The sequence below is a fragment of the Nibrella saemangeumensis genome (genome assembly GCF_039541915.1).
Taxonomy (GTDB): domain Bacteria; phylum Bacteroidota; class Bacteroidia; order Cytophagales; family Spirosomataceae; genus Nibrella; species Nibrella saemangeumensis.
Map to the genome: position 1 here is coordinate 1 of NZ_BAABHD010000073.1, position 57671 is coordinate 57671.

General features: G+C 54.2%; 34 protein-coding genes (1 of these 34 running past the window's edge). 23 read left to right on the forward strand and 11 right to left on the reverse strand.

Going from position 1 to position 57671, the window contains the following annotated elements; genetic code table 11:
* Positions 1-154: 154 nt before the first annotated feature.
* The 3 genes from ABD949_RS20480 to ABD949_RS20490 all read left to right on the forward strand — a co-directional run bounded on the left by ABD949_RS20480 (position 155) and on the right by ABD949_RS20490 (position 4238).
* On the forward strand, positions 155-1261 hold the full coding sequence (locus ABD949_RS20480; RefSeq protein ID WP_345246477.1) for a hypothetical protein: 1107 nt from the start codon (positions 155-157) through the stop codon (positions 1259-1261).
* Positions 1262-1273: 12 nt separating this feature from the next.
* Positions 1274-3577, forward strand: coding sequence for a nitric-oxide reductase large subunit (locus ABD949_RS20485; protein WP_345246479.1), 2304 nt, complete (start codon positions 1274-1276; stop codon positions 3575-3577).
* Between the two features lie 229 nt (positions 3578-3806).
* Complete coding sequence (locus ABD949_RS20490; RefSeq protein ID WP_345246481.1) at positions 3807-4238, forward strand: response regulator; 432 nt, start codon at positions 3807-3809, stop codon at positions 4236-4238.
* Positions 4239-4260: 22 nt separating this feature from the next.
* Here the strand turns inward: ABD949_RS20490 and ABD949_RS20495 are convergent, their stop codons facing one another.
* From ABD949_RS20495 to xylA, 4 genes are all read right to left on the reverse strand, one after another.
* Positions 4261-5355 (reverse strand): endo-1,4-beta-xylanase, encoded by a 1095-nt coding sequence (locus tag ABD949_RS20495; RefSeq protein WP_345246483.1) that lies wholly within the window; start codon positions 5353-5355, stop codon positions 4261-4263.
* A gap of 69 nt (positions 5356-5424) precedes the next feature.
* Positions 5425-6387 carry a transketolase family protein gene (locus ABD949_RS20500; protein ID WP_345246485.1) on the reverse strand — a complete coding sequence of 321 codons (963 nt, stop codon included), beginning with the start codon at positions 6385-6387 and terminating at the stop codon, positions 5425-5427.
* Positions 6388-6475: 88 nt separating this feature from the next.
* Positions 6476-7348: a transketolase gene (locus tag ABD949_RS20505; protein ID WP_345246487.1), complete on the reverse strand. Its 873-nt coding sequence runs from the start codon at positions 7346-7348 to the stop codon at positions 6476-6478.
* A 70-nt stretch (positions 7349-7418) separates the two neighbouring features.
* Positions 7419-8768 carry a xylose isomerase gene (gene xylA, locus ABD949_RS20510; protein ID WP_345246489.1) on the reverse strand — a complete coding sequence of 450 codons (1350 nt, stop codon included), beginning with the start codon at positions 8766-8768 and terminating at the stop codon, positions 7419-7421.
* A gap of 263 nt (positions 8769-9031) precedes the next feature.
* Between xylA and ABD949_RS20515 the strand changes: the two genes are divergently transcribed.
* Entirely contained in the window at positions 9032-9718 is a 687-nt protein-coding gene (locus tag ABD949_RS20515) for an NUDIX hydrolase (RefSeq protein WP_345246491.1), read from the forward strand.
* 72 nt (positions 9719-9790) lie between these two features.
* On the opposite strand, the gene ABD949_RS20520 is transcribed toward ABD949_RS20515, so the two are convergent.
* The 4 genes from ABD949_RS20520 to ABD949_RS20535 form a co-directional block, all read right to left on the reverse strand.
* Positions 9791-11170, reverse strand: a complete 1380-nt coding sequence (locus ABD949_RS20520; protein ID WP_345246493.1) for a serine hydrolase domain-containing protein — start codon at positions 11168-11170, stop codon at positions 9791-9793.
* Positions 11171-11341: 171 nt separating this feature from the next.
* Positions 11342-11641, reverse strand: coding sequence for a winged helix-turn-helix domain-containing protein (locus ABD949_RS20525; protein WP_345246495.1), 300 nt, complete (start codon positions 11639-11641; stop codon positions 11342-11344).
* The gene (locus ABD949_RS20530; RefSeq protein ID WP_345246497.1) at positions 11638-12261 is read right to left on the reverse strand and encodes a hypothetical protein; all 624 of its coding nucleotides are present in this window, start codon (positions 12259-12261) and stop codon (positions 11638-11640) included. Before ABD949_RS20530 ends, ABD949_RS20525 begins: the two co-directional genes overlap by 4 nt.
* Before the next feature lie 72 nt (positions 12262-12333).
* Complete coding sequence (locus tag ABD949_RS20535) at positions 12334-13737, reverse strand: glycoside hydrolase family 140 protein (RefSeq protein WP_345246499.1); 1404 nt, start codon at positions 13735-13737, stop codon at positions 12334-12336.
* 71 nt (positions 13738-13808) lie between these two features.
* Between ABD949_RS20535 and ABD949_RS20540 the strand changes: the two genes are divergently transcribed.
* The 5 genes from ABD949_RS20540 (at position 13809) to ABD949_RS20560 (ending at position 20796) form a co-directional block, all read left to right on the forward strand.
* Complete coding sequence (locus ABD949_RS20540) at positions 13809-13970, forward strand: hypothetical protein (protein ID WP_345246501.1); 162 nt, start codon at positions 13809-13811, stop codon at positions 13968-13970.
* A complete protein-coding gene (locus tag ABD949_RS20545; protein WP_345246503.1) occupies positions 13967-14590 on the forward strand; it encodes an RNA-binding domain-containing protein in 624 nt (207 codons plus the stop codon). Before ABD949_RS20540 ends, ABD949_RS20545 begins: the two co-directional genes overlap by 4 nt.
* Positions 14591-14765: 175 nt before the next feature.
* A complete protein-coding gene (gene hemF / locus ABD949_RS20550; RefSeq protein WP_345246505.1) occupies positions 14766-15677 on the forward strand; it encodes an oxygen-dependent coproporphyrinogen oxidase in 912 nt (303 codons plus the stop codon).
* Between the two features lie 279 nt (positions 15678-15956).
* Positions 15957-19202 carry a SusC/RagA family TonB-linked outer membrane protein gene (locus tag ABD949_RS20555; protein WP_345246507.1) on the forward strand — a complete coding sequence of 1082 codons (3246 nt, stop codon included), beginning with the start codon at positions 15957-15959 and terminating at the stop codon, positions 19200-19202.
* Between the two features lie 31 nt (positions 19203-19233).
* On the forward strand, positions 19234-20796 hold the full coding sequence (locus ABD949_RS20560) for a RagB/SusD family nutrient uptake outer membrane protein (RefSeq protein ID WP_345246508.1): 1563 nt from the start codon (positions 19234-19236) through the stop codon (positions 20794-20796).
* A gap of 87 nt (positions 20797-20883) precedes the next feature.
* On the opposite strand, the gene ABD949_RS20565 is transcribed toward ABD949_RS20560, so the two are convergent.
* Both ABD949_RS20565 and ABD949_RS20570 read right to left on the reverse strand, forming a co-directional pair.
* Complete coding sequence (locus ABD949_RS20565) at positions 20884-22860, reverse strand: T9SS type A sorting domain-containing protein (protein WP_345246509.1); 1977 nt, start codon at positions 22858-22860, stop codon at positions 20884-20886.
* A 208-nt stretch (positions 22861-23068) separates the two neighbouring features.
* Positions 23069-24175, reverse strand: a complete 1107-nt coding sequence (locus ABD949_RS20570; RefSeq protein WP_345246510.1) for an o-succinylbenzoate synthase — start codon at positions 24173-24175, stop codon at positions 23069-23071.
* 95 nt (positions 24176-24270) lie between these two features.
* On the opposite strand from ABD949_RS20570, the gene lpxK reads away from it, so the two are divergent.
* The 14 genes from lpxK to ABD949_RS20640 all read left to right on the forward strand — a co-directional run bounded on the left by lpxK (position 24271) and on the right by ABD949_RS20640 (position 57426).
* Complete coding sequence (gene lpxK / locus ABD949_RS20575; RefSeq protein ID WP_345246511.1) at positions 24271-25299, forward strand: tetraacyldisaccharide 4'-kinase; 1029 nt, start codon at positions 24271-24273, stop codon at positions 25297-25299.
* 58 nt (positions 25300-25357) lie between these two features.
* Entirely contained in the window at positions 25358-27319 is a 1962-nt protein-coding gene (locus ABD949_RS20580) for a putative porin (protein ID WP_345246513.1), read from the forward strand.
* A 51-nt stretch (positions 27320-27370) separates the two neighbouring features.
* Positions 27371-28243 (forward strand): DUF1835 domain-containing protein, encoded by an 873-nt coding sequence (locus ABD949_RS20585; RefSeq protein WP_345246514.1) that lies wholly within the window; start codon positions 27371-27373, stop codon positions 28241-28243.
* A 5-nt stretch (positions 28244-28248) separates the two neighbouring features.
* Positions 28249-28842 (forward strand): MiaE family protein, encoded by a 594-nt coding sequence (locus tag ABD949_RS20590; protein ID WP_345246516.1) that lies wholly within the window; start codon positions 28249-28251, stop codon positions 28840-28842.
* A 145-nt stretch (positions 28843-28987) separates the two neighbouring features.
* Positions 28988-30238 carry an asparagine synthetase B gene (locus ABD949_RS20595; protein WP_345246518.1) on the forward strand — a complete coding sequence of 417 codons (1251 nt, stop codon included), beginning with the start codon at positions 28988-28990 and terminating at the stop codon, positions 30236-30238.
* Between the two features lie 53 nt (positions 30239-30291).
* Positions 30292-30441 carry a hypothetical protein gene (locus ABD949_RS20600; RefSeq protein ID WP_345246520.1) on the forward strand — a complete coding sequence of 50 codons (150 nt, stop codon included), beginning with the start codon at positions 30292-30294 and terminating at the stop codon, positions 30439-30441.
* 153 nt (positions 30442-30594) lie between these two features.
* Entirely contained in the window at positions 30595-34926 is a 4332-nt protein-coding gene (locus tag ABD949_RS20605) for a helix-turn-helix domain-containing protein (protein WP_345246522.1), read from the forward strand.
* Between the two features lie 147 nt (positions 34927-35073).
* Complete coding sequence (locus tag ABD949_RS20610) at positions 35074-40368, forward strand: immunoglobulin domain-containing protein (RefSeq protein ID WP_345246524.1); 5295 nt, start codon at positions 35074-35076, stop codon at positions 40366-40368.
* Between the two features lie 209 nt (positions 40369-40577).
* Positions 40578-44750 carry a two-component regulator propeller domain-containing protein gene (locus tag ABD949_RS20615; RefSeq protein ID WP_345246526.1) on the forward strand — a complete coding sequence of 1391 codons (4173 nt, stop codon included), beginning with the start codon at positions 40578-40580 and terminating at the stop codon, positions 44748-44750.
* Positions 44751-44877: 127 nt separating this feature from the next.
* Positions 44878-54138, forward strand: a complete 9261-nt coding sequence (locus ABD949_RS20620) for a choice-of-anchor Q domain-containing protein (RefSeq protein ID WP_345246528.1) — start codon at positions 44878-44880, stop codon at positions 54136-54138.
* 158 nt (positions 54139-54296) lie between these two features.
* Entirely contained in the window at positions 54297-54449 is a 153-nt protein-coding gene (locus ABD949_RS20625) for a helix-turn-helix transcriptional regulator (RefSeq protein ID WP_345246530.1), read from the forward strand.
* 37 nt (positions 54450-54486) lie between these two features.
* Positions 54487-55494, forward strand: coding sequence for a tRNA-dependent cyclodipeptide synthase (locus ABD949_RS20630; protein ID WP_345246532.1), 1008 nt, complete (start codon positions 54487-54489; stop codon positions 55492-55494).
* Between the two features lie 85 nt (positions 55495-55579).
* On the forward strand, positions 55580-56773 hold the full coding sequence (locus ABD949_RS20635) for a 2-oxoglutarate and iron-dependent oxygenase domain-containing protein (RefSeq protein WP_345246534.1): 1194 nt from the start codon (positions 55580-55582) through the stop codon (positions 56771-56773).
* Positions 56774-56994: 221 nt separating this feature from the next.
* Positions 56995-57426, forward strand: coding sequence for a DUF1801 domain-containing protein (locus ABD949_RS20640; protein ID WP_345246536.1), 432 nt, complete (start codon positions 56995-56997; stop codon positions 57424-57426).
* A 2-nt stretch (positions 57427-57428) separates the two neighbouring features.
* On the opposite strand, the gene ABD949_RS20645 is transcribed toward ABD949_RS20640, so the two are convergent.
* Positions 57429-57671: the end of an SGNH/GDSL hydrolase family protein gene (locus tag ABD949_RS20645; RefSeq protein WP_345246538.1), read on the reverse strand. The gene runs 1545 nt beyond the window's last position; the window shows 243 of its 1788 coding nt (coding positions 1546-1788); its start codon lies off the right edge, out of view; its stop codon occupies positions 57429-57431.

The window sequence follows — 57671 nt, forward strand, 5'->3', positions numbered from 1 at the left end:
CGTAATAAGCTAATTCATCGAATCTATGCCGTAGTAAAGCGGGGCAAAAAATATGACAAATTTTATGCCTCAACTCTTGCATAGATCATAGAAATCCGCCCGGCTAGCATCGGAATGACAAAACCACTCAATCATTCAATCACTCATTCACTCAATGAAAGTTCTCCTCCTTCCCTTCGCCATCCTCTCACTGGTCGTCGGCCTGCTCACCGGGCTGGTCCGGCTGGGCTGGGCGATTCCGGTGACGGAAGCGGCCGGGCAGCACGGCGCGCTGATGGTGGGAAGTTTTCTGGGAACGCTCATTGCGCTGGAGCGGGCGGTGGTCTTTAAAAATCGCTGGGCGCTGCTGGCTCCGGGGATTAACGCCCTGAGCCTACCGGCCTTTCTGCTGGGTCAGCCGCTGGTGGCGCAAGGGCTGCTGTTGATGGGTAGCCTGGGCATGGTGGTGATGACGTATCTGTTCATGACGCGCTATACCGAAAAATACTACTACCTGCTCTTCGGGGGTAGCATATGCCTGGTTATTGGCCATGTGTTGCTGCTCCAGACGCATTTTTACCCCATTGCTGTGCCCTGGTGGATTGCCTTTCTGTTGCTGACCATCACAGCCGAGCGGCTGGAACTAAGTCGCTTTCTGCCTGTTAAGCCCTGGCAGCGAAATGGCCTGTGGGGGGCCGTTGGGTTATTCCTGGTCGGGGTTATGCAACCCTTTCACGGGGTCGGACAACCCCTCACCGGTGCTGGTATGCTGGCCATTGCCGCCTGGTTGCTGCGGTTCGATATGGCGTTTAAATCGATCCGTAAAGCCGGTCAGCCCCGTTACAGCGGCACGCTGCTGATTATCGGCTACGGCTGGCTGCTGGTCAGCGGAGGGTTGTTTTTGATCTCAAGCCAGCACCCACTCTGGTACGATGCCGCGCTGCACAGCTTTTTCCTGGGCTTTGTGTTTTCGATGATTTTTGCCCATGCACCCATCATTCTGCCGGGTGTAATGGGGCGGTCGGGTGTCCTTTACCACCGGAGCCTCTACATCTGGAGCGTACTCAGTTCGGTGGCGCTGGGTTTGCGGCTGGCCGGTGCCTGGCTGGAGTGGCCCCAATTGCGGTCCGTTAGCGGGCTGCTGCAATCAATTGTAATTATTCTCTTTTTCATAACCATACTCCTCCGTTTGTGGCGTACCCGTCTGCCGTCGGTAAAACCGCGAACCGGCGTTCCGGCGGCAAACGTTCCGGCGTTCACAGAACGGGTGAGCCGTACTTAACCAATTACCGCTATGCGATACAGAAAACTTTGGCTTGGTTTTGCCGCCGTTCTCATCGGCTCATTTGCCGTACTCGGCTATTTTGGCTCGGAAATTTACCGCCAGGCACCGCCCATTCCCGATAGGGTTGTCACGACCTCGGGACGGGTGTTGTTTACCGGCGAAGACATCAAAGACGGACAGAATGTCTGGCAGTCGATTGGTGGACAGGAGTTGGGCTCTATTTGGGGCCATGGCGCGTACGTAGCCCCAGACTGGACCGCCGACTGGCTGCACAAAGAAGCCATGTTCATCCTCAACTCGTGGGCCGAAGCCACCAAAGGCAAAGCCTACGCGGACATCGATGCGGAAACTCAGGCGATGCTGCAAACCCGTCTGCAAAAGCTGATGCGGAAGAATACGTACGATGCCGGCGGCCAAACCATCACCGTTCCGGATGTACGGGCGGCCGCCATTGACGACGTGAGCCGTCATTATACCGGTCTCTTCACCAACGACCCGGCGCTGGAGGCTTACCGCGATGCTTACGCCATTCCGACGAACAGCATCAAAGACCCGGAGCGGATGCGTAAGATGAACGCTTTTTTCTTCTGGGCGTCGTGGGCCTGCGTGACGGAGCGTCCGGGTCAGGCAGTTTCGTATACTAACAACTGGCCGGCCGAGACTCTGGTGGGTAATCGCCCGAGCAGTGATCTTATCATCTGGACGGGCTTCAGCGTCATCGTCCTGCTGGCCGGTATCGGACTGCTGGCGTATTATTATGCTGCCAATAAAGAAGAAGAACTGGATGTAGCGAGTCTGCCGAAAAAAGATCCGCTGCTCGGTTTAGCTTCTACGCCATCCATGCGGGCTACCTTAAAATATTTCTGGGTAGTGACCGCGCTGATTGTGGTGCAGGTTATGCTGGGTGTGGTAACCGCCCACTATGGGGTAGAAGGGCAGGCGCTCTACGGCTTTCCGCTGGCCGAGTACCTGCCCTACTCCATCTCCCGGACCTGGCACGTGCAGATTGCCATCTTCTGGATTGCCACCTCCTGGCTGGCCACGGGGCTGTACATCGCTCCGGCCGTATCCGGCTATGAGCCAAAGTTTCAGCGGCTGGGTGTTAACTTCCTGTTCGGGGCTTTGCTCGTCATTGTAGTTGGGTCGCTGGCCGGTCAGTGGTACGGGGTGATGCAGAAACTGGGGCTGGTCGAAAACTTCTGGTTCGGTCACCAGGGGTATGAGTACGTGGATTTGGGTCGCTTCTGGCAGATATTCCTGCTGGTGGGCCTGTTCCTGTGGCTGTTCCTGATGGGCCGGGCCATTATGCCGGCGCTGCGGGCCAAAACCGAAAGCCGCCACCTGCTGACCATGTTCCTGATTTCGTCCATTGCCATTGCTTCTTTCTATGCCGCCGGGCTGATGTGGGGCCGGCAGACGAATCTGGCCATTGCCGAGTACTGGCGGTGGTGGGTGGTTCACCTGTGGGTAGAGGGTTTCTTTGAAGTATTCGCCACGGTGGTCATTGCCTTCCTGTTTGTGCGGCTTGGCCTGCTGCGGACGGGTATCGCTACCGGCACGGTCCTGTTCTCGACCATCATCTTTCTGTTCGGGGGTATCATCGGTACGTTCCACCATCTGTACTTCTCCGGCACACCGACGTCGATCATGGCGCTGGGGGCAACCTTCAGTGCGCTGGAAGTAGTGCCGCTGGTGCTGATCGGGTTCGAGGCTTATAACAACCTGCAGATCAGCAAGTCGACCGAATGGATCAAAGCGTACAAGTGGCCGATCTACAGCTTTGTGGCGGTGGCGTTCTGGAACCTGGTCGGCGCGGGTATCTTCGGCTTCCTCATCAACCCGCCGATTGCGCTCTACTACATGCAGGGGCTGAACACCACACCGGTACACGGCCACACTGCCCTGTTTGGCGTGTACGGGATGCTGGGAATCGGGCTGATGCTGTTCGTGCTGAAAAGCATGTCGGCCGGGACGGTCTGGAAAGATGGCGTTATCAAGTTTGCTTTCTGGTCGATCAACATTGGCTTAGGTCTGATGGTGCTGTTGAGCGTGCTGCCTATTGGATTGATTCAGACCTGGGCTAGTGTGGAGTATGGCTTGTGGTATGCCCGCTCTATGGAGTTCATGCAGACCGACACCATGGAGATTCTGCGCTGGCTGCGTGTGATCGGTGATACGGTATTTGCCGCTGGTACACTGGCTTTGGGCTGGTTTGTGCTGGGCCTGCATACGGGCTGGTCGGTAGAGAACGAACCGTTCCAGCCGGTACGGGATGCCGTCGAAAAGCAGACTGACGAAGAGGTTCTTCTCTAAACGTATATAGGATTTTACACACGAAATCCCGGACTGATCAGTCCGGGATTTCGTGTGTACTACGTTTATAAGTGCCTGATATATAGAGGATTGACCGAAGTGAGATGATCTTTTGCTTTTAACAGGCTTTTAACGAACGTTTATACTTAATTTAATATGGGAGAGGATCATACCAGGTAGCTTTGTTTACGGTTTTTTAAACAGGTTCTACCATTCACCAAAAGAGCATATGGCTGATTCACACCCCATCCTTGTCATTAGCACGAATCCAGCGGATCGGTTTCAATTACGGGAGGCTTTCAGTAATTATGGCATTGTAAGCCGCCATTTATATACAGAAGTTGACTCAGTTGTGGCCAATTACCTGGATAATTTTCTGGAGCACTTCCTGGCTCCGCCAAAATTAGTGCTGCTTAATCTGGATATAGCCTATCAGGCCTCACTAAGCATTTTGGCGTGCATCAAACAGCATCCGCTCACACAGACGGTTCCGGTGATTACGTACGGTCAGCACAGTGCTCAAACGGTCGTGAAGCTGGCGTATGAGCAAGGTGCATCGGCTTACCTGGTAAAACCAGCCAACTGGTCCGTGCTGGTCAGTACGATTCTGAACAACTGGGGTCATTGGTCGCTGCTGCCAGGCGTTCAGACTCTCAATTAACAAAACGACGTAGGCTTGACCATCAGCGTTTGAAAGTCACTACTCGTTCAAACGCTTTCTTAGGCTGGCCGTTCTGATCGAACAGCAGGGGGTAATCCTTGCGGCCCGGAACGGGAAAATTATCCAGCCAGGAGTAGCGGTCCGACAGGTTCCAGAAGGTAACGCCAGTGACCTTGTCGCGGTGTTTGCGGAACGTATCGAACAGCATCTTGTAATGAGCGGCCTGCTTCTCGTTCATCTCGGCGGTAAATTCGCTTTTGTCGGTATCCCGGCGCTCCCGGCGCTCGTGCTCTTTAGGATATACCGATACGTCGAGTTCGGTGATCTGCACTTTTAGGCCCAGGCCGGCAAATTTCGTGATTGACTCTTCGAGCTCCCTGGCCGTGGGTTCGTAGATAGACCAGTGACCCTGCAGACCTACTCCGTGAATAGGCACACCTTTCTCTTTCAGCTTCTTCACCAACTGGTAAATGCGCTCCCGCTTCGAGGCATTTTCGGTATTATAGTCGTTGTAAAACAACTGTGCCGCCGGGTCGGCTTCGTGGGCGTACTGAAACGCTTTTTCGATGTAATCTTCGCCGATGATCTCGTAAAACTTTGACTTGCGGTAGATGTCGGGACCGGCATCCGGGACGGCTTCGTTCACCACGTCCCAGGCGTAAATTTTGCCCTTGTAACGCCCGGCTACGTCGCTGATATGCTGTTTCAGCCGGGCCAGCAGCACCTCCCGGCTCACCTGTTTGCCCTCCGCATCCGTAAAGAACCAGCGCGGGGTCTGGTTGTGCCAGCAGAGCGTATGACCGCGCAGTTTTATGTTGTTCTGCTGGGCAAATTCGGCAATGGCATCGGCATCTTTCCAGTTGTATCGGTTCTCCTCCGGGTGAATCGGCCCCATCTTCATGGCATTTTCGGGCGTCATGCTGTTGAACTGGGCTTTGATCAGTTCGGCGTCCGGACCGGGCTGCACCATCCGCGGATTTACGGCCACCCCCACGGGGAAATAGTTTTTATAGGCTTCTTTCAAGGTGGGCAGCGCCGGCTGACTGACCGGCTGCCAGGTTGCCCCAAAAAAGGAAAGGCTGGGAATCAGAATGGTTAATCCAATTAACTTTTTCATGACTGATGATTGAAAAGGGTTTAGAACATTCGGCAAATTTAGTTCGGAAAACACCACTGCCCGAACTGGCTATGGCAGTTGCTTTCGTTGCATAACCCGTCTGGCAGCCTCCACGATATGCGACGCACTCAGCCCGTATTTCTCCATCAACTGGGCGGGTGTGCCTGACTCACCAAAGGTATCTTTCACGGCAACATACTCAATCGGAGCCGGTAACTTCTTGACCAGCACCTGAGCAATTGAGTCACCCAAACCGCCGTTTTCCATATGCTCTTCGGCGGTGACTACGCAGCGGGTTTTGGCCACCGATGTCAGCACGGCTTCTTCGTCGAGGGGCTTTATGGTGTGAATATTGATCACTTCCGCGGCTATGCCTTCGGCTTCCAGTGCTTCAGCCGCCTGAATGGCCTCCCAAACCAAATGACCCGTGGCGAAAATGCTTACGTCAGTGCCTTCGCTAACCAGCCAGGCCTTACCGATTTCGAACGGCTGGTCGGCATCGGTAAACACCGGGATTACCGGCCGTCCGAAGCGCAGGTACACCGGACCTTCGTGGTCGGCAATAGCGATGGTGGCCGCTTTGGTCTGATTGTAATCGCAGGGGTTGATCACGGTCATGTTTGGCAGCGCCTTCATCATGCCCAGGTCTTCCAGAATCTGGTGGGTGGCACCATCTTCGCCCAGGGTCAGGCCGGCGTGCGAGACGCAGATTTTGACGTTCTTATTGGAATACGCCACCGACTGCCGGATTTGGTCGTACACACGCCCAGATCCGAAATTGGCAAACGTGGTGGCAAACGGAATCAGCCCGTTCAGGCTCAGCCCGGCCGAAACGCCGATCATGTTGGCTTCGGCAATACCACATTGAATAAACCGGCCGGGATTTTCCTGAATAAAGGTATCCAGTTTGAGCGAGGCCACCAGGTCGGCGCACAGCGCCACAACATCAGGGTTACGCCGGCCCAGCTCGGCCATACCCGCACCAAATCCGGAACGGGTATCTTTCTTTTCGGTGAAGGTGAATTTTTTCAAAATCGTAAAAAGTGTATGAGCGAAAGAGTCAATGAGCGAAAGAGTGTTTCGTTACGCTCTTTCGCTCATTAACTCTTTCGCTCTTTATTTAATAATCTCCCAGCGTCTCCGGTAATTGCGCCAGCGCATCGCTCAACTGATCGTTGTTAGGGGCGGTGCCGTGCCATTTGTGGGTGTGCATCATAAAGTCGACACCCTGACCCATTTCGGTTTTCATGATAATGCAGATGGGCATACCCTGACCGCAGGCCTGGCGGGCTTCGGTCAGCCCCCGGTTGAGGTCGTCGTAGTGGTTGCCGTCCATCTGGATGACATGCCAGCCGAAACTCCGGTATTTCTGGCCCAGGTCCCGGTTGTCGAGTACGCTGGTGGTTGGACCGTCGATCTGCTGTCCGTTAAAGTCGATGATGGCGATCAGGTTGTCAAGCCGGTTATGGGGCGCAAACATAGCTGCTTCCCAGACTTGTCCTTCCTGCTGCTCCCCGTCGCCCATTAGCACAAACACCAGGTTAGGGTCTTTACGGATTTTCTTACCGTAGGCAGCCCCACAGGCCACCGAAAGTCCCTGACCGAGCGAACCCGATGCGATGCGGATGCCCGGCAGGTGTTCCGCCGTAGCCGGGTGCCCCTGAAGTCTCGAATTCAGCTTGCGGAAGGTAGCCAGTTCCGACACCCGGAAGTACCCACGACGGGCCAGTACAGCATAGTAGAGTGGTGATATATGCCCGTTGGACAGAAAGAACAGGTCTTCGCCGGCTCCGTCCATGTTGAAGACCACCTGACCGTCGGTATCGGTTTTGAGGTTCATCTGCTCAAAAAACAGGCTCACAAGCAGGTCGGCGCAGCCTAACGAGCCGCCGGGGTGACCCGAGGCTACCGCGTGAACCATGCGGAGAATATCCCGGCGTACCTGCGAGGCAATGGCAGTTAGTTCGGTGGTTTGAGTTGTTTCGGTAATCATGCGATGGGAGAAGCGTTTGGGTATTGGGCCAGAATAACCGTTTCAGTTAAAAACTTCATGGGGTTTACGGTCAGATATACTGGTTGATCAGACTTTCCAGCCACTCCTGTTTGCCGCTGCGCATCGGCGGTTCACCGTTCTCCAGAGTGTAAGCCCGCAGGTCTTCCAGCGACAAATTGCCTGCTTCAAAGGCCTTTCCCTGCCCGTTATCGAACGATGCGTACCGCTCAGCCCGGAATTTCAGGTAATCGGATTCCCGCAGCAGCCGGTCGGCCACGATAAAGGCACGGGCAAAGGCATCCATGCCGCTGATATGCGCCACGAACAAATCTTCCGCGTCGGTCGAGTTCCGGCGCACTTTCGCGTCGAAATTAATCCCACCGGGTCTGATGCCGCCGGCCTGTTGAATCACCAGCGCGGCTTCTACCAGTTCATAGAGATTGATGGGGAACTGGTCGGTATCCCAGCCGTTCTGGTAATCACCGCGGTTGGCATCAATGCTGCCCAGCATCCCGGCATCAGCCGCTACCTGCAGTTCGTGATCGAACGTATGGCCGGCCAGGGTAGCGTGGTTCACTTCAATATTCAGTTGAAAATCCTGGTCCAGCCCGTACTGACGCAGGAACCCGATCACGGTTGCGGCATCAAAATCATACTGGTGTTTGGTGGGTTCCATGGGTTTGGGTTCAATAAAGAACGTGCCCTTGAAACCCTGCTTGCGGGCATAATCGCGGGCCATGGTCAGGAACCGGGCCAGGTGCTCAATCTCGCGTTTCATGTTGGTGTTTAGCAGCGACATATACCCTTCGCGGCCACCCCAGAACACGTAGTTTTCGCCATCCAGGGCGATGGTGGCATCAATGGCGTTTTTCACCTGGGTACCTGCATAAGCCAGCACGGCAAAATCCGGATTGGTCGAAGCGCCGTTCATGTACCGGGGGTTAGAGAAGACATTGGCCGTTCCCCACAGCAATTTTACGCCACTTTCCTGCTGCTTTTGCCGGGCGTATTCGACGATAGCCTGCAGCCGCTGCTCGTATTCGCGGGCCGATGAGCCTTCGTCGACCAGGTCGATGTCGTGAAAGCAGTAATAGGGTGCCCCAATTTTGGTGAAAAACTCAAAGGCGGCATCCATTTTATGCCGGGCTCTGGTCAGCGCATCCGGGGCCTGGTCCCACGGAAACTGACGCGTGCCGGGACCAAAGGGGTCTCCGCCGGCTCCGCAGAAGGTGTGCCAGTAGCTGATGGCAAAGCGCAGTTGTTCGCGCAGGGTTTTTCCCCCGACAACCAGCTCCGGATTGTACCATTTAAAAGCCAGCGGGTTTCGGGAGGTGGGGCCTTCGTAACCAATGGCGTCTATTCCTTTAAAGTATTCGGTCTCGCCCAACGTGATGGAGGGTGCCTGGGTAAGCGTTGACATACGGCTGAATGAATTTATGTGTAACGGAATCGGGTTCGTCGTACCTGGAAAAGCCAGTAACAGTGATGTTGCCTGGTGTTAAATGTTATAATGACATTTAATATTAGGTGTAAAGGTGACACATAATTTTGATATGTCAAACAGACACTTAATTATTTTTTGTAGAAGGACCCGATTGCTAAAATTCTGGCAACTCATTTTTACCTTAGCAAGTGCGAAAGTGTAATCCTCATCGACCTGATATGATCCGTACCCACCCCCACATGTTAGCGCAATACAAACAGCAGCATCCTTATTTAGTAGCCCTGGATTCTATAATTCTGGGTTTCGACGGAGAGACCCTCCGGGTGTTGCTGGTAAAACGGGGGGTAGAAGAAGAAACGTGGTCGTTGATGGGCGGGTGGCTTCAGCCCGATGAAACGCTGGATCAGGCGGCCAACCGGATTCTTTATGAGTTGACCGGCCTGACCAACGTATACCTGGAGCAGCTCCATGCCTTTGGTGATCCGCACCGCGATCCCATCACCCGGACCGTCTCGGTGGCGTATTTTGCCCTGATCAAGGTGGCCGACGACGAATCCAGGCTTTCCGATGCCTACCAGGCCCAGTGGTTCTCCGTGTATGACCTCCCGCCCCTGTTGTTCGACCATGCCGACATGGTTGAGCTGTCCATTAAACGGCTGCGCTACAAGGCCGCTCACCAGCCGATAGGCTTTGAGCTGATGCCCGAAAAGTTTACGATTCCTCAGCTCAAGAAACTGTACGACGCCATTTACAACACCGATTTCGACAAGCGGAATTTCAGCCGCAAAATTCTGTCGACGGGTCTGTTGATCAAACTCGATGAAAAGCAGAAGGGGTATTCCAAAAAAGGGGCTTTTTACTACCAGGTAGACAAAGCAAAGTACCAGCAGGCCATCGAATCGCTGTTGAGCTTTATTGCCAACTAACGGTAGCAGGCCAAAACCGGCTGTGCGATCCTGTGATGCTTTCGCTTACTTCCTGATTATTTAGGATGACCGTTAGTTTTCCTTCGTCAGCACCCTTTCCCGACCGTTCCGGAGTAAACGCATCTGGCTTTGGGCGGCATCGAATGTGATTACGATTCCCGCCGATTCAATTTTAAACGTATCCTGTGTCGTCGGTTCGAGCGGAATCGCGGATTGCCCGGTCATCTGAACGAAAAGTCTGGTATCGTCACGGGTGACCGTAAATTTTACGGGTGCGCCGGGGCTGGAATACACGCCGACATATTGTTCCAGCACTTCCGGGCTAATCCTGATTGATTCGAACGTAGGAATGGTAAAGGGTTTGTTGTAGTAGATGTCGAAAATACCGTCCATAATATTGGATACCGGATATACCTTGGCGTTTGTGGCGTAGGCGACGGCCAGCTTTTCTTCCGGCAGGTAAACCAGCCACGACCCAAAGTTGTCGATCCCACCGGTGTGCCCATAGAACGTTTTGCCGTTGTAGGTAAAGGGTTCCATGGCAAACTTGTTCTGCTTCATCTGGCTCAGACTTTCCTGCGTAATTATCTTTCCATCGAACAGGGCCCGGATGAAACTGGCCAGGTCGTTGGGCGTTGAAATCAGGAACCCCGACCCAAAGAGAAGACTTATATGGGTTTCAGGCTGCTGTTCCCAGTCGCGGCCGTATTTATAGGAGAAACTTTCATCGCGATCCAGATCAATAGGTCCGGTCCCGGGGTAGGTATCCTTTAACCCGATCCGGGAAGTGATCCTTTCCTGTAGGGCTAGCTCGTAGGATTTACCGGTCACTTTTTCGACGATCATGCCCAGCACCACATAGCCGGAATTACTGTAGGCATACCGTTCGTCGGGCGCAAAGTCAGGCGTGCTTTTCGCGATTATGGCGAGCAGCTCATTCTTTGAGATTGGCCTGAACCGACTGGCCCGAAACGCCGGAATATTCATTACATCCTGAATACCGCTACGGTGCGCCAGGATATGCGCAATCGTGATTCTGTTGGCGTTCGGAATCTGCGGGAAGAAGCTGTTCAGGGTATCGGTCAACTTCATTTTTCCTTCTTCCACAAGCTGCAGGATCATGGCGGCCGTGAACATCTTGGTGACAGAGCCGACCCGGAATCGGGTTGCGGAGGTCAACGGTTTCTTTGCCGTTCCGTTGATGTGGCTGTAACCGATGGCGCGGGTGTAAAGAATGGTCCCGTCTTTGGCAATGGTCAGGCTCCCCATCGCTTTGTTCCTGTCGGCGAGCCGGTCAAAAAACTGGTCAAGTTTTGCTTTATCCAGCGGCTGGGTATAGCCCGTCGCAGAGAGCGCCGATAACAGGACAATGGTAAGGAATAGTGCTGATGCTTTGATTAAACCGCGAAGGTGTCTGGCCGAAACTTCGTTGTGAGTTGATAGTGTCTTCATCGCTTCTGGTGATTTGTGGTTTGATAATTGTGCCATTAGGCTGCCTGCCGGTTATAGTGGGCAGCATATGTAATTTGTAAATAAAAAGAACTTTGTTTTACAAAGTAAATAGATAAAAAAATGGGAGCTTGCTGAGTTTGCGTGAACAGGTTTCTGCTTCTGTAATCATCATTATTTCTGGGAGTTGATTAGTTGTTCGAGTGCTTTAAGATGATCCTCAAACGCTATTTTTCCTTCATTGGTCATGAAGTAGGTTGTATTCGGTTTTCGGCCGACAAATGATTTAGCTACCCCGATAACCAATTCTTTTTCCAACCCTTTAAGGTGGCTTGCCAGATTTCCATCTGTCACAGCAAGATATTCCTTGAGTGAATTAAAATCGAGCTTGTCATTAACAGCCAGCGCCGACATGATGCCGAGCCGGATTCTGCTTTCAAACGCTTTGTGTAATCCATCGATTGCTATTTTCACGTTTCGTACCGGTAATGCATATAAATGCCATAAACAATATGGATGATTCCAAATCCTAAAGCCCAGCATAACAATCCATACTCCACATAGTATGTGCTAATCAAGCCCAACCCGATCTGAATAAGCCCTAAACTTTGCACTTCCCTGTAGGTGAAGTTGCCGGCATTAAACAAGGCCAGGCCGTAGAATAACAGCGTAACCGGGGCCAGCAGTCCTACCAACCCTTTGGCAATCAGGATGAGCGCCAGGAGTCCACCAACAATAAGTGGGACCGCCATATTGATCAGAAGCCGTTTCGTAATGGCATTCCAAAGTTTTTCACCTCGTTTGGCGGCTTTCCTGACGGAAAGGAAGACGGCCGTACCGATAGCCAGTAGCAGTACGATGGTGGCTAATAAAATTATGTTCCCTAAGCCGGCAGCTAAACCTGCTGAAGGGAGACTGTAAATGATTTTATCCGGATTAAACGAAAGAAATGTATAAGCAACATAGGCTCCCGCCAGGGCATACAGGCCCGCCATGATACCTGCCCAACCGGAGAGAGACAAAAATTTGGAAGATCGCTCCATCATGGAACGTATCTCGGCTATATCCCGAATATAGTCTTTATTTTCTTTCATTTAAAAGTACTTTGCGTTTCAAAGTTAATCATAGCCTTGTATTACACAAGCTCAGGCAGAGAATTTTAATACTTACCTGGTGGCTACCGGCATGGGGTAATTCTTACCGGCATCGTCCAGCACCAGCACCCAGTCCTGCCCGTAACCGCTGGTAGGTGGGGTAAAGGTTTGCCGGCCCTGATTCGGGTAGGTGGCCAGTGCTTTGGCTTCGCCTTTACGCGGGTCAAACCAATGGGCATTGATCTGGCTACCGGTCAACTTCCCCATCTCAACCGAAAACGGCTTGCCGGTCGCGGAATAAATAAACGCGTAGTCTTTGCCGCGGGTAGCCTGAATGCGTTCTGCCGGGTTCATGTTGTTTTCCACAATCAAGGTCTGATCCGGAACGCGATCCAGCAGCGGGCGCGATTCCAGCAGACGGCGAACATGCTTCATCTGGTTCGCACCCGGCAGATCCAGCGCGTCGTACCAGTAGAAATGAGGGCCATTGACGGCCTCCCGGTTAGGTCCGTACATCTGCCAGATATCGTGGCAGCCGTAGGTATGCCCGTGTGCGCCTGCGAACAGATCGAGGTAGGCATACTTGCGCACATCATAAGCGTTGGAGGTACCCAGGTCTTTTGCGTTAAAGCAGACGGGGTGGTCTTCGTAAATCGGTTCGGCGTCCATAACCGGCTTAACCGGCGTTCGCTGGTACACGGCGGCAATGCGGTCGTAAACGGGTATATCACGGCAGTGACCGTTTTGAAACATATTGAAGTCGAGCCACTGGTCATTGTGGAACCACTGCGACGAGCCGCCGTACGGAACATTGCCGGTAGGCTGGGGATGAAAGCTGAGCAGCGCTTTGTCGTGTCCGCCAACTCCTTCGACTACCCCCTCGGCCATGGCCCGCCACACGGCCACATCACCATCGTTGCGCGGGTTGCGGTCGCCCCCCATAATCCAGATGATGTTGGACCGGTTCCGGTACCGGTTGCCGATCCATTTACCATAGGCGCGGGCGTTGGTGGTATTGAAGATTTCCGGGCCTTTACCCCAGGTCGATTTGAATAGCTTATCGCCCCAGGTGGGCAGCAGGCCCACCGCAATGCCGTATTCAGCCGCTTTGTCAACTATATAATCAACATGCTTAAAATAGGCTTCATTCGGTTTGGTGGGGTCGTTGTTCAGCAGCGGCTTGTCGCCATTGGCATTGGGGGAATCAAGTCCGTCGAGTTCCGCCAGCGCCACGGCCTGAACAACCGTGAATCCCTGTTCGGCGCGTTTTTTCAGGTAACGGTCGGCTTCGTCGCGGTTAAGCCGGTGGAACAGTTCCCAGGCCGTATCGCCCAGCCAGAAAAAGGCGGTACCGTCCTGATGAACCAGGTACCGCTGGTTGTCCGACACGCGCAGGCGTCCGTGGGAGAAGGGAGTCTGGGCCAGCGTCCATCCGCAGGTGGCGAACAGGCCGGCCGTGATCAGCCATTTTTTCATAGGAAAGGGTCAGGATTACCGGTCAGATCGGTTTTGAAAAAGCAATTTGCCGCCAAATTAAGATATTTGCAATGATACCTGCCATTTTTGCCCGTCGTACCAGATCGCTGCTTTACCGGTCGCTACCCATTGCCTGCCTGGTTTTGGGTGGCGGTGACCATGGCCCGGTTTTGTTACGTTACCGAACGGTCGGGGATAACCAACGCCGGGTAGTTGTCGTTATCTGTGTATGAAAAGCAGCCTAAACGATCTGATTGCGCAGGGGGAAGGTGTCCGCCTTGAATTTAAAAGTTCGATATCCACGGCTGCCCGCATTGCCCGGACGCTGGCGGCCTTCGCCAATACCGCCGGCGGTACCCTGCTAATCGGGATTGGCGATGACGGACGCGTAACGGGTGTTGAATCAGAATACCGGGAAATGCAGAAGATCGAAAAGGCCACCGATTTTCATGTTGACCCTGCCCTCCTGGTGAGTTATGAAAAACTCGCTGTGGAAGGAAAGCATATTTTGGTGATTGAAGTAGCTGAAAGCACCGACAAACCGCATTACGCCATTGATGAGCAGGGGAATCGAACCATTTATGTACGGTCCCGTGATAAATCGGTGCCGACCAGCAAGCTGATTTTGTCGCCGGCGCTTACCGACACGCAATTGCTACAGTCGCCAATGGTCCGGACGCTGCTGCAGTTTTTGCGGAAAAACGATACCATTACGGCCGCAAAACTGGCCCAACTGGTCAATATATCTGACAGCCGGGCCAACAAGCTACTGCGTCAGCTAGCCGAACAGGGGCTATTGCTGATGATCGACCGGCCGCGGCCGGTGCGCTATTCGCTGAAGGTCTCGGAATAATGAAGTCAGGATTTGGGATTGGGGATGTCGGATTTGGGATTTAGTGGTCGCCTGGCAAATCCGAACCTCAGGTGGACCAGTCCCAAATCTCAAATTCCTACTGCAAGACCGGCATGAGGATTAATTTTGCCGGTAATCCAAAATCCGACATCCAAAATTCAACATTCCATTTTATATGACACTGATTACCCGTATCGACACATCATCAATAACTGACTATTTTCAATCGCTCCAGGACCGGATCTGCGACGCCCTCACGGAAGCCGACGGGCAGGGGACCTTCCGCGAAGACCTGTGGGAACGGCCCGGTGGCGGGGGAGGGCGCAGCCGCGTTATCCAGGATGGAGCCATAATTGAAAAAGGAGGGGTCATGTTTTCGGCCGTCCACGGAGAAGCCTCCGAGGCTACCCTGCGCCAGCTCAACCTGACGGTCTCGGCTGAATTTTTTGCGACCGGCGTCTCTATTGTGCTGCACCCGCGCAACCCTATGGTGCCCATCATTCACATGAACGTGCGGTATTTTGAGATGAGTACCGGCCATAACTGGTTTGGCGGGGGAATCGATTTGACTCCGCACTACGTGGTGGAGGCCGATGCCCGCTGGTTTCATCAGCAGCTGAAGGCTGTCTGCGACCGGCATAACCCCGATTACTACCCCAAATTCAAAGCCTGGGCCGATGACTATTTCTTTCTGCCCCACCGCAACGAAACCCGGGGCGTAGGGGGCATTTTCTTCGACTACCTGAAACCATCAGCTGAAACGCCAAAAGAAGCTCTGTTTGATTTTGTGCAGGGGGTTGGGAATGCGTTTGCGCCAGTCTACACCCACTTTATGCAGCAGAATCGTGACCTGCCCTATGGGGAGGCCGAAAAACACTGGCAACTGCTGCGACGGGGTCGCTACGTCGAATTTAACCTGGTCTGGGATAGGGGCACTAAATTCGGGCTGGAGACCAAAGGCCGTACCGAATCCATTCTAATGAGCATGCCGCCCCAGGCCAACTGGATCTATGATTATATGCCCACCCCTGGCAGCGCTGAAGCGCAAACGCTACAACTGCTGAAAAAAGGAATGGATTGGGTGTAAACCTGAAAACTTTTATAAAATTTTTACGAAATGTATGTAACCAATGGTGTCGCTATAACTGATTGATTTATAATGACGTATATAGTTATTTATAAATGGATAGAAAGATTTATCCCATTATAGTAAGTATAAATAGAACAGGATTGGGTTTTAATTGCATAATTGGTTCGCTTAATTTGGGGTGATTCATGGCGGTCAGCAAGCAGTTGCAAAGCCGCAGAGAGTTTTCCACTTATTCATTTCCAACCAAAACAGCCGCTTCTCGGCACTCTAACCTCTATGCAAAACCCTTTACGTTCGCAGCACTGGCTAACAACCAATGCCTTTGGTGTGCGAAATCTCAGGACAACCGGTACTTTACTGCTGCCGGCTATCTTCTGCGTCAGCCTGGCGGTGGCTGCTCCGGCTCCCGGAACCGCGCCTGTTGAAAATCCTGCTCTGGCTATCGCCGACCGTGATCTGGTCGGTACCGTGAAAGACGAAACCGGCACTGGTCTGCCGGGCGTGAGTGTCGTGTTGAAGGGTACTACCCGCGGCACGACCACCGATGCTGACGGCCGCTACCGGCTATCGGTTCCGGATGCCGGCGGAACGCTGATTTTCTCGTTTGTCGGGTATGCCTCCCAGGAGGTTGTCGTTGGAAACCGGACAGCGGTGGATCTGGTGCTTAAACCGGATAACAAGACGCTGGATGAGATTGTCGTTATCGGTTACGGTACCGCCCGCAAAAGTGATTTAACCGGTTCGGTTGCTTCAGTAAAAGCCGATCAGCTGATGGAGCGTCCGGCTCCGTCACTGGCGCAAAACCTGGCAGGCCGTATGCCTGGCGTGCAGGTAAACACTAACTCAGGTCGTCCGGGTGGCCGTACCACGATTCGCATACGGGGTTTCAGCTCGATTAACTCATCGAATAACCCACTGTACGTTGTGGATGGTGTGATGCTGCCGCAGGGTACCCTGAACCAGTTCAGCTCGGCCATCGACTACATTAACCCGAACGATATCGTATCGATTGAGGTGCTGAAAGACGCTTCGTCGACGGCGATCTACGGAGCCCGTGGTGCCAACGGCGTTATCCTGGTAACGACCAAGAAAGGGAAAGCCGGGGAAGGTCAGGTAACTTACAACAGCGACTTCAGCGTCAACACCATTGGACCGAACCGTCCGCGCGTGCTGAACGCCAGAGAATACCTGGATACCGAAATGCTGGCCTGGAAAAACATGGAGAAGTATGACCCCGCCGGCTGGGCCGCTGGTCGCTGGGCGTACCTGGACCCGATTGCCCGCCGGAAAGATTACGCTTCCCGCTACCCCGGTGTTTTCGATTCTAACCTGAATCCCCTGCACGATACCGACTGGTTCAAAGAAACGACGCAGAATAAGCTCTCGCAGAACCACCAGCTTGGATTCAGCGGTGGCAATGAGCGTACGCAGTATTCGGTGTCACTGGGTTACCGCGACGACCAGGGCCTGATTAAAACGTCGTACATGAAGCGGTATTCGGGCCGGTTCACCTTTGACGATCAGATCAAGAAGTGGCTGAAAGTAGGCGGTACACTGAGCTACAACAATCAGACGGAAAACCTGGTGGACATCAACGACGCCGTTGCCCGTCAGATCGTAGAAGACTTCCCGTTCCTGCCGGTGCGCTACCAGGATGGAACTTATGCTAACAACCGCGACTATCCGTTTGCCGAAGGTACGATGAGCTCTTACCACCGACTGATGGGTCGTAAGTACATTCTGAATACGCAGACGACGCTGGGTAGTCTTTACTCAAACATCAACCTGGCTAAAGGCCTGGAGATGCGCACCGTCTTTGGTATTAACGTGCTGACGCAGGAAAATAACGAGTCGCAAACCCGGACCCTGAACATAGGTGGTAACGGAAACGCGGCTACCCGTAACTATAAGGAAAGCTTCTGGTCGCTGGAAAATTACCTGACCTACAATAAGCAGTTTGCCGACATTCATGCGGTGAACGCTGTTTTGGGTATCTCGTGGCAGGAAACAAATGCCTTCAGCATGAGTGCCACTGTAAACAACTTCGCCACCGACTACTTTGGTTTCAACAACCTGGGTGCCGGTGCCACTAACCCTCAGGTGGGCTCGGGTGCATCACGGTTTGCCTTCAACTCGTACTTCGGCCGGATCAACTATACCTTGATGGACAAGTACCTGGTTACGTTCACGGGCCGGGCCGATGGTTCATCGAAGTTTGGTGCCAACCACAAGTTTGCGTTCTTCCCGTCGGCGGCTGTCGCCTGGCGTATTTCGGAAGAACCCTTCCTGAAGAACAGTCCGGCAATCTCAAACCTGAAACTGCGGGCCAGCTACGGCTTAACGGGTAACTCCGAAATTCCGCCGTATTCATCCCTGGCCCTGTTAAGCTCCAACTATTCTACGGTGTACAACGAGGCCCGCGTAGGTGGAACGGGTATTAGTCGTCTGGCAAACCCGGACCTTCGTTGGGAAAAAACCGCTCAGACAGACATTGGTCTTGAACTGGGTCTGTTCAACGGTCGGGTCACGCTCGAGGCAGACTACTACTATCGCAAAACGACCGACATGTTGCTTGATGCGCCGGTTCCGCAAACCAGCGGCTACGCAACAATCCGTAAGAACATCGGTTCGATGGAAAACAAAGGTGTTGAACTGGGTCTGAATACTGTCAACATAAATTCCGGCCGTTTCCAGTGGAATACCAGCTTTAATATTTCCCTGAACCGAAATAAGGTGCTGTCGCTGGCTACGCCGTCGGACATCTTCAACGTAGGTGGTCCGAACTTCACCAACCCAACTAACGTCATTCGCGTAGGCGAGCCGGTGGGTGCTTTCTGGGGCCTTACCCGTCTGGGTGTGTGGAGCGAAGCCGAGCGCGAAGAAGCGGCCAAGTTCAGAAGCTACCGGAATGGTCTGACCATCCTGCCGGGTGACATCAAGTACCTGGACGTAAACGGCGACTACGCCATTACGGATGCTGACCGGAGTATTATCGGCAACGGTAGTCCGAAAGGCTGGGGCGCCCTGACCAACACCTTCAAGTTCGGTAATCTGGATGCAACGCTGGAACTTCAGTACATGTACGGCAACGACGTCATGCTGATGAACCTGCACCCAAGCGAAGACCGTCAGGCGCTGGCCAACAGCTACACCTCGGTGCTGAATGCCTGGACTCCGCAGAACCAGAACACCATGATCGCCGAGATCCGGGATACCCGTGCCGGTTACGTAACCAACGTCGATACGCAGTGGATCAAGAATGGCTCGTTCCTTCGGGGTCGTAACGCTCTGATCGGCTATACATTCCCGAGCCAGCTGACGAGCCGGTTGAAACTGAATCGTCTGCGAGTGTACGGAACCGTACAGAACTTCTTCCTGCTGGTAGAAGACCCCATCGTTGGCGATCCGGAAGTGACGCCTACCAACCAGGGTAACGGCAACAGTGCCTTCTCGCAGGGTATGATCTGGCACAACTATCCGAAGCCGACTACCTACATGCTGGGTCTGCAGGTTGGTTTCTAATTCAATACAAATCCTTAATGTGAAAGCTAAAATGGAATATAAAGTAATAAAAAAGTTAAGTAAGGCCGTGCTGATGGGGACTATGCTGATCAGTCCTTTCGGCTGCTCAGACTTTCTGGACGAGCAGGCCCCTTCCAACCTGACGCCGGATAACTTCTACACAATTCCGGACCATGCTGAGGCTGCCCTGGCTTCTGTTTACGCTGACCAGCGGAACCTCTACGGTGGAGCCGGAATCTTCTCGTCGACCTGGCAGTTGCTGGAAGCCCTTACGGGTACTTCCACCACCGAAACCGCCCAGAACTCCGACCTGAACAACCTGTATAGTCTGGTGCACGATGGCAACACGGCCCATGTTGTGAACTACTGGAATGGCTTGTTTAAAATAATTGCGCAGGCCAATCAGGTAATTGACCGCGTGCCGGCCATTAACCCTATGCCCGAAGCCCAAAAGAAGAAAGTTCTGGGTGAAGCCCGATTCCTGCGGGCATATGCCTACTTCAATGCGGTGCAGTTATGGGGAGATATTCCGCTCATTACCAAACCGCAAACGGCCGGGTCGGAAGATTTTCTGCCGGCACGCGCTTCAAAAGAAGATGTGTATAAGGTAATTGTAGAAGACCTGCTGGCTGCCGAAGCGGCCGGTCTGCCCTGGATGGACGTCAGCGGCCGGGCTACTATGGCCGCTGCGAAAACCCTGCTGGCCAAGGTGTACCTAACTATGGCGGGTTTCCCCCTGAGCAAAGGGGCGTCGCACTACAAGCTGGCGGCTGATAAGGCCTTCGAGGTGATTACCTACGCCAACGCGAACCCCGGCGTAATCAACCTGTTCACCAACTACGAGGATCTGCACCGCGAAGCTACTGAGAACCGGATCGAGCACCTGTTCATGGTGCAATACCACGCGACAGTGGCCGGTAACCCGATGGATAACTACTTCCCGAACTTTAAGCCGGTAACGTTCAACGGGCCGGGTGGTACGGGTAGTTCGGTACCAACCCTATCGTTTTATAACTCATACGAAAAGGGTGATCTGCGGGCCAAAAATCAGGAAGGTTTCTTCTACACCAGCTATTTCACCAATGGCAGTGGCGCTCCGTTCGAACTGGGTGCACCGTACGTGTTTAAGCACTTTAACCGGACTGCACTGGGTACCGCCGGTGCACCGGGTACCCGGCAGAATCACCTGAACGTGCCGGTGCTTCGCTATGCTGAAACCCTGCTGATCTACGCCGAAGCGCAGAACGAAGTAGGCGGCCCTACGGCAGAAGCTTATGCTGCCCTGAAGCGCATCCGCGACCGGGCTCAGTTGACAACACCAGACTTGGGATCGTTCAGCCAGACTACCTTCCGCGAAGCCGTTTGGCGGGAGCGCTGGCACGAACTTGCCTACGAGGGTATTACCTGGTTTGATATGGTTCGCCTGCGCAAAGTCTACAACGAAACCACTAATGGGTTCGATAATTTCGTCGGTCACATCAACCAGAGCTCCAAGCAGGCGCTGCAGGAAAAACACCTGCTGCTGCCGCTGCCGAAGCAGGAGATGCTGAACAACCCGAACCTGAAGACGCAGAACCCGGGTTATCCGCAGTAAGCGACTAAACAGAAGGTTGACAAACGAAGAAGCCATCCCTATTCCGGGGATGGCTTCTTCGTTTGCGGGGAGGGGATATACAAATGGCTACTGTTTCACCACTTTAACAAACTGCGTTTGCTGGTCGGTGAGGACCTGTATGATCAACAGTCCGGGAGCCTGCCGGCGCAGATCGAAAACCACGTATTCGACAGGAGCCGCTTTCTCAACCACCTGAGTCGCCACAAGTCGCCCCTGAATATCCAGCAGGTTTACCTGCAACCGCTGATCTGCCTGGCCCTGAATCTCCAGCCCAACCTGGTCGCCGGCCGGATTACCTAACACCTTTATCTGACATTCCCGGCTTGGTTCGACGCCGGCGCGGCCAGTACTTGGCGCGGTAGTGCAACTGGTGGTGAAGCTGATGCTGATGGTCTGACCAGTCTGTCGGGCACTGATGGTATAGGTGGTACCCTGCCGCTGTTTGTTGCCGATGGTGTGGGTAACGGTTGGAGTCCAGCCGTTGGTAATGCCGCCGGCTTTAAATTCAATGGCTGAGCCGTTACCTCCGCTGGTTCGGAAGGTGATTACGCCCGTGCGGCAGTCATATTCCGGCGTTAGCAGGGTTAACGCGGTGTTACCGCCACCGCCGGGAGGGGGCGCAACCGTGGCCGCAATGGGGTAGCCAATGTAGCTACATACCTTCCAGGCCGGATTACCTTCTTCGACGGCATTACCGTGCTGGGGGCGGTAGTCGAGCCGTCGTCCGGGCCCGGCAATGGTATCCGATAACGTAAGCTGCCAGTTTTTACCGCTTCCGGTCAGGCCGGTAACCGTCTTGCCGGGAATCGTGTACGCACCGACAGCAGACTGGCTGACGTTTTTATCATAAACAAGGTTGACAACCCTGCGGTTAGTCTCGGAGACGCTGACGCCTGCTAACTGCGGAGGTAACGCATCAGATGCCGGATCGGTAGCCGTGCGGGTTTGCAGGTACACATTGACCAGGCCCGTGGCTGGGTTGAACGACACACTATCGGCTCCCGTTGCAGTAACCTGCTGAATGGTGCCGCCCGTAACCAGCAGGCTCAGGTCGCGCTGCTGCACATTGGGGCTCAGGTTAGCGAAGGAGAAGATTGTGGTCAGCGTGTTACCCTGCACCGATTCCGTCCTGACCACACTAGCCTTGGTGTCATAATAGTCCATTACCTGCTGCATCCCCCAAATGCCGGCCCTACCCTGGTTAGCGGGATGATTTTGGATATAGTTGATGAAGGCGACAAAACCGTCTACTTCGCCGGACTCATTGGGGCCATGACCAAAGGCATGGCCGATGTATTTAACGCCGTTCGTACTGGCGGCAAACGTCCGGTCGACAAACTCGTTGGCCCCGGACCAGCCGGTATCATAATTCCAGCGCGACAACAGGAGGCTGGCCGGTAGCGGATTCACCGGCAACTGGTCATTCCAGTTGATTTCGGCCGCGTGGCCGTCGGCCGCGATCTGATTTTGGCCAAAACCCTGGCTCGTAATCAGCCTATAACCCAGTGCCAGACCGGTTTCCGTAAAGCCTTCAATATCGGATGGAATAGTGAGGGTGCGCATCCGGTAGCCAAGCCGGGCAAACACATTCTTTTCGTTTTGTTTCAACTCATACAGTTTGTCATGATAGGAGGAATGCGTGAGCGAATGATTGGAAAAATTAAACCCGGCTCCGGCCATTTCCTGAAGCTGCGCCCAGTTTACATACGTTGGATTGTTGTTGTCGAGGGTTGAGTTTGCGTTGATGGCGAGGGTCCAGTTCCAAAGCCGTGTCCGGCCGGCTCCGTCGCTGTAGGTGGGCACCGGATACCGTTTTCCGTCGGCAGCCGGCAGCCCCCGCAATACCGGGTAGATGACTGAATAATTACCCCGATAGGCATCGTCGGCGGTAAACATAAACCCCACCGACTTGTTGTTGGGCATGTCGGCATAGGTAATACCCGGGGACGACGGCAATCCTGAAAAGGTAATGGTGAGCGTGATGGGTCCACCGGTGATTGCTGATTGGGCGTAGACGCTGTCCGACCAGAAAAATAAGAGCATGAATTGAAGCAGACCGATTATTTTGGTATATGATTTGATCATAGTTGATTATTAAATGTAAATACGTTTTGCAAGATAGGATATAAAACAGTTGCTTCTAATATAAGTATGTTCAATTTTGTTGGCTGAAATGAATAAAACGATAGTGCCGGAGTAACCAATAAATGGCCACTCACTAAACAGGCAGGAAAAAGCAGATAGGTGGGTTTTAAACCCGAAAGACATTCTCTTCCTGTAACACAGAAAGATTCCACGGCTGGGCGAGGTCGTAGCACAACTGGCCGTTTTCAATCCGGAGCGGACTCTCAAAATTGTTATGATACAACTGGCCGGTGCCCAGTCCCTGCGGCAGGCTGTTTCGGAGTTGGGCGGTATACTGGGCAATGGCGTTCAGGCCAATATTAGATTCCAGGGCTGAGGTTATCCACCAGCCGATGTTGAGCCGTCCGGCCAGTTCAATCCATTCGTCGCAGTGCCGCAGGCCACCCAGCAGGGTTGGTTTCAGGACGATAAACTGCGGCTGAATCTTCTTCAGCAGCCTGAATTTATCCACGTATTCCATATGGCCGATGAGCTCCTCGTCCAGGGCAATGGGTACGGGTGTGTGGCGGCATAACTCGGCCAGCACATCGGGCTGATTGGCGCGAATCGGCTGCTCAATGGAGTGGATCTGGTAATTGGTCAGCCGTTCGAGCTTCCGCATTACGTCGTCGGGCGAAAAGCCTCCGTTCGCATCTACCCGCAGGGTGATTTGCTCCGGAGAATAACGGGAGCGGATATAGGCCAGCAGGTCGCACTCCTGCTCAAAATCAATGGCCCCGATTTTTAATTTAAGGGTAGTGTGGCCCTCCGCCAGTTTTTCTTCGATCTGCCGGCGCATAAAATCACGGTTACCCATCCAGATGAGCCCGTTAATGGGTATGGTGCGTTGCCCCATGGCAAATTCGCTCGAATAAATGATGCGGTGGCCGCCCGACAGGTAGTCCAGCATGGCCGTTTCGAACCCGAACAGAATACTCGGAAATTGCTGGCTGATGAGCTGGTTCAGGATAATGGGGACATTAAACGGAAAAAGCTGGAGGTCCAGGTTATTAAAATCCTGACAAACCTGGCCTAACTGCTCTTCAAAGTCAGGCCGGTCATCCAGACTGAGACCCTTAAGGGGCCCGCATTCGCCGTAGCCGATCACCGACATATTGTCGTCGTCGGCAATCCGGATGATGTAGGTGTCTTTTTCAGTGAGGATACCCCGCGACGTACCTGCCTCAAACCGAAAGTGCAGCGTATATTTCAGGTAGTCGGCGCGAAGACTCATACAAGGCGGAATAGTTGGACGGTTTGGGAATTAAAAAACGTTAAATTTGACCACTAAGTAAAGAAACAATTACGAAATTATTACCAGCTTATTTTGTGCTGACCCCCTTGCTGCGCCCGTTCAGCGCCCTGTACGGATTGCTCACGGATGTGCGTAACCAATTGTATACGAATCGGTTTATGTCTGCTTTTCAGCCGGTTCAGTATTGCATCACTGTCGGAAATTTAACAGTAGGCGGTACGGGAAAAACTCCCATGGTTGAATACCTGATTCGGCGGTTGTCGGATCAGCGCCGGCTCGCCATGCTCAGCCGGGGGTATGGCCGTCAGACAAGAGGGTTTCGGATCGCCGGGCTGGAAGATACCGCCGAAACCCTGGGCGATGAGCCGCTGCAAGTATACCGAAAATTTGGGAATTCCGTCACCGTATGCGTTGGCGAACAGCGGGCTGCGGCTCTCTCGACCCTGAGTTCGTTACGCCCCGACATTGACACGGTCATTCTGGATGATGCGTTTCAGCACCGGGCGGTGGCCGCTCATGTCAATTTGCTGCTGAGCGATTACAACCGGCCGTTTTATACCGACCACCCCTTTCCGGCGGGGCGGCTACGCGAACGCCGGCACGGAGCCCGCCGGGCCGACGCGGTTATTGTCACCAAGTGTCCCGACGACCTGCCTTTGGCCGACCAGCAAAAGATTGCCAGCCAGATTCGCCCCTACACCCGGCCGGGCACACCCGTATTTTTTGCTGGGTTGCGGTACGATACACCGGTTTCCTATGCCGGTAGCCAGCCGGACCAAACTCTGCGGGAGGTAGTGCTGGTTTCGGGTATTGCCAGTGTGGTAAGCCTCGAAGCTTATGTGCGCCGGCAGTTTAGGCTTATCCGACACCTGGAATTCGGTGATCACCACGCTTACTCGTCCGCCGACCTGGACCGGATCCGGCAGGGGTGTCCACCCGGAACGGCCGTTCTGACCACCGAGAAGGATTGGGTAAAGCTGCAGGCCTTGCTTTTAACAGAAAAGGGAGCAAATCCACCCTTTTATTATGTACCCGTAGCCATGTACCTGCTGGACCGGGAGGAGGAGTTGATGCAGCTGCTCCGTGTTAAAAAACCTGAATAAACCGACACTTCCATAACCTCCGACGGGCTTCCGTCGTTTTTGGGTTAATTTTGGGCCGATGAAACAACTTCACCTACGCTATTTACTGCTTCTTCTCTGCTTCGGATGCACCACGGCGGCTTTGGCCCAGTTTCCCAATATGCCCCGTCTGCCGCAGGGGGGCGGCCGGCCCGGCAGTTCAGGGCCCGGTGGCGGTATCGACGATTCGACCAAAGTCATTTATGGCCCAACCACCACCCGCTTTTTTCTGGAGTCTGATGTGTTTAATAACCGCCGGACGCTGTATACTATAGATACCCTGCTCGATGGCGTGCACATGTACAACTTTGTGCAGCGCAATGAGAATCTGTACCAGGACCTGGGGTCTCTGGGTACTCCGATGCGGCCGGTATTTTACCTGCCTCCCGCCCAGATCGGGGCCCAGACAGGCTATTCTGTGTATTCACCGTACGCCTACCAGACCCAGCAGGTACGGTATTACGATACCAAGTCTCCGTTTACCAATATGTATCTGGTGCTTGGCGGCCGCAACCAGAACCTGCTCAATTTTGATCTGGCCCAGAACATTACCCCCCGCTGGAATGTGGGCATTAATGTGCAGCGATTTACTTCCCAAAAGCAATTCGGGACCAGCGGGTCCAGCGATCCCCAACGGTTACTCGTAGAGAACTGGGGATTTCTGGGGCATACCAACTACCGGTCCAAAAATGAAAAATACACCCTGCTGCTGCACTTCAACCACATGAACCATGAGATGGCCGATCAGGGAGGGCTGCTGGATGGTATCCAGCTTGTGGGGGATGATACCATCCAGGTCCAATACGATTACGAAGGACGGGCCCGGCTCAACCAGGCCGGTACACGGGAACTGCGCAACGACTGGCATCTGTACCACCAGTACGTATTGGATCAGGGTTTACAGGTGTATCACCGGCTCGATTACCGGCGGCATATCAACGGCTTTACAGACGAAGACATCAGCACGGATTTACCGCTATCGGCTGCGGAGGGAATCCGGCCGTTTTATCCGTCCATCCTTTACGACAGTACCAAAACCATTCAGGATGTACGGTACCGATTGGTCGACAATAATTTTGGGCTAAAAGGCATTTACCGGGGCTTCAACTACCGGGCGTATTACCGGCAGAGGTTCTACCGGCAAAACGGTCGCTACAACGATTCGCCGACTACCTTTAACACCTACCGCACACAACGGCTGGAAAACTTCGTGGGCTTGTGGCTGGGGTATTATTTCCCGGACAGTACCTCACGCATTACGGCTGAGGCTGAATACCTGCTCGGCCGCGACTTCCGGCTGGAGGGTCAGCTGGAGAGCCGCTGGTTTACGGCCGGCTACCGCAGTATCTTCTCGTCGCCCACCCTGATTCAGGAGCGGTTTCAGAGCAACAATTTTTTCTGGCGGAACAACTTCGGTCTGCAGGGGACTAACCACGCGTACGGGATGCTGAACCTGCGGCTTAAAAAATGGCGATTCCAGCCGGCATTAGATTATTTCCTGCTCAACAACTATATTTATTTTGATACGCATGCGGCACCCCGGCAGTTCACGGGCGCCTTCAGTGTCCTGCGTACGGGTCTGGGCGCGCAGTACCGGACCGGTAAATTTCAGGCGCTATCGCAGGCGTATTATACGCTGGTGTCGCGGGGCGACCTGCTGCGGGCACCCAAGTTCTTTTTAAACGCCCGGATAGCTTATGATTTTCTATACGCCAAAGTGCTGTTTATTCAGACAGGGGTAGAACTGCACTATAAGTCCAGGTACTTTGCCGATGCGTACATGCCGGTGTCGCAGCAGTTTCATTTGCAGAATGACCAGCAGGTAGAAGGTTACCTGCTGGCCGATGTGTTTGCCAACCTGCGGATCAACCGCGTCCGGCTGTTCGTGAAGATGTCGCATGCCAACCAGGGGCTGTTTGTACCCGGCTATTATGTTGCCCCCGGCTATTTGCAAATGCGCCGGACCTTCGGATTCGGCGTCCACTGGTATTTGTTTGATTAAAGGTGAAAGAGCGATAGAGTGGACATTACATTGGTATAACGACAAATTTTTATGAAGACTCTGCATGTTCTCAACGGTGATGCTACCCTGCATGGCTTCCGGCAATCTGGTCTGCCGGGCGATGTGGCGGTCTGGCGCGAAATGCTATCAGAAGGACCGGTGAAAGCCGATGTGCACTCCGACGAGGAGCTATGGGCGATCCGGCGGAACTGGATTCAGGAAGAGTTTGGTGACCAACTACCGGCAGAGGAGACCTACGCTGATAAAGTAGTGCAGGAGTTCACTCGTATTTGCCAATATGCCGATTACGACGAGGTGGTTTTCTGGTTTGAGCATGATTTGTTTTGCCAGATCAACCTGGTGTTTCTGCTGGCCTGCTTTGCGCTGGTTGATCTGGGTCCCGTCAGGCTGAAGCAGGTGTCAATTGACCGGCATCCGGAGGTGCCCGACTTTAAAGGATTAGGCCAGTTAACCGGCGAGCAGTTATCGGCTTTATATCCTAAGGCGGAAGAACTGACCCCGCATGAATTAAACGTAGCCGCTCAGGTATGGCAGGCGTACGCCGGTCCGGAGCCTGAGCGATTGGTGACCCTGCTGAATGCAGATTTTGGCAGGCTTCGGTTTCTGAAAGCCGCGTTGCTTAATCACCTCCGGCGGTTTCCGGCCCGACAGACCGGTCTGAACGCCATTGAACGCCAGCTGACCGCGCTCCGGGAGCGGGAGTCCCTGTCGGAGCCGGAACTGGTCGGGCGGTTTCTGCAACTGGACCAGGTGTATGGCATCGGCGACTGGTCGGTTGCGCAGTACCTCCGCCAGATGGGCACCGGCTTACGGCCGACATCCCGCTGGGTGGGCGGCTACGAAATCCGCCCCGACACCCGGCTGCGCTGGGCGGAAGAACAACAGAATCTTGTCGAAGTATAAATAGTATGTCAATTACCACCTTAGGATTAGAATTGCCGACTGATCCGCGCTGGGTCAATATCGCCGAAATGAACATCGGCGAAATCCTGATCGACCATGCCTTTTGCGAGCAGAAAGCAGCCTCGTCGTGCATTTCACTGATTGTGCAGTATCCCGAAAAAGAAAAACTGGTGGAGGTACTTACCCCCGTTGTTGCCGAAGAGTGGGGGCATTTTCAGCGGGTGCTGAAAGAATTACGCAGGCGAAATATTCCGCTCAGCCACAAGCGGAGGGATGAGTACGTCCATGCGCTGCAACAGCATATCCGTAAGTCGGGCGACTACCTGGAGCAACTCATGGAGAAGTTGCTGCTGAACGCCCTGATTGAAGCCCGGAGCTGCGAGCGGTTTAAGCTGCTATCCGAGTACATTGCCGACGAAGGGCTACGTAAGTTTTACCGTGAACTAATGGTCTCTGAGGCCGGTCATTACCGCAACTTTATTGAACTGGCCGAGGAGTACTGCGCCAAAGAGCGCGTCTGGGCCCGCTGGAAAGAACTGCTCGACACCGAAGCGCAGATTATGCAAACGCTGGAAGTGCGGGGAGATCGGATGCATTAGTTGATTGGTTAAGTGGTTCATTGGTTAAGTTGTTAACCAGCAAACCAATAAACCATTTAACCAATTTACTAATTTTCGATAGATTTAAACAATACCTTGCTTTATTCAGTGGTTATAGCAAAAACGGCTTTTAACGGAATGGGTTATGAAGGCACTTCTCATCTTCTTGCTGGTGTTGTGGTCCGTGGCCAGCAAAGCTAATTATCTTCTCGTTCCAATGGACGAACAGCAGGCCAACCACCTGAAAGCTTACGGGATCGCCTACCACATTCTGAAGGAAGGTGGAGAGCTGGACTGGCTGGTCAATTACCGCGGGGGAAGTTTTATGCTCAAGCACAGCCAGGCGTTTGAGCGGGAATGCCGCGTGCGGGGCGTCAGCTGTGAGGTAATTTCCGACGCAAATGCCAACGGCATATTACGACAAATTGCTAACCCGGACGTGAACATGGACGCCGTGAAGCTGCTTAAAGCCGCTAAGATCGCCGTTTATTCGCCCATCAAAGTCAGCCCGTCGGAGTTCGAAAACACTGATGCGGTCCTGATCGTCCTGAACTATGCCGAAATCCCCTACGAGGTTGTGTACGATGAAGAGGTGCTGAAGGGTGACCTGGCCAAGTATGACTGGCTGCACCTGCACCACGAAGACTTCACGGGTCAGTTCGGTCGCAGCATCCGGCGTATGTCGGCGGCAGATCTGAAGGCCCAGGAAGATATAGCCCGGAAGTTTGGCTATGCTAAAGTATCACAGATGAAGCTGGCGGTGGCTAAGACTATCAAAGGCTTCTGCGCGGGTGGCGGGTACCTGTTTGCGATGTGTTCGGGAGCCGAAACGTTTGATATTGCCCTGGCCGCCGAGGGCATTGATATTGTCGACAGTCAGTTCGATGGGGACGGGATCGACCCCAGTGCTCAGTCGAAGCTGGACTTCAGCAAGACATTTGCCTTTTATAACTTTACCCTGGACCTCGACAACGGTTATCGGGGTATGTCGTTCTCTGACATCAACAGTACCTCCGGCCGGTGGAGTTACGACGAACCGAGCAGCTACTTTACCCTGTTCGAATTTTCGGCGAAGTGGGATGTGATTCCCGCCATGCTGACGCAAAACCACGCCAACATCATCAAGGAGTTTCACGGCCAGACAACCGCCTTTCGCAAGCAGACGGTAAAGCCCAACGTACTGGTAATGGGCACCAGCAAAACCGCCGACCGCTACATCTACGGCGAAATGGGAAACGGGCAGTGGACTTTTTACGGCGGCCACGACCCTGAGGGCATCCGGGGTAATTTCCGTAATCCGACGGATCTCAATCTGCACCCGCACTCGCCCGGTTACCGGCTCATTCTGAATAACGTGCTCTTTCCCTCCGCCCGCAAAAAGAAGCGGAAGACATAATTTGCCAGGTAAGCCCAATTTATGGTCAGTGGAGGTTAGTGCCGATTGAGGGTATGGGTCTGTTGCAGGCGCCGGTCACCCAGCTGCCCGAAAGTTTGTACCTGTTGCAGGTAGAAACCGCCGTAGGTATACTGCACCAGCAGCGGGTGCTGAAGCAGCGCTCATCAAACGTCGTAAAGGAACAAACGAACGAGGAGGGGTAATACTGTTGAAAGACGGTGTTACCCTTCCTTATTTTATTTTCCTATATAGTACAAAATAGTCAAGTGCGGTATGAGTAGTTTCACTAAGCTTTTCCTGTTTATATTTAAGCTCTTGCAAGTTACAGGTAATCAGATGCTAACCGGAAGATAACGGTGAAACGCTTAGCCCTTGCTATCACGCTACTGCTTTCGTGTCGAACGTTGACTGACGCCCAGCCAGGTGAGGCCCGGCCAGGTGAGGCCCGGCCAGGTGAGGCCCGGCCAGGTGAGGCCCAACCCTACGCGGTTTCCGTGCAGCATTATGGGGTGGAAGACGGGCTGGCCAACCGGGAGGTGAATCACATCCTGCAGGACAAGCAGGGCTTTATCTGGATCGCGACCAAAGGCGGGTTGAGCCGCTTCGACGGGAAAACCTTCACCACTTACAACAAAGAGCGCAACGGCTTTGCCTTTGACAACATCCAGTTTATCGCCCAGGATGCGGAGGGGAAGCTGTGGCTGATGGCCATGCAAAAGCCCTGGGAGGTGATGATCTTTGACCCCCGGACCGGCCAGGCTCAAACCTTTGCCGAAAAAATTGACGAGAAACTCCCCCGGATTTTATCTCCAGGCGTCTCCGAGTTGGCTCCCGTGAGTAGCCCCGACGGTACCGTGTTTCTGACGGGCGGACACCAGCCGGCTTTGCTTCTGACCTATCACCCTAAAACAGGGCTTCGACGTACCCCGTTCCCCCAGTACAAAACCCTGGCGCTGGCTCATCCGACCCGGCACGGCACGGTTTGGGCCGTGGCCGATAATCACCTCATGGTCGAACTGACTGACGATGGGAGGGTCCTGCATCAATACGAACATTCGGTTCCTTACCTGACTGTTTTATTGGGCTCTACGGACAATGAGGGACCATTTTTTTACGCGGAATTTACGGGGACGTATCCGTTTCGGGCCGTCTACGGTATTGATGAGCAGGGAAACCGGCGGGAGTGGCCCAAACTGCTCTTGGGCGACATGTCCCGCTATCGGATTCCCGTTCCCCTCTATCTGCCTGCTTCGGGTCTGATCTGGGAAGGAACCCGGCTGATTGACCCGCAACGGGGCGTGCTGCTGGACCTGGCCCAACAGGGATACGGTGATGACATGGGTGGGCGGGGCATATACCGCGACCGCAGTGGACGGCTGTGGCTGGCGGGTAATTTTGGCGTCCACCAGGTCAAGCTTTCGCCCAGCCGCTTTAAGCGCTTGTTCCACGATGTCAATTACAAACCCGGTGAAGCGTCGGCGGTGCGGGGTATCCGGCTGATCGGCAACGACTTGTACGTCAACATTGAAGCCAAAGGGTTGTATAAGGCCGACCGGGCGGGGGGCAATCTCCGGACCCTCTTTACCATACCGGGCTTTGCGGCTATGTACGGGCTGGGGCAGGACCGGCAGGGGCGGCTGGTAGCGGGGGCCAATGGCCATTTCCTGCAGTCCGATACGGCCCGGCGGAACCTGCGAATGTATCCGCTGCCGGTGAATGCCCGCCAAAATCTGTGGACGCTCTATGCCTTCAGTGACACGCATCTGCTGGGCGGTTGTGAGCAGGGTCTGCGGCTGATCGAAGCCGCCACGGGTAAGGTGGATTTATTCCGGCAGTATAATCAGTTCTCCGAGCTGGCTGAGGCCCACGTGTTGCACATCGCCCCCGACCGGCAGGGTACCCTCTGGGTTTGTGCCAACACGGGGCTGTACACCTTCGATCCCCAGCGGGGCATTACCGCCCGCTACTGGAGCGGAGGAAAGGGCAACGACTACCTCCCCGCCGATAACATCCAGCATTTTTACCATGCGCCCGGCGGGCTGTTCTGGCTGGCCACGGCCGACCGGGGCCTAGTGCGCTGGGACCGCACCAGGGGACAGGTCCGCACCTTCCGGCGGGCCGATGGCCTCTCCAACGATAATATCTACGCCGTGTATGCCGACCGGCGCGGGAACTTCTGGCTCAGCAGCGACTACGGCATCATGCAGTTTAACCCCCGCCGGCAGACCACCCGGACTTACCTGGTCGAAGACGGCATTACCAACGCGGAGTTCAACCGGGTGGGGCATTTTCAGGATACCGACGGGCGGATTTACTTCGGGGGCCTCAACGGCATTACCACCTTCGACCCGCGTGATTTTGAGAATGAGAAGCCGCCGGAGCGCCCCCCGCTCTACCTCACGGCGTTCCGGCAACTGGACCCGGCGCAGGGGAAGGTGGTCGATAAAACGGCCGAGGTGTTGCAGTCGGGCCGGATCGAGATTCCGCCGGGCGATGCCGGCAGTGTGCTGGAGTTCGCCTTTCTGAACTTCGACGATGCCGTCCGCAACATTTATGCTTACCAGGTGGTGGGGCTGGGTGAGGGGTGGGTCACGCAGGCGGAGCCGACGCTGCGGCTGAGCAACCTGCCCTATGGCGAGTACCAGTTGCAGGTGCGGGCGCAGGCGGCCAACGGGCAGTGGTCGGCCAACACCCTAACGCTGGCGGTAACCGTTTTGCGGCCGTTTTACCTGCGTACCTGGTTTCTGGCTTTTTTCGGGGCGCTGCTGGCAGCAGGGGTCTGGGGCTGGTTGCGCTGGCGGACCTGGTCGCACACCCAGGAGCAGCAACGGCTTCAGGCCGAAATTAAACGGGCCACCGTTCGCATCGAGCAGGACAAGGAAACTATTGCCCGGCAGGCGGAAGCCTTGCAGGAGCTTGACCAGACCAAATCGCGGTTCTTCGCCAACATCTCCCACGAGTTCCGGACTCCGCTCACGGTGATTCTGGGCATGGCCGGCGAGCTGAAAGACAAAGCCGACCAGCCCCCGCAGCGACTCCGGCAGGTAGCCGGCCTCATCGAACGCAACGGCAGTAACCTGCTGCGGCTGATCAACCAGATTCTGGACCTCTCCAAACTCGAAGCCGGCGAGATGAAGCTGAAACCCATCCGGGCCGATCTGGTCAGTTTCATCCGGTACGTGGGCGAGTCGTTCCACTCGATGGCGAAGGCGAAAGAGGTTCAGCTGCATTTTCTGTCGGACCAGGAGACCTGCGAAGCCGACTTCGACAAAGACAAGCTGCAGGACATCATCGCCAACCTGCTGGGTAATGCCCTGAAGTTTACGCCCGTGGGCGGGGATGTCTATTGCCAGCTACGGGTGCAGAAGGACTGGCAGCCCCTGAGTCCGGAAGGTTTTTACGAGGAGCTGGTGCCAACCGAAGGGGTGAACGGCCCCTGGGTGCAGATCCGCGTCAGCGATACCGGTCCGGGCATCGAACCCGCCAGTCTGACACGGATCTTCGACCGGTTTTATCAATGGTCAGACGAGTCTGTCCGTAACCCGGCCGATGCGCAGGAAGGTGGTACGGGTATCGGGCTGGCATTGGTGCGCGAACTGGTCGGGCTGATGCGGGGCGGCCTGGCCGTACGGAATCGGGCCAATCCAGGCCGGGCCACGCTAGGCAGGAAAAAAGCCGGTGCCGAATTTGTGGTCAGCCTGCCCCTGACGCGCCGGCCTGACGTGGCCCGGCCTGGATTGGCCGAACCGGTGGCGATGCCGCCCCTGCTGGTCAGCCCGGATCGCAGCGACCTGGTCGAGCCAAGCGTGGCCCGACCGGCTCCGGCCGGGGCCGGCGATAAACCCGTATTGCTGCTGGTCGAAGATAATGAGGATGTAGCCTCCTACATCCAGGTATGCGTGCAGACCGATTATCAGGTAATCCGGGCCGAAAACGGGCAGATCGGGATAGATACGGCCATAGCGAACATGCCGGACCTTATTCTGAGCGATGTAATGATGCCGCTGAAAGACGGCTATACCCTCTGCGACACCCTTAAAAACGACGAGCGCACCAGCCATATTCCCATTGTGCTGCTTACAGCCAAAGCCGCCGTGAGCGACCGCATTGCCGGTTTACGGCGCGGGGCCGACGCGTATCTGGTCAAACCTTTTCTACGCGAAGAGTTGCTGGTGGTGCTGAGTAATCTGCTCCAGACACGCCGGTTGCTGCAACTGCACTACAGCCAGGTGGCGCTGGGCGGCAATCCGCTGGGCGGCACACCGCCGGGCCTCGATGGGCCAAGCCTCGAAAGGCTGGGCGGCAATCCGCCGGAGACTATTCCGCAAAATCCGGCTCCGGAGCCTCCGGTCGATGCCGTGGAAGATCAGTTTCTGATCCGGCTCCGGGAGGTAGTGGAGGCTCAACTGGGCAACACGGATCTTTCCGTCGACGACATCTGCCAGATGATTGGTATGAGCCGCACTGGCCTGCACCTGAAGCTGACGGCGCTCACGGGCATGTCGATCAGCCATTACCTCCGGAAGTTGCGCCTGCGAAAAGCGCAGGAATTGCTGTCGGCTTCCGGACTGAATATTTCCGAAGTAGCCTACGCCGTCGGCTTTGCCGACCCCCGCTACTTCAGCCGCGTCTTTGCCGAAGAATTTGGCATAACCCCCGGCAATTTTCGCCTGTCCAGCCGGGGCTGAACAATAGTCCACCTATTCGGAACAATAGTCCACATGGGCTGAACAATAGTCCACCTATTCAGAACATGGCTCCACATGGGTTTGGGCGAATTCAGGTAGACTTGTGAGGCTGTTTTGCTATGCGCTAAACCCAACAGCCCGTGTGTTATGAACCTGCTTTCTACCTCTTTGAAGCCGCCCCAACAGGTTGGTGAGCGTAGCTCCCGAACAGGCGGTGACCAATCCTACGGCACCGTTGTTTTCTACATTGGTTTCTTTAACGTGTTGCTTTTGTTTAGCCTGATGGCCTTAACCACCCAGGCGCAGACGGTCACCTGGACGGGCGCTACCAACACCGACTGGGCCACCGCCACCAACTGGACTCCAAACGCCGTACCGACAGCCTCCCATGATGTGGTGATTGCTAATGTGGCCACGGCCCCAACAATCAGTGCCTTGGCCATGGCTAAAACCGTAGAAGTGCAAACCGGAGGGGTACTGACCATTGCCGGTTCCGGGACGCTGGCGGTGAATGGGTCAAAGATCGTACCGGGCTATAGTTTTGGTACTACCATTGCTTTCGTTAACAACGGTACGGTCCAGAACAGTGGCCAGTTGCTTATCGGCAATGCCGCTAATGTGGGACAGAATGGCCTTTGGAACGCAGGCACTTTTAGCAACAATACCGGGGGAGAGATTCACATTGATAACGCCACGTTAAGGGGCTTGTACAACTTATCAGGTACGTTTGCCAATGCAGCCCGGGTGGTCATTGGCGGTACGGCTGGGGTGGGAAATACATCTGGTGTGGGGGGAGCCGGCCTTTGGAACGAGGCCACCTTCAACAACAATACCGGGGGCGAGATCCGGATTGATAACTGCACCTCCGGATTCAGGGGCTTGTTTAACCGACCAGGAAGTCTGTTTACCAACGCAGCCCGGATTGTCATTGGCGCTACCGCTAGTATAGGAAGTTATGGTCTTTGGAACGAGGCTACGTTCACTAACAACACCGGGGGCGAGATTCACATTGACCGCTCCACTGGGTCAGACTTGTTCAACTATGGTGGTAGCTTCACCAACAGTGCCAGGCTGATCATTGGGGCCGTCGCTAGTGTGGGCATTCAAAGTCTTGATAATCGGGCCACCTTCATCAACAGTAGCTGTGCCAGCCTGAGCCTGTTCGGTCCGGTATTCAATAACAATGCCCTGACCAATCAGGGATTATTAACGGTGAACACCACCCAGGTTCATACTGTCTATAGCTTAATCAACAACGGGGTAATTGCTTACCCCAAGGGTAACCCTATCCCCAATGTGACCAACAACATGCTCATAGCCCTTCCCCTCAGTACTACCTGTGGCCTAACGGCTAGTCCGGCCCTGCAGATCGCGACCAGTAATACGCTAGTGGTGGGTAGCACCTGGTACCAGAATGAGGCCTTAACCACGGTGGCCGGCGACTACAGCCCCAATACCTTTACGGCTACTAACCTGACGGCCGATGAGACCAATCCCGTCTTTTTCTCCGTCGCAGACCCCACCAGCATTTGTAGCTACACGGTATCGACTCCGCTTACCGTCAAAGCCGTCCCCGCAGCCAGCGTCAATCCTTCTTCGGCCACGCTGACCTGCGCCAATCCAACGCCTACGCTGACGGCCAGCGGGGGTGCCACCTATCTGTGGAATACGGGAGCCACCACAGCCGCCATCAGCGCTACCGTAGCCGCCACCTACTCCGTGACGGTCACAACCGCCAGCGGCTGCACAGCGGTTGCATCTGCTTCCGTCACGGGTAGCTGCACGACGTTTACCTGGACGGGGGCTACCAATAGTGACTGGGCCACGCCCGGTAACTGGAGCCCCAATACCGTTCCCACCGCCGATATTGATGTGTTCATCCCCAATACTACCAATAAACCTACCATCGGAGCCGGCACGGCCGCCCTGGTTCAAACGGTTGAATTACAACGAGACGCCATACTGACCATTGCCGGCTCCGCTACCCTTGCGGTGAACGGGTCAAAAGTTTTTTCTGCTAACACCACGAACACCTCGGCTTTCTTCAATGCGGGCACGGTAAACAACAACGGCTACTTGCTGATCGGCAACACAGCGGGGGTGGGAGAATTTGGTCTCTGGAACCGGGCTATCGTCAACAACAATACAGGAGGTGAGATCCAGGTTGATCGCTCTACATTAAGAGGCTTGCTGAACGATAACGGTACATTTACCAACGCCGGCCGGATTGTTATTGGCGCTAACGCCAGTGTGGGCCAAAGAGGCCTTCAGAACGTAGCTATCTTCAACAACAATGCCGGGGGCGAGATCCAGATTGACCGCTCCACCGTTATTGGCTTGTACAGCGAAGCCGGCGGCTTTACCAATGCAGGTCGGCTGGTGATTGGCGCTAACGCCAGTGTGGGGCAATATAGCCTGATTAATGATGGTTCCGTTACCAACACCAGTTGCGCTACGCTGGGCCTTTATAATGCCTTTATCAATCAGGCTACCTTTACCAATCAGGGGTTGATGACGGTGAACACAACGCAGGCTCACAGCAACACGGGGTTCACCAACAACGGTATCTTGGTTTACCCCCAGGGCAACCCCATTCCCAACGTGACTAACAACAAGTTGGTGGCCGCGCCAATAGCTACCTGTGGCCAGACCGCTACGCCCGCCTTGCAGATTGGGGGTAGTAACAACCTGACAGTGGGCAGTACCTGGTATCAGGATGCGGCCTTCACCACGGTGGCCGGCAGCTATAGTCCCAACACCTTTACGGCGAGCAACCTGTCGGCCGGTGGTCCGTATTCGGTGTATTTCACCATTAATGATGCGGCTAATGGCTGTAGCCGTACGGTATCTATCCCGGTCACGGTGATCGCAGCGCTCACCGCCAGCATTAGCCCCAACTCGCCAACGCTTAGTTGTAATTCCGCCGTAGCGCTGACGGCCTCGGGTGGGGACACCGGGGAGACGCTCTCCTACCTGTGGAGCACCGGCGAGACTACTGCTGTCATCAGCGCTACGGTGGCCGCTACCTACTCCGTAACCGTTACGGCCGCTAACGGCTGTTCCAGTACCGCCACGACAGTAGTGACCCAAACGGCACCTCATCCGGACTATGCAGCTCTGGTGGAATTATTCACTGCTACTAACGGCCCTGCATGGGTCAACAAATCAAATTGGCTCAACGGTTGTGACCCCTGTAGTGGCGGCTGGTATGGTATTACCTGCTCCGGCGGACGAGTGACACAGATATTCCTGCCCACCAATGGCTTAAGCGGTACCCTGCCCGGCAGCCTGACCGCTTTGTCGGGGTTGCAGGTTCTTAATCTCTTCAATAACCAAGTAACGGGCACTCTGCCGGAAAGCTGGAGTTCGTTAACCAACCTGAAGGATCTGAATTTGTCCGGCAATCAGTTTACGGGTTCTCTGCCGGAGAGCTGGAGTTCGTTAGCCAACCTGCAATTTCTCTTGCTTTCCGATAACCAGTTGACGGGCTGCTTTCCGGCTTCTTATTCGGTGTTCTGTAATCGCTATGCCGCTTTCGATGGTAATGAAGGCCTGCCCGGTGGCGGTAATTTCAATGCGTTCTGCACCACACGAAGCGGTCAATGTATCAGTTTGTCGGTTACCTTATCAACCAGCAGTTCGGCCGTTTGTACCGGTACCGGGGTTACCGTTACCGCCAATGTAGTTGGCGCATCGGGCACACCTGTCTACCAATGGTATAAGGATGGGGCTGTGCTGACAGACAATCCTTCAGCCACCAGCGAAAGCCTGATGATTAATTCGGTGCAGGCGTCTGATGCCGGCAGCTACTCGGTGGTAGTCACCGATGGTACCCAGAGCTTTACCAGTACGGCATTCACATTATCGGTGAATATGCCTGCCACTGCCGACATTACTGCCTCCACCAATGTATTGAGCTGCAGCACACCCACGGCAAGTTTAACTGCTACGGGAACAGGTACTTATCTGTGGAGCACCGGCGAGACCACGCAGGTCATCAGTGTGATGGTAGCGGGTACTTATTCTGTGACGGTTACGGCCGCTAACGGTTGTACCGCCACAGCGTCTGCCACCGTAATTGTCGATAACTCGGCATCGGCTCCGCAGATCGTCACTCAACCAGCCGCCACTTCCTCGGTCTGTGAAGGAGCCTCCGTAACGATTTTCATCACCGCTACCGGCCCCAGCCTTAAGTACCAGTGGTACAAGGACGGAACTACCCAGGCGGTTGCCGGAGCTAACTCGGCTACGTTAACGCTTACGAATACGCAGACGGCTCAGTCGGGTACGTATTTCTGCGTAGTGACCGGGCAGTGCGGCACGACGGTCATCCGTGTTGTATCAACTAGCTTTAGCTTAACTGTAAACGCTATTACAACCATTGTTACCCCATTACCGGCCAGCGCTACTGCCTGTACCGGGTCTGACTATACGGTAACCATTGAGGTGAATGGATCTAATCTGAAATATACCTGGTTTAAAGATGGAAAGCCGATAGCCGCACAGACATCGGCCACCTTGAGCCTGAGTAAGGTAAAACTCCAGGATGCGGGCAAATACACCTGCACCATCAGTGGCGACTGCGGCAGCGTTACCACTTCGGCGTTGCTACTCGCAGTTAGTCAGGGAGCCCTTATCACGACGCAGCCGCCGGCTAGTGTGGCAGCCTGCGCCGGTGGTACGGTAACCGCATCGCTGCAGGCTACGGGCCCCAATCTGCAATATCAATGGTTTAAAGATGGAACCGCCCAGGGTAATAAAGTAAAAGGGCAAACCTCCGCCACGCTGACACTCACTAAACTGTCAGCCAATCAAACGGGCACCTATTATTGTTTGGTCAGCGGTGATTGTAACAGTCTGACCGCTTCACCGGTAGTTGTAAGCCTGCTGGTGCCGACAACGATTACTACCCAGCCGGCCAGTGCCTCTACGGTTGCTACGGGGGCTACGGTTACGGTATTTGTAGTAGCTGGCGGCAGTAACCTGACGTACCAGTGGTTAAAAGATGGCAGCGCTATAATGGGTCAGACGTCGGCCACCCTAACGCTGTCTAGAGTGAGAACCAATGCCAGTGGGAGTTACACCTGTAGAGTAAGCGGGGGATGTGGTAATGTTACATCATCAGCTTTTAAACTGACTGTTCTAAACCTTGCCCGCCTGGCCATGACTGAAAATACAACCGCAGAAGGTATTCAGGTGCAAGTGTACCCCAATCCGGTGACGGAGGCACTACAGGTCGACATGCATAACCTCTATCAGCCGGCTAAGGTTGGTTTGATTGATTTGCAGGGCCGGATACGGGGACAGTGGTCGGTGGAGCCGGTGAACGGTGCCGGCCAGTTAAAAGCCCCGGTTACGCAGTTACCCGAAGGCTTGTACCTCTTGCAGGTAGAGACGGCAGACGGCGTACTGCACCGCCAGCGGGTGCTGAAACAGCGGTAACAACAGTCCGAATCCAGTAAATCCCGAGAGGCCGTTCTGCACACAGGCAGGGCGGCTTTCTTGGTCAGAATTACTCAGGATAACACTTTCCTGCTTATCTTTAAGCACTGACCAGTTGCGAGAGATCAGGGCTTAATACGAAGAGGACCGTGAGATTTACAGGCATTGCCTTCCTTATACTATTACTATTTTGTTGCCGGGCCTGGGTAGTGGCTCAGCCTTATACGGCCTCGGTGAAACACTATGGCCCGGAGCAGGGCTTATCGCATCGGGAAGTAAATGCTATTTTTCAGGATAAGCAGGGCTTTATGTGGTTTGGTACCCGGTTTGGCCTTAACCGCTTTGATGGCCTCAGGTTTACTACCTTCACCAGGGAGAAGAACGGGCTTGATTTCGATGACGTTCAGGCGATTGCCCAGGATGCCGATGGGCTGATATGGCTCATGGGGCCAAATGGCCAGACCCGCATTACCCTCTTTAATCCGCTGACAAATCAGGCCGTTTCGTTCGAAGAGAAGTTCAAAAAGAAGTTCGCTTCCCCTCCGACCGATATGGCGTTGCGGTTGTTTGGCAGCGCAGACGGCACCATCTTCTTTACCAGTCACCAACCTGCGGTGCTGGTCTCTTACCACCCCAAAACCGGTTTGCGTCAGGTGTCCCTGCCCCAGTTTGTAACGCTTACCGTTGAGCGGGTAACCACCCGGAATACTGTATGGGTCATAGCCGATAATCATATCCTGGTTGAACTGGCGGCCGACGGCCGTATTCTGCAGCAGTTTTCGCATCCAAAGCATGTTGTAAAGGTATGTTTCGGACAGGCTAACGCGGGTACGGAATTATTCTATTTTGCCGAGAATGAGCGAACCGGCTCCGGTTCTTTTTATAGTATTGATGAGTCAGGAAATCGCCGGGAATTGCCGTTTCCCTTCTTTAAATCTCTGCCCCAGTACACATCGCCGGTTTGTTACGCGTATGATCGGAATGGCCTGATCTGGGATGGAACCCATCTGCGGGATGTTCAGAAGGGTGTGGTGCTGGATGTGACGGGTCAGACCGAGCACGAGTCGATAACGAACCGGAGTTTTTATCGGGACCGGAATGGGCGTTTCTGGCTAGGGACCAGTTTTGGGATCTACCAGGTACGGGTGTCGGCCAACCATTTTCACCGCTTATTTTACGAAGCGTCAAATCAGGGGGAAAAGGTAGCGGCTGTTCGGGGTATTCAACGCATCGGGGATGAGGTTTATGCCAATCTGGAGAAGTTTGGTCTGTATAAATCCAGCCGCTTGGGTGGTACCAGTCAGGGGCTCTACGAAAAAAAAACCTTTGCCTCCATATACGGATTAAGTCCATCCATCCATGGGAAAGTATATGCCGGAGCCAAAGGTCAGTTAATCAAACTCAGCTTGCCGGCCCAGGCAAACACAAGTGTCCCGTTACCGGATGGCTGGATAATCTGGACATTTTACCCAACGAATGACAAACAGCTTTTGGCGGGAGGGCAAGGAGGCCTTTGGGTTATTCAGACCAGTAATGATCAAATAGAGCCCTTTAACCAATATAACCAGTTTACCGAACTGGCCACGGCTCATGTGTTGCATATCAGAGCCGACCGGCAGGGTACAATCTGGGTCTGCGCGAGTACCGGCCTGTATACCATCGATCCGGGCAGAGGGGTGACGGCCCGCTACTGGAGCGGAGGGAAAGGAGCATTTTATCTGCCGGCCGAAAATTATCAGCATTTCTATCAAGACCCGGAAGGTGTATACTGGCTCGCTACGGCCAACTCGGGCCTCATCCGCTGGGATCGGCGGCAAAATCAATTCCGGCAGTTCCGGCGCAACGAAGGCTTATCAAACGATAACATCTATGCCGTGTATCCCGATCGGCAGGGGCACCTCTGGCTGAGCAGTGACTACGGTATTATGCAGTTCGATCCGGTCCGGCTGACGACTCGGTCCTATTTTGTGGAAGATGGTATCACGCATAATGAATTTAATCGCATTGCCCATCATCAGGATAAGGATGGCCGGATCTACTTCGGAGGACTCAACGGCATTACCGCGTTCGATCCGCGTGATTTTCAAACCGAAAAGCCGGCCGCCGGGCCACCCCTTCGCATTACCTCGTTTCGACAGTACGACGATGCGGTGCAGCAGATTGTCGATAGAACCGAAGAGTTAATCACCAAAAACATCATCACGGTGGAGCCGGATGACCGGTCCAGTGTGCTGGAGTTTGCATTGCTGAATTATGCCAACGCCGAGAAGAACGTTTACGCCTATCAGTTCAGAGATATAGATACCGACTGGACCTATCAGACGGAGCCAACGTTGCGGCTCAGTAATCTCCCTTATGGAGACCACGAGCTGCTGATTAAAGCGCAGGCGGCCGACGGTCGCTGGTCGGCCAATACGCTTAAGGTAACGGTTACCGTACTCCGGCCGTTTTACCTGCGTGTGTGGTTTCTGATAACCCTTGCTCTGCTGGTGGGCGCAGGTGTATGGGCGTGGCTGCGCTGGCGGATCTGGCGGCATGAGGCTGCCCAAAAGCGGCTGGAAACCGAAATTTGGCAGGCCACGGCCCGTATTGCGCAGGACAAAGAAATTATTGAGCAGCAGGCAAAGGCCTTATTGCAGCTCAACGAGACCAAATCGCGCTTTTTTGCTAACATCTCCCATGAGTTTCGTACCCCCCTCACGGTCATTCTGGGCATGGCTGCCGAACTGGAGGCAGACAGGCCGGAGAATGAAGCCCAAAAACAGCGGCTGATTATGCAACAGGCAGCCGGGATGATCAGGCGGAACGGGACCAATCTGCTGCGGCTGATCAACCAGATCCTGGACCTTTCAAAGCTGGAAGCCGGTGAGATGCAGATCAAGCCAGTGCGGGCCGATCTGGTAGCCTTTATCCGCTACGTAGGCGAATCCTTCCATTCCATGGCCAGAGCCAGAGATATTCAGTTGCATTTTCTCTCGGAGGAAGAACGCTGTGAGGCCGACTTCGATAAAGACAAACTGCAGGATATTCTGACCAATCTGCTGAGCAATGCCCTGAAATTTACCCCCGCCGGTGGGCACATCTATTGCCAGGTAAAAGTCAGGAAGGAATGGTCTTCACTGAGTGCTCAGGGATACTATGAGGAACTGACACCAATTCAGCAGGCAGACGGTCCATGGATACAGATCAGCGTCAGCGATACCGGCCCCGGCATAGACCCCGCCAGCCTGCCTAATGTTTTTGACCGCTTTTATCAGGTGGGGCCGCCATCGGCCGGGCCACGAATGGCCGGGCCGCGTCAGGCGGATATGCAAACCGATTCGCAGACCGGGGGTACCGGTATCGGCTTATCGCTGGTGCGGGAATTGGTGCTGCTCATGCAGGGCGGACTAGCCGTTCGCAATCGACTGAAAAACGGGGCTGAATTTGTCGTCAGCTTACCCCTGACCCGTCAGGCCATGGTTGCCAACGAAGTAGCTGCTACCCCCGTACTGATCAGTCCGGACCGCCGTGCGTGGGCCGAGCCGGACCCGGCAGCTGCCGAAGCTAAGCCAGTGCTGCTGCTGGTGGAGGATAACGAGGATGTAGCCATTTATATACAGACCTGTGTGCAGGCTGATTATCAGGTAATCCGGGCCGAGAACGGGCAGGCCGGTATTGACCTGGCCCTTGAGAAAATGCCGGACCTGATCATCAGTGACGTGATGATGCCCCTCAAAGATGGTTTTGCCCTGTGCAATGAGCTGAAAAACGACGAGCGCACCAGCCACATTCCCATTGTGCTGCTGACGGCACGGGCGGCCGTGGATGACCGGCTAACGGGCTTACGGCGGGGTGCCGATGCCTACCTGGTGAAGCCGTTCCTGCGCGAAGAACTGCTGGTGGTGCTGAGCAACCTGTTGCAGACCCGTCGCCTGTTACAGATTCACTACAGTCAACTGGCGCTGGGTGGCACCCCGCTGGGCGGCACCCGGCCAGGAGTGGCCCCGCTGGGAGACACCCGGTTGGGTGTTGTTAAGGATCATCTGGCTGTGACCGCTGAGGAGGATTCGATGGAAGATGAATTTTTACGGAGGCTCCGGACAACGGTAGAAGCCCAGCTGGAAAATGTAGAGCTGTCCATCGACGATATTTGCCAGGTGGTGGGCATGAGCCGGGCCACCCTGCACCGCAAGCTGACGGCCCTGACGGGCCTGTCCATCAGCCGCTATCTGCGAATACTGCGCTTACGCAAAGCACAGGAGCTCCTGTCCTCCCCGGAACTCAATATAGCTGAAGTAGCCTATGCTGTAGGCTTTGGTGATCCCCGGTACTTCAGCCGGGTGTTTTCGGAAGAATTTGGTGTTTCGCCCGGTAGCTTCCGCCAATCGAACCAGCAATAAGCAGTTTTTCACCTTGCTGAAACAATAGTCCACCTTTTTGAGACTGTAGTCCACATCGTTCTCCGAGAGTTCAGGTAGAATTGCCTCTCCGGTTTAGTGTGTTCTCAACAGACATAAAGCGTGTGCTATGATTCTACCATCTACTACGATTAATCTTAAACGAATTAGCGGCTTTTGCCACAATCAATCTGTCATCAATAGGGCCTGTCTGCTGGTCCTGCTTCTTAGTATTTCCGTAGCGGCATCGGCCCAGGTCCGGTACGTGACGCCCAACGGAACGAACGCCAATCCGGCCAGCGCCACCAGTTGGGCCACGGCGACATCAGACCTGCAGGGTGCCATTAACTCCTTGGCGAGCGGTGAGGTATGGGTGGCGGCCGGTACATACAAGCCTACTACCACAACCAACCGCAGCATCAGCTTTCAGTTGAAGAATAATGTGGCCATCTACGGCGGCTTTGCAGGCAATGAAAACCTGCGGAGTGACCGGCCTGCTATAAACCTGACAACCCCTTCTTCCTCTACGCTCAGCGGGGACATTGGGGGAGTGGGCAACAAAGCCGACAACAGCTACCATGTCTTTTACCATCCTCAGTTCAATGGGCTGAATAATACGGCTATACTCGATGGCTTTGTCATTACTGGTGGTAATGCCAATGGCGCTGCGTCTCCGGATAATAGCGGAGGTGGTATGTACAACTTTGACAGTCAGGCGGTTCTGTTCAATTGTCTGTTCACCGGTAATACGGCTACCAATGGGGCAGGCATTTATAATACCGGCTTCTCCATGAGCCCCAGTATGACTAATTGTAGTTTTACGTCCAATACGGCAACCAATGGGGGTGGAATTTATAGTTCAGGGGTAGGTGGTTTCTTGACCAACTGTAGTTTTACCGGTAATACCGCCCAGCAATCCGGTGGGGGCATGTATTATGGCTCTCCCGCTAATCAGGTATCGCTGACAAACTGCAGTTTTAGCGCCAATACAGCTGCGGATGGCGGGGGGCTGTTCAACTCCAGTTCCAACCCATCGCTGACCGGCGCGAGTTTTACGGCCAATACAGCAACCAATGGCGGGGGTATGCATAATAATGGCGGCACCCCAAACGTATTTAACAGCACGTTTTCTGGTAACATAGCGGGGACTGGTGGAGGTATGTATAATACCGCATCTGCCAGTCCGGATGTGCGCGGCTGTACGTTTACGTCCAACACCGCTACGTCGAGTGGCGGAGGTATCCATAATAATGGGGCCAATCCGGGTTTGCAGGGCTGTACGTTTACGTCCAATACGGCAACCAATGGGGGTGGTATGGCAAATGCCGGTTCATCTCCCTCGATACAAACCAGTAATTTTAATACCAATACGGCTAGTTCGTCGGGTGGGGGTATGTTTAATTCCGGCTCCAGTCCAACGGTGTCCGCCTGTGGGTTTACGTCCAATACGGCAGTGAGTGGGGGAGGCATGAGCAATGCGAATAATTCCAGCCCATCGGTGACCAACAGTAACTTTTCCTCCAATACGGCAACCAGTGGTGGAGGAATGGCCAATATTGAGTCCAATCCGAATCTCGACAACTGCGGGTTTAATTCCAATAAGGCTACGAATGGCGGAGGAATGAGCAATAGCGTGTCCAATCCTAATGTGACCGGTTGCACATTTCTCTCTAATACGGCTACAGATGGGGGCGGGATGAATAATCTCTCATCCAGCCCGACACTTACCCGCTGTTATTTCTTCCTGAATTCAGCTTCAGCCGGGGGAGGGGGCATGTATAATCTAAGCAATGCCAACGCGAAACTGATCAGCTGTCGTTTCAGTAACAATACGGCTGCTGAGGGTGGCGGTATGTATAATTATCAAAGCAATCCCAGCCTGGTCAACGGTGAGTTTGTAGTCAATTCGGCCACGAATGGTGGGGCACTGTTTAATCGTACATCAGCCAGCCCAGGTCTGGTCAACTGTAGTATTGGTGCCAACGTGGCTACGGCTAATGGCGGGGCACTGTATAATTTGCCGGGGGCTGCTCCTGTCCTCGACAACTGTGTCGTCTGGGGAAACGGCAGTAACCCTATTTTTAACAGTAGTGCGTCGGTAACCGCCAATTACACCCTGTTCGATCCGGCGGCCAATACAATGTATAGCGGTTCCAATAACCTGATCAGCAGCGTTCTGCCGTTTGCCGGCAGCGAAGATCTGCGACTCAATACCTGCTCATCCGCGATCAATGCCGGTAATCCCGCCAGTACAACAGCCGTGAATGGGCCGTTCAATGCCACCACCCTGCCTCAAACGGATTTGGTAAACAATCCCCGTATCGTGGGGGGACGGGTGGATATAGGGGCTTATGAATACCAGAGTGCCAAAGGCAGTTGTACGACCATTGTGCGGTACGTTAAACCCACCGCCAGCGGTACCGGCGATGGCAGCAGCTGGGCCAATGCCTCCGGTGATCTGCAAGGAACCATTAACACCCTCTATGCACCTGAGGGGGCTGAGGTGTGGGTGGCGGCTGGTACATACAAGCCCACGAGCACGACCAACCGAAGCGTTAGCTTCCAGATGAAGAACAATGTGGCCATCTACGGCGGCTTTGTGGGCACCGAAACCGCCCGCAGCCAGCGGCCATCGGTCAACCTGACCACACCTTCCTCCTCAACCCTGAGCGGGGACATTGGGACAATAGGCAACAGTGCCGACAACAGCTATCATGTCATTTATCACCAATCAGGTCTGAACCTGAACAGCAGTGCTATGCTGGATGGCTTTGTCATCACCGGCGGTAATTCGGATAGTCGGGGTGGAGGTATGCTTAACGAACCCGGTTCCAGTCCGACAGTGAGTAATTGCCTCTTTATAGCCAACAACGCAGCTACGCTGGGGGGAGGTATAGCCAATCTGGACGCTTCTCCAAGGCTGGTCAGTTGTAGCTTTTCGGCTAATACGGCTTCGTTTGGCGGTGGAGCTATATATAATAGCAACTCCAGCCCGAGCATTGTCAATTCCAGTTTCAGCGCTAATTTATCCTCGGGTGGTTCTGGAGGAGCCATCAATAACGATGCCGGCTCTAACCCAAGCCTGGTCAATTGCAGCTTTAGCGCCAATACAGCCAGTAGTGGGGGAGCTTTCTCTAATTTAAATTCCAATCCGGTGCTGACCAACTGCCTGTTCTGGAACAATGGAGGCAGCAACACCTTGTCAAACATAAGTGGTACGCTAACAGCTAATTACAGCCTGTTTGAACCTGCGGTGACGGGCTACACCGGCACTAACAATGTCACCAGCAGTAATTTACCGTTTATTAACGGCAGCACGGTACAGCTCAATGGTTGTTCTTCCGCCATCAATGCCGGCGATCCCAGTAGTGCTACAGCAGCCAGTGGGCCCTATAGTGCAACGAACCTGCCTCAAACTGATCTGGCTGGTAATGCCCGCATTGTGGGTGGTCGGGTAGATATTGGAGCCGTGGAGTACCAGGGGGGGGCGGGTAACCTGACCGTATCAGCTGCGACCTCAGCCAGCAGCGTGTGTGTGGGTCAGGCCGTGAGTTTGTCGGCGACGGTTACCGGCGGCAGCAGCCTGAGTTATAGCTGGACGGCTCCGGCGGGTGCCAACCTGGGTAGCCTCAGTACCAACCCCACCAGCGCTACTATAGCAACGACCGGTCCGAAAGTGTTCACGCTGGTAGTAACTGATCAGACCAGCAATTGTACGGCCACCGCCAGTGTAACGATAACAGGCAGTGCGCAACCGGTTGCTGCCATCAGTCCCAGTTCAGCCACCCTCACCTGTGCCAATCCGAGTGTGAGTCTGACGGCCAGCGGAGGCAGCACGTACCTGTGGAGCACAGGGGCTACTACGCCGGTTATCAGTGTGAGCCTGGCGGGTACGTATTCGGTCACGGTGAGCAATGGGAGTAGCTGTTTCGCTACGGCCAGTCGGATGGTGGAGTCCAATTTTACAGCACCTACGGCGTTGATCAGCCCCACCGCTTATACATTGACCTGTGCCAGTGGGGCGGTGAGCCTGACGGCCAGTGGGGGCGGTACCTACCGTTGGGAGAACAATTCCACCAACCCGGTGCGGGGGGTGAGCAGTGCGGGTGTGTACTCGGTGACGGTGACGGCGGCCAACGGCTGCACGGCCACAACCAGTGTGACCATCAGTATCGATAATTCAGCGGCCACTGCTACCATCAGTCCTAGTTCGGCGACGGTGACCTGCGCCAGCCCGAGTGTGAGTCTGACCGCCAGTGGGGGCAGTACGTACCAATGGAGTACCGGGCAAACGACTGCGGTCATTAGTGTGTCCCCACTTACGACGACCATCTACTCCGTGACAGTGACCAATGCCAGTGGGTGTATCGCTACGGCCAGCCGGACAGTGGGCGTTAATCGAACGGCCCCAACGGCGATGATCAGCCCCAGTTCAGTCACCCTCACCTGCGCCAGTCCTTCGGTTAGTCTGACGGCCAGTGGCGGAGTGAGTTACCGCTGGGAAGATAACTCCACCAACCCGGTGCGGACTGTTAGCAGTGCCGGCGTTTACTCGGTAACGGTGACGGCGGCTAATGGCTGCACGGCCACGGCCAGTGTAACCGTGAGTCCTTCGGTGTCCTGTTTTCTCGTGCGGTATGTTAAGCCTACAGCCAGTGGCACGGGCGACGGCACCAGTTGGGCCAACGCGTCTGCCGATCTGCAGGCCATGGTTAATGCCCTTGCCGGCAATACCGCAGGTGGTGAAGTATGGGTAGCCGGGGGTACCTACAAGCCTACAGCCACCACCGACCGCACCATCAGCTTTAACATGCGCAATAATGTGGGTATTTATGGGGGCTTTGTGGGTACGGAAACAAACCGTAGCGAGCGACCTCTGGTCAGTCTTACCACGCCTTCCTCGTCCACCCTCAGCGGAGATATTGGTACCGCAGGCGTGATCACGGACAACAGCTTCCATGTAATTTATAACCGATTCAACACCAATCTGAACAGTACTGCCATTCTGGATGGATTTGTCATCACGAGGGGCAATTCGGATGCTGGGGGCGGTGGCATGCTCAATGAAATTGCCAGTCCCAGTGTAAGTAACTGCTTATTTACGGCCAATGGCGCTGCCACTGCGGGTGGGGGTATGGCCAATCTGGATTTGTCCAATCCCGCATTGGTTAACTGTAGCTTCAGCGCCAATACCGCTGCTTTTGGGGGCGGTGGTCTGTTTAACACTGGTTCTAGTCCGACGCTGACAAACTGTAGTTTTACCTCCAATACGGCGACCTCTGGTTCTGGCGGAGGCATATATAATGAATCGGCCTCTAATCCCGTTCTGGCCAACTGTAGTTTCATCGCCAACTCGGCTACTTTTGGCGGTGGAGTCGGTAATTTATCATCCAGTCCGCGACTGGTCAACTGTAGCTTTAGCGCCAATTCAACAACGTCTGGTTTGGGTAGGGGAATGTTTAATGATTCATCTAATCCTACTTTGGCCAATAGTGTGGTTTGGGGCAATGGTGGGAACAACACCTTCCTGAATGTAACAAGTGGTTCGATAGTTGCCAGTTACTCCCTTTTTGAAACTGGGGTCAATGGCTATACTGGCTCTAACAACCTCACCAACAGCAGTTCTCCTTTTGTCGGCAGTAGTAATGTACAGCTTAATGGTTGTTCTTCCGCCATCAATGCCGGTGATCCCGCCAGTGCTACGGCCCTGAGCGGTCCTTACAGTGTGACGGCTCTGCCCCCAACGGATCTGGCCGGCAATGTCCGCATCGTGGGCGACCGGGTGGATATAGGCGCTTTCGAGTATCAAGGTGTAGCCGGTAATGTGGCGGTTTCGGTCACGGTTTCGGCCAACAGTGTCTGTTTAGGTCAGGCCGTGAGTTTGTCGGCGACGGTCACCGGAGGCAGCAACCTGAGTTATAGCTGGAGTACACCGGCAGGAGCAGACCTGAGTAGTCTCAGCACCAACCCCACCAGCGCTACCCTATCAACGGCTGGTCCCAAGGTATTTACCGTGGTAGTGACCGACCAGGCCAGCAGTTGTACGGCCACGGCCAGTGCGACCGTGACGGGCAACGCGCAACCTGTGGCCAGCATCAATCCCAATTCGGCTACGCTCTCGTGTGACAGTCCGAGTGTGAGTCTGACGGCCAGCGGTGGCAGCACGTACCAGTGGAGCACGGGAGCCACTACCCCGGTTATCAGTGTAAGCCTGGCCGGTACCTATTCGGTGACGGTGGCTAATGCCGGCTGTACCGCCACGGCCAGTGCAGTAGTAAGTGGTGCTGCGGGCGATTGCCTCTTTGTTCGGTATGTCAAGCCTTCAGCTAGCGGCACGGGCGACGGTACCAGTTGGGCCAATGCCTCCGGGGATTTGCAAGCCATGATCAATGCCGTAGCCACCAATACGAGCGGTGGTGAAGTATGGGTAGCGGCTGGTACCTACAAGCCGACAGGTACGACCAACCGCAGCATTAGCTTCCAGATGAAGAACAATGTGGCCATTTACGGCGGCTTTGCGGGCACCGAAACCGCCCGCAGCCAGCGACCGCCGATCAACCTGACCACGCCTTCCTCGTCTACCCTCAGCGGGGACATTGGTGCCGTAGGCAACAGTACCGACAACACGTACCATGTGATACATAACCAGTTTGGCTCGAACCTGAATAGCACCGCTATGCTGGACGGGTTTGTCATCACCGGCGGCAATTCGGATAGTCGGGGTGGAGGTATGCTTAACGAACCCGGTTCCAGTCCGACGGTGAGTAACTGCAGCTTTGTGGCCAACAACGCGGCTACCCTGGGGGGGGGGATAGCTAATCTGGGCGCTTCTCCCAGACTGGTCAACTGTACCTTCTCGGCTAATACGGCTGCTTTTGGCGGTGGGGCTATGTATAACAGCAACTCCAGTCCGAGCATTGTCAATTCCAGTTTCAGCACCAACTCAACGCCTGATAGCGGAGGAGGTATATACAATGGTGATGGCTCTAATCCAAACCTGGTGAACTGTAGCTTTAGCGGTAATTCAGCCAGCGGTGGGGGGGCACTCTTCAATTTTAACTCGAATCCGGTGCTGACCAACTGCCTGTTCTGGAACAATGGCGGCAGCAACACATTGTCAAATATAAGCGCTACGCTAACGGCTAATTACTCTCTGTTTGAGCCTGCGGTCAGCGGCTATACCGGCACCAACAACGTCACCAGCAGCAGTTCACCTTTTGTCGGCGGCAGCACGGTACAGCTCAATGGTTGCACTCCCGCCATCAATGCCGGTGATCCCAATAGTGCTACGGCCCTGAGCGGTCCTTACAGTGTGACGGCCCTGCCCCAGACCGATCTGGCCGGCAATGCCCGCATCGTGGGTGGCCGGGTGGATGTTGGTGCTGTCGAGTATCAAGGAGTAGCAGGCAATCTAGTCGTGTCAGCTACAGCCTCAGCCACCAGTGTGTGTGTAGGTCAGACCGTGAGTTTATCTGCGACGGTTACCGGAGGCAGCAACCTGAGTTATAGCTGGACTGCTCCGGCGGGGGCAAGCCTGAGTAGCCTCAGTACCAACCTGGTTACGGCTACCATCACAACGACTGGTCCAAAAGTATTCACGCTGGTGGTGAGTGATCAGACCAGCAATTGCACGGCCACGGCCAGTGTAACGGTGACGGGTAACGCACTGCCGGTGGCGGTGATCAATCCCAGCTCCGCCACGCTGACCTGTGCCAGTGGGTCAGTAAGCCTGACGGCCAGTGGGGGCATCAGCTACCGCTGGGAAGACAACTCCACCAGTGCCTTTCGGGTAGTGAGCAGTGCGGGGGGGTACTCGGTGACGGTGACAGCGGCCAACGGCTGCACGGCCACAACCAGTGTGAGCATCACAGGAGACAACAGTGTGCCGGTGGCCGTGATCAGTCCCAGTTCTGCCACGCTGACTTGCGCCAATCCGAGTGTGAGTTTAACGGCATCAGGCGGGGTAAGCTACCGCTGGAGTACGGGAGCCACCACGGCAGTGCTGCCAGTGAGTGTGGCGGCTATCTACTCGGTGACGGTCACTTCGGCCAATGGCTGCACGGCCACCACCAGTGTGACTATCAGTGGAGACAACAGTGTGCCGGTGGCCGTGATCAGTCCCAGTTCGGCCACGCTGGCTTGTGCCAGTGGGGTAGTGAGCCTGACAGCCTCGGGTGGATTGAGTTACCGCTGGGAGGACAATAGCACTAGCGCGGTGCGGACCATTAGCAGTGCGGGGGTATACTCGGTGACGGTCACTTCGGCCAATGGCTGCACGGCCACCACTAGTGTGAGCATCACAGGGGACAACAGCGTGCCGGTGGCGCTGATCAGTCCCAGCTCGGCGACCTTGACTTGCACCAGTGGGGTGGTAAGCCTGACAGCCTCGGGTGGAGTGAGCTACCGGTGGGAGAACAACTCCACCAGTGCGGTGCGGACCGTCAGTGCAGCTGGGGTGTACTCGGTGACGGTAACGGCAGCCAATGGCTGCACGGCCACCACCAGTGCTCTGGTAGATGAAAATAAAACCCCGCCTGTGGCAAGCATTAGCGCTTCGGCAACAGCCGTCAGTGCAGGGCAGTCGGTGACTCTGACGGCTACTGGTGGAGCCACCTATGCGTGGAGTACGGGAGCCAACGGCAGTACCATCACCGTTACTCCGCAAACGGGCACGACTGTTTACTCGGTGACCGCTACCAATGGTGGGGGTTGTTCCGGCACCGCTTCGGTCAGCATTGTTGCTACGGGTGCAAATTCGGTTGTAGGGCCTGCGAGCCTGTGCGTGAAGACAAGTCCGCCAGCCAGGGAAGAGATAAGTCTGCCAATAACCATGACGGTGGTGGCTGCCCCAGGGTCTTATGATTATAGCTGGTCGTACAAAGCGCCTAAGTCGACCAATTATAAATCGATAGAAACGGGTGGTACAGCCATTGGAAAGGTTGAGTTTGTGCCGGTGGCGGGAGAACCCAGTATAGCTATTAAGGGAACGAAGGGCAATCTGAACGGTTTACAGGGGTATGTGATCCGGCTGACGGTGACACTGAACGGTAATTTGATAGGTAGTGCAGAAACGCTGCTGGATGCCAGTTGCGCGTTTGGCAGCAGCAACACCCGGCAGGGGGTATTTACGGCAGAGCAAGTGGAGGTACTGTTGTATCCGAACCCAATGGTAGAGGTCTTGCAGGTAGACATTCGGGGCATACATCAACCGGTTAAGGTGAGTCTAATTGATCTGAAGGGTCTTCGGCAGGGGCAATGGACGGTGGAGCCTGTAGAGGGTATGGGCCAGTTGAAGACTTCGGTAAGTGGTTTATCTGCAGGGATGTATTTGCTGCAGGTAGAGACCGCTGAGGGTGTATTGCATCGTCAGCGGGTACTCAAGCACCGCTGATGCCCGGATACGTTTTTAAAGCAGAGGAGGCCGTCCTGCTAGGTCAGGACGGCCTCCTCTGTTCTGTAATGTCCTGTTCTGTCTAAAGTAGTTTTTTTACATATCTCAAGTGTCTTGCTGACGGCTCGGGTAGTTGTGAGAGACCACCTTGCGGGCTTATGGCGCGTTGCAAATTATTACCTGGAAAACTGTTCCTGCGAGAAGAACTGCTTGTGGTACCAGGCTTTGCCGATCCCCGCTACCTGAGCCGGGTATTTACGGAAGAATTTGGCGTTTCGCGCGGTAGTTTCCGCCAATTGAGCCAGCCGTAAGCAGAATTTTGCCTTGGTGAAAAAATACTCCACGTTTTTGAAACAACTCTCCACCTTTTTAAAACAATACTCCACCTCGTTCTTGACAATTAACGGTACACTTGCCAAATATTCTTCATCTATTATCTACAGAAACAATAAGTGTACCATGGGTCAAGTTTCTGCTTCATTTAAGCCGATCCGTCCGGATTCTTTCCATAATTCAGACGTAGAACCTGCCTATTTTAATATTCCTGATCTAACCCTACCAAGTGCAGACTATTTTTACTACGATCACTATGGTTCTGAAGGACTGGAAGGTAGATTTAGTATACTTCCGTTAAGCCATTCACGAGCCTTGCGAACAGGTCTTGACCTATTGAGCCAACAACCTCTTGTGCTCTTCGGTATAAGTCCTGGAAATGCCTTCTTTACACGAAAGCGGATCGAAATAGCCGTTTGTGGCATGGCTCAACTCTTTGGGGAGGTTGCAATTGTGGTTCCGGGTCCAATTTCTGCGCATACCTACAGGGCGCTCGGATACGGTGAGGAAAAAGTCGCGACTAAGGTAAGGACGGAAGGCCAGAATATCAGGAATCGTTGTTTACGGGCAATGGAACGCGCCCAAATTGAGAATCCATTAGCCAAGCTACGGATTCTCGACTGGGAGCGTGACATTGAATCACTGCCAGGCTATTGGGATGCTTATGCCGATGTTTGTCGGCTCTTTAATACCAATGAACAGTTTCAGAAAGCGGTACTCGACAAGGGTTATTCAGTGCTTAGTGCGAAACTCAGTGAAGACACCATCACACCGACTGCAGTACGCGAATGTGTCGAATATCTTTTAAAAGAATTTGCTTACCTGATGCTTTGTCGCGCTGCATCGGGCAAGGATCTGGTCATTCCTTACCATCAGGACTTTGCATTGGGACAAGGTTTTTGTGATGGCGAATATCAGGACCCGCTGCCTGGTATCGGCTGGCTTATCTTCAAAATCGAACTCGTTGGCGAGTCCAGCGTATTGGATTACGGAGCAAAGGATTTAATGGTTGGCCCTGCTTAGTAGATATTTTATACTAAGAAAGGTAGTATAATCAAATTATAAACGGATTGTCCCAGCTAATGTCACACTACCCAATTGATACTTTATGCAAACTGAGCTAAAGAAAGAACACGAAAACTGGGATTTCAGCGCCCGGCAACACAGCCAGCTGAACTGGTACGCGGAGACAGATGCCCCTCCTGGTGTTCCAGTCATCGACCTCTCCATCTTGCGTGGTGCTGAAGGAGCCGGTGAAAGGCAAAGAGCCCTGGATGCCTTGCGGGAAGCCGTTACGAAATCTGGATTCTTTTACGTGAAAAATTACGGCATTACCGACAAAGAAATTGAGGCTATATCTAACGCCACCCGTGGATTCTTTGGTCATCCAGAGGATTATAAGCAGGCTTTCGACCGGCATGAGCAGGTACGGGGCTATACTGGTTATAGATTGGAGAGCACTGCCAGATTCTTCGGTACCGGTCAGGGAAAAGACCTGTGTATGAAGTATACGATGGGGCCGGAATTGTCGCCCGAAGAAGTGCGTGAACGAATTACATCTGAGGAGGATATAGCCTCAAACGCTTACTCTCCAAATATCTTTCCCGACGCTGGTTTTAGGGACGCGTGGGTTAACTACTATGAACGTATACATCGCACCTCCCTCGACCTGCTGGAGGCTATGGGGGAAGCACTGAATCTTTCCCCTGAGAGCAGGAGTGTATTAAGCGAGATGCTTATTGAAAAAAGTTGCGGAGAGCTTAGATTCTTCCAATATCCGGATGTGCCTCTCAATGCATGTGCAGATGTGCCTGGTAACGGTACGGATCGCATGGCGGCTCATTTTGATATGGATGTTATTACACTCCTGTATCAAACCCCGTGCGAAAATGGTTTTATTAGTCTTGAGGCCCTGATTGGTGATGAATTTGTTAAAATTCCGGCTATACGCGGCACACTGGTGGTGAATCTTGGGGAAGTACTCCGATTACTGATGGGTAACTTCATTAAGGCGACGATACATCGTGTCGTGCGGCCCCCGCAACGTTATCATCTTGGAAGTGCTCGTGACGTTCTCGTCTTTTTTCAGGCACCTCCACTTAATGCACGACTACGGCCCCTCTTACTAGAGCCAGGGGTAGGCAGCGATACTATTTTCGACCAACTTTACCGCGAGGCAGGTGGAATCGGCTATGTAACATTCTCTCAACTTCGGGCACGCCTGTTCGGTGAATTCATCCGGCACATGGAAGTGTCTGATGCTAAACATGAGTCTGATGCACATCTGTTTTCAAAACAATAACAGTTTACAGGTTTGCCGAATGAGCAAAACTTAAAATTCATGAGTTGGAAACAGCCAACGGGGTGCTGCACCGTCAGCGCGTGCTCAAGCATCAGTAATATGTAAAACTGGTTTGAGAAACGGTTCAATTAATTACACTCATCCGATAGGAGGTTCGCTCAGTTGAAGATGGTCTGTAAGTCGAAAACCTTTACATTGCTGAATAATCAGCACTTGACCCAATGAATAAATTCCAGCCTGTCGACTTCCAGACCCTGGATGATCTGCTCGAATTTTTGCCGGCCGACGAGCAGAAGATAGTGGAGGTGCTTCGGAAGATTATTTTCAACTGCATCCCCAACTGTCAGGAAAAGTTATCGTACAACGTGCCGATCTATTCCCGCTACGGCCGGATTTGTTTTCTTTGGCCGGGCTCGGTGCCGTGGGGTGGCATGAAGACAACAGGCGTGCGGCTGGGCTTTATCCGGGGTTACCAACTAACTGATGAAGTGGGCTACCTCGACAAAGGCAACCGCAAGCAGATCTACACCCGAGACTTTCTGACCCTTCAGGACATTGATCCGGAAGTGCTGAAACCTTACATTATTGAAGCGACAATACTGGACGAAGAGATCGCCAAAACCAAAAAGGCCAGTAAACGCAAATGGGTATAGCGCTATTTTTGTTTTAAAAGAGATACCAGTTCTTTCCCCAGCACCTCGTAACCGGCTGCATTCGGATGAAGCCCATCGGAAAAGAACTTTTCGTTGATTTTTCCATTCGCCAACAAAAGCAGTTTGCCAACATCCTGGTAGCCAATATCCTCTGACCGGGCTAGCGCCTGAATACCTGAATTCAAACCGCTTACCCGCGCTTCCTGCTCCCGACGGGGGTAAATGCCTAACAGTGTTAACCTGGC

Excerpts from the sequence above, each read along its gene's own strand:
- ABD949_RS20480 (WP_345246477.1), top strand. The coding sequence starts at position 155 with ATGAAAGTTCTCCTCCTTCCCTTCGCCATCCTCTCACTGGTCGTCGGC.
- ABD949_RS20485 (WP_345246479.1), top strand. The coding sequence starts at position 1,274 with ATGCGATACAGAAAACTTTGGCTTGGTTTTGCCGCCGTTCTCATCGGC.
- ABD949_RS20490 (WP_345246481.1), top strand. The coding sequence starts at position 3,807 with ATGGCTGATTCACACCCCATCCTTGTCATTAGCACGAATCCAGCGGAT.
- ABD949_RS20495 (WP_345246483.1), bottom strand. The coding sequence starts at position 5,355 with ATGAAAAAGTTAATTGGATTAACCATTCTGATTCCCAGCCTTTCCTTT.
- ABD949_RS20505 (WP_345246487.1), bottom strand. The coding sequence starts at position 7,348 with ATGATTACCGAAACAACTCAAACCACCGAACTAACTGCCATTGCCTCG.
- xylA (WP_345246489.1), bottom strand. The coding sequence starts at position 8,768 with ATGTCAACGCTTACCCAGGCACCCTCCATCACGTTGGGCGAGACCGAA.
- ABD949_RS20515 (WP_345246491.1), top strand. The coding sequence starts at position 9,032 with ATGTTAGCGCAATACAAACAGCAGCATCCTTATTTAGTAGCCCTGGAT.
- ABD949_RS20520 (WP_345246493.1), bottom strand. The coding sequence starts at position 11,170 with ATGAAGACACTATCAACTCACAACGAAGTTTCGGCCAGACACCTTCGC.
- ABD949_RS20530 (WP_345246497.1), bottom strand. The coding sequence starts at position 12,261 with ATGAAAGAAAATAAAGACTATATTCGGGATATAGCCGAGATACGTTCC.
- ABD949_RS20535 (WP_345246499.1), bottom strand. The coding sequence starts at position 13,737 with ATGAAAAAATGGCTGATCACGGCCGGCCTGTTCGCCACCTGCGGATGG.
- ABD949_RS20540 (WP_345246501.1), top strand. The coding sequence starts at position 13,809 with ATGATACCTGCCATTTTTGCCCGTCGTACCAGATCGCTGCTTTACCGG.
- ABD949_RS20545 (WP_345246503.1), top strand. The coding sequence starts at position 13,967 with ATGAAAAGCAGCCTAAACGATCTGATTGCGCAGGGGGAAGGTGTCCGC.
- hemF (WP_345246505.1), top strand. The coding sequence starts at position 14,766 with ATGACACTGATTACCCGTATCGACACATCATCAATAACTGACTATTTT.
- ABD949_RS20555 (WP_345246507.1), top strand. The coding sequence starts at position 15,957 with ATGCAAAACCCTTTACGTTCGCAGCACTGGCTAACAACCAATGCCTTT.
- ABD949_RS20560 (WP_345246508.1), top strand. The coding sequence starts at position 19,234 with ATGGAATATAAAGTAATAAAAAAGTTAAGTAAGGCCGTGCTGATGGGG.
- ABD949_RS20565 (WP_345246509.1), bottom strand. The coding sequence starts at position 22,860 with ATGCTCTTATTTTTCTGGTCGGACAGCGTCTACGCCCAATCAGCAATC.
- ABD949_RS20570 (WP_345246510.1), bottom strand. The coding sequence starts at position 24,175 with ATGAGTCTTCGCGCCGACTACCTGAAATATACGCTGCACTTTCGGTTT.
- ABD949_RS20580 (WP_345246513.1), top strand. The coding sequence starts at position 25,358 with ATGAAACAACTTCACCTACGCTATTTACTGCTTCTTCTCTGCTTCGGA.
- ABD949_RS20585 (WP_345246514.1), top strand. The coding sequence starts at position 27,371 with ATGAAGACTCTGCATGTTCTCAACGGTGATGCTACCCTGCATGGCTTC.
- ABD949_RS20590 (WP_345246516.1), top strand. The coding sequence starts at position 28,249 with ATGTCAATTACCACCTTAGGATTAGAATTGCCGACTGATCCGCGCTGG.
- ABD949_RS20595 (WP_345246518.1), top strand. The coding sequence starts at position 28,988 with ATGAAGGCACTTCTCATCTTCTTGCTGGTGTTGTGGTCCGTGGCCAGC.
- ABD949_RS20600 (WP_345246520.1), top strand. The coding sequence starts at position 30,292 with ATGGGTCTGTTGCAGGCGCCGGTCACCCAGCTGCCCGAAAGTTTGTAC.
- ABD949_RS20610 (WP_345246524.1), top strand. The coding sequence starts at position 35,074 with ATGAACCTGCTTTCTACCTCTTTGAAGCCGCCCCAACAGGTTGGTGAG.
- ABD949_RS20620 (WP_345246528.1), top strand. The coding sequence starts at position 44,878 with ATGATTCTACCATCTACTACGATTAATCTTAAACGAATTAGCGGCTTT.
- ABD949_RS20625 (WP_345246530.1), top strand. The coding sequence starts at position 54,297 with ATGGCGCGTTGCAAATTATTACCTGGAAAACTGTTCCTGCGAGAAGAA.
- ABD949_RS20635 (WP_345246534.1), top strand. The coding sequence starts at position 55,580 with ATGCAAACTGAGCTAAAGAAAGAACACGAAAACTGGGATTTCAGCGCC.
- ABD949_RS20640 (WP_345246536.1), top strand. The coding sequence starts at position 56,995 with ATGAATAAATTCCAGCCTGTCGACTTCCAGACCCTGGATGATCTGCTC.